We start from the raw sequence: 56498 nt of genomic DNA, 5'->3' as shown, positions 1-56498 counted from the left end.
TTGTTCACGCAACCAGGACCAGGATTGTCCGGCGGTTGCGATCGGCAGACGGGTGTCGTCGGTCATCGCAGCACAGCTTCCGCGTAGTCGTCGGCCCGTTCGATGTGGACCGAGTGGGGTGCGTCCGCGGCGATTCGACCATCGCGCAGCACCACGACCCGATCGGCGACGGACAGTAAAGCAGGACTGCTGGTGACGATGATCGTCGTCTTCGGGGTCTGCGCGTTCGGCCCGTGACGAAGCGACGCGATACCCCGAGCGACGGTGTGTTCGGTGACGGAATCCACTGCAGTGGTGGGCTCGTGCAACACCAGTACCGGAGGCTCGGTGAACAGTGCCCGGGCCAGAGCGATACGTTGCCGTTGCCCCCCGGACAGGTTTGCGCCACGCTCGGTCAGTCGCTGTTCGAGTCCGTCTGCATGACTTGCGACTATCTGCTCTGCACCCGAAGCGCGGAGCGCTCCGTCGAGGTCTCGGTCCGTGTGTCCACGTCCGGCAGTGATGTTGTTCTTGACGGTGTCTGCGAACAAGTCCGAGACGTGTGGCTCGACGACGATCGCCGCTCGAACGTGGGAGAGCTCGATGTCCCGGGTAGGGGTACCTGCGAGCAGAACATCGCCGGCTATATCAGCGGGTGATACTTGGCCGGACAGGACGGCGACGATCGACTCGGCGTCCTCGGACGCGTACGCCAGAATTCCCACGATTTCCCCCGCAGCGATGTCGAGGTCTATTCCCTGCAAGGACCGGTGTGCGACACCGCGGAAGCCGAGATCGAGCCGCTGTCCGGTGATGCGCTCTGTGCCGTGGTTCAGAATTCGCCCCGCTCCGAGTACCTGGGCGACGCGATCGGCCGACGCCCGCGCGCGGGCGATGATCGATGGGGTCGAGGACAGCACACCCAGTGGTTCGATGAGGAACTGAGCCAGACCCACGACGGCGATCAACTCGCCGACGGTGATCCGCCCGGTGAGGGCGAAGTAGCCGGCAAGCCCGGCGACGATCGCCGCAACTACAGCGCTGACTCCGGTGGTGATGCCCAGCTGCGTCGCCAGCGATCGCGCGGTGAGCAGTGCCGCACGAAGGGCTTTCGCGCTCGCACGCCGGTAGCGGGTCGCTGCTTCGGTTTCCGCGCCGATACCTTCGATCGACCGATGCCCGCTGACCAGATCGGTGGCGAGTGCGGTCGCCTCGGCCACCGTCCGCTGTTGTTCAGCCGCGCGCCGGGTCACTCGCGGTGCCACGAGCTGAAGCACGGTGACAAAGATTGGAGTACCGACGAAGATGGCCAGCCCCAGCGGCACGTCGATGACCAGCAGCGCGACGGCGGTGGCAATGACCGCTGTCAGCGCGGCCGCGATGCGCGGGAACAGGTCCAGGAACCACGCCGACTGTTCGGCATCGGTACTGGAAATGGTGAGTAGTTCACCACTGCGGAGAGTTGTTTCCAGGCCCCGGGGGTCGAGAATTCGACCGGTGACTTCCATCCGGATGCTGTGCGCCTCGTGCTGCAAAGCGACGTTCAGAAACCGCATGCCGAACTGGTAGGCCATGGTCAGAGAAAGAAACAAGGCTGCAAGTGCGGCGATGGAGCCGATGAACCATGAGACATCGCCCGAGGCGATCGACGAGTCGATGATCCAGCCCAGCGTGATCGGAACTGCGGTCTCGGCCAACTGGTGGATGCAGATCAGCAGAGTTCCGATGCTCACGTTGCGCTTGTTGCGCGTCAGTGTTCGACGGACGATGCGCCCGCCGGTTACGTGGTTGTCCATGGCGACTCTCACGCCGTGGGCGTGAGATAGCCGCCGCCGGTCACGAAGTAGTCGAGCGCATCGAGATCGTCCCCACCTTCAGTGCGCACTCGGTCGATGACGAGTCCGTGGTTGGTGCCGCGGTGGGCGTAGGGGCCACAGACGATCACCATCCCCGTACCTTCTTTGATGAATATCCGGCCCGGCGTTCCGCCGTAGATGCCGTCCGAGACGTGTGCGCCGATGATTCGGATCCGCTGGCCTTTGTGGAAGGTGTACGCGTTGGGGTAGGGATCGGACATTGCGCGCACCAGCCTGTCCAGATCCTCGGCCGACCACGTCCAGTCGATGCAGCTGTCCGATTCATGCCGTTTGTGAAAGAAGGTCCGTTTCGACAGATCCTGCGGCGTCCATGTGGCCGTTCCGTTTTCGATGCTGTCCAGGGCATCCGACAGCACCTCGGGGATCAGCTCGATCGTCGCCTCGACGAGCTCGGTAGAGGTGTCCGTCGGCCCGATCGGCACTGCCCGCGAAGTGATGATGTCGCCGGTGTCGAGTTCACCGTCCATCCGGTGTGCAGTCAGCCCGGTCTCAGCGGCACCGCTGATCAACGCCCAGATCACGGGGGAGAATCCGGTGAACGCGGGCAGCAGCGAATCGTGCAGGTTCACTGTCCCGTACCGGGGCATCGCGAAAATTTCCGGAGGCAACCAGGTCCGCCAGTTGTTGGCGACGATGATGTCCGGTGCCCACTGTCGGAGTTGTTCCATCAACGCTTCGTCTGGACGCTTCGCCAAATGTACATCGATACCATGATCCCGTGCGAGATCCTCGACAGAATCGGACCAAATGCTCTCGTACGCTTGTTCACTGACTGGATGTGTCACCACCGCGACTACGTCGTGGCGCGACTTCACAAGGGCCTCCAAGGTCTTGTGACCCCAAGTCTGATACCCGAACAGCACTACCCGCATTGGCTCGTCTCCGTGTCTCTGGTCCGGCGAATTGGCATGCGCCTCATCGTGTATCTGGCTACCGAGGATCCCGTGCGGCGCGAACGATTCCCTCGGGCCGACAGTTAGGCTAGCCTAGCATCACAACATGGTCAGGTCGGTGCGCGCCGTGGCTCGCACGGCAGCGGAATCGACGAAAAAACCACACGCTGCACGCGCTATCGCCCGTGCTCGAACAGGATGACGGAGTTCGATGACAAGCCAGCTCGAAGACGCACCCAAGACGCACGACGGCAGTAGCTGCAACCCAACACTCGACGTTGTGGGGATCGGATACGGGCCCTCCAACCTCGGCCTCGCCATCGCGCTGCACGAACACAACTCGACACATGCAGCAGAAATTACAGCTGCATTCGTCGAGTCCAAACCTCGATTCGGTTGGCACCCAGGGATGCTCATCCCCGGAACCACCATGCAGATCTCTTTCCTCAAAGATCTGGCCCTACAGCGCAACGCGACCAGCGAGTTCACATTTCTGAACTACCTACACGAGATGGGGCGTCTGCATCACTTCGTCAACTATCAGACGTTCTTCCCTACAAGGATCGAATTCCACAAATACTTGGAGTGGGCCGAGAACAAGGTCGACGCCGACGTTCGATACAGCACCGTCGCCACACGTGTCCACGACCAGGGCGATCATTTCAGGATCGACACCGACCACGACGGTCATCTATCGACCCTGAAAGCCAGGAACATCGTGCTGGCCGGCGGGCTGACGGCAAAGCTGCCGCAAGGCGTGCATCCCAGTTCGCGGCAGTTCCACAATCACAACCTGCTGTTCGACCTACAGAAACTACCGTCGACGGACCACAATCGATTCGTTGTGGTCGGTGCAGGACAGAGCGCAGCCGAGGTCGCGTCCTACTTGCACAAAACCTACCCGCGTGCCGAGGTCCACGCCGTTTTCGGAAAATACGGGTACTCCCCGTCTGACGACAGCCCCTACGCCAACCGCATCTTCGACCCCGGTGCGGTCGACGACTACTACAATTCGCCGGTCGCACTGAGGAAGAAACTTCTCGACTATCACCGCGGCACCAACTACTCGGCCGTCGACCTACCGCTGATCGAGGAACTGTACTCGATCGAGTATGCCGAACGAGTCGACAACTCACGACGGCTCTTCGTGCACGGAGCATCAGGAGTCTTGACCGCCGACGACACCAACGACGGCGTTCGGGTTACGATCGAACACAGGCCGACTGGGCAAAAACAGGAATTCGACGTCGATGCAGTTGTCTACGCCACCGGATTCACCCCCATGGACCTACCCTCAATCCTCGGGCCACTGCACAACGACAACAGCAGCGGAGATGGGGATGATGCACGAGTGGGTAGAGACTACCAGTTATACACTGCGACACAGACTGTCGGCAAAGTGTACTTACAAGGGGGAACAGAGGACACCCACGGTTTGACGTCCTCACTGCTATCCAACATCGCGATTCGATCGGGAGAGATAGTCGATTCCATCGCGCGACGCATTACTCCGCCACCTACCACTGAGCCCGGTTTTTCATCTCGCGCACACTTCCAGCTCTCGTAGCATTTGACAGGCCGGATGTCGGAACGACGGCCCGAGTACGTGCCCGTAGCTGAGCGTGACGGCTCGTCCTTGTCGTAGATACAGGGAAGGCCAATTATCTGGTTGCGTAACACTTTCGACAGGACAGAGGCCGACTGCGATCACGGTCACCTACCCCAACGACGAAACGAATGACCCCAACGCAGACATCCCCGCGGTGAGAGGCGCACTTCTCGACCTGAATGGATACGACCCGGCACTTCAGGTCAGTGAACAACTCGCGTACCAGCGTGGAGTATCGGCAGCGGACTACTCCGACACGGTGTCGATCACTCCCACAGGCGACGGCGGGCCGGGGCTGTTCGTCACCGCACAGGCCCGGCACCGCAGGCGAGGCCGCCGAGGTGGCCAATGATGCCACTGCAATCGTGGTCGAGTTGTTCAACGCCGAGTCCACCGTGCCGGCAGACGTCGTCTTCCTTGCCGATATCGCCGAACCTGCACGCTGACCCACCCCAGGAGGAAGTCGAGCGAGGGCCGGGGACCGGGGAGATAGACCTCCCCGAGACGGTCCTCTAGACGGTCGCGCCTTCGAGGGTGCGACTGATCTCGACGGCCTGGCCGACGCCGGCGACGATCGAGGCCGCGCGAATGGCCTCGAAGATGACCTCGCGGTCGACTCCCTCGTCACGCAGAGTCTTCTCGTGCGCCTCGAGGCAGTGGTTGCAGCCGTTGACCGCGGACACCGCGAGCGAGAACAGTTCGAAATCGGCCTTGGCGATTCCGGAGTTCGCGATGATGTTCATGCGCAGACCAGCGCGCAGGTCGTCGTACTTTCCGTCCAGGTAGCCCTTGGTGCGGTAGAAGACGTTGTTCATGCCCATGATCGACGCTGCGCCGAGCGCCGCGTTGTACGCCTCGGCGGACAGGTTGTCCGCTGCCTCCTCGGCGATCTCCTTCAGCGTGGCGGCCGACTTAGTCGCTGCTGCGGTGGCGAGCAAGGTGCCCCACAGCTGCTGCTCGCTGAGAACGGTCGATCGCGAGATGGAACTGAGGTTGAGTTTGAGGTCCTTCGCGTACTCGGGGATCGAGCCCTTGAGTGAATCGATGCTCATATCAGACGCTCGCCGTCAGCAGTTCGCCTGCGTCGATGGTCGGGTCGCCCTTCTTCCAGTTGCATGCGCACAGCTCGTCGGACTGCAGAGCGTCGAGGACACGCAGCACCTCGTCGACGTTGCGGCCCACGGAACCTGCGGTGACGGAGACGAACTGAATCTCGTTGTTGGGGTCGACGATGAAGGTCGCGCGGTCGGCGACACCGTCGGAGTTGAGAACGCCGGCGGCAGACGCGAGTTCACGCTTGAGGTCGGACAGCATCGGGAAAGGGAGGGTCTTGAGCTCTTCGTGCTGTGCACGCCACTGGAAGTGCACGAACTCGTTGTCGACGGACGCGCCGAGGACCTGAGCGTCGCGGTCGGCGAACTCCTCGTTCAGCTTTCCGAATGCGGCGATCTCCGTCGGGCAGACGAAGGTGAAGTCCTTCGGCCAGAAGAAGACGATGCGCCACTTGCCGGCATGGTCGTCGCTGGTGACGGAGGTGAAGTAGTCGTCGGGCTGCTGTGCGTTCACCTTCGACAGGTCACCGCCGATGACGGCGGTGAGGTTGTATGCGGGGAACTGATCTCCGATTGTCAACAGGGCCATGGGTCCTCCTCTGTAGTGCTGCACACGTGCGCGCCGTACGGCGCCGGAATTTCGTAGGTGTGGTGGCGGCAAGACGCAACCGAGCGTCCGCGCCGACCTGGACGAGTGTGCCAAAAGTTGCTTCAAAGGGAAAGGTGATGGTTGGCACTACACTGATAGGCATGGCTGATCGAAGTTATCAACCCACACTGTCACAGCTGCGTGCGTTCGTCGCCGTGGCCGAGGATCGACACTTCGGTAGAGCGGCATCGAGGTTGAACGTGAGCCAACCGACACTGTCGCAGGCGCTGGCGTCGCTCGAACAGGGTCTAGGCGTCCAGCTCGTCGAACGCAGTACACGCACGGTGCTGATGACGACAGCCGGAGCCCGTCTCCTCGAACGGGCCACCGCCGCTGTCGTCGCCGCCGACGGATTCCTCGTGCAGGCGAGCGATCTCGGCGGCCAATGGTCCGGACCGCTACGGCTCGGACTCATCCCCACAGTGGCTCCCTATCTGCTTCCTGCCCTGCTTCCTGCCCTGCGCTCCGATCACCCCGATATCGATGCAGTCGTCGTCGAGGATCAGACGCGCCGACTCTTGTCCTCCCTGCGGTCGGGTGCGATCGAGGCCGCGGTGGTTGCGCTGCCGACCGATGAGGCCGGTCTGAACGAGATACCGCTCTACGACGAGGATTTCGTGCTGGCGGTGCCGGCAGGTCACCGGCTCGACGGGCGGACCGGGCTACCGTTGTCGGTGCTGAAGAACCAGCCTCTGCTGCTGCTGGACGACGGTCACTGCCTCCGCGATCAAACCCTCGATCTATGCCGTTCCGTCGATGCCGCGCCGAGGTCCAGCGACACCCGGGCGGCGTCGTTGGCGACCATCGTGCAGTGCGTCGCAGGCGATCTCGGTCTCACGCTGATACCCAGATCGGCCATCGCCGTGGAAACGGCGAGGGGGACGGTCGGCACGGCTGAGTTCGCGGAACCGAAGCCGGGACGCACGATAGGCCTCGTGCACCGCGCCTCTACCGGACGGGCCGAGGACTACATGGCCCTCGCGGCCCTCGTCACCCGGATCGGCCTCGACGTGGCACGAGCGAAGAGAATGCCCCCAGCACCGCTCAGCCGGCAGTGATCGCGATGTCGTCGAAGACGATCTCGCCGAGTGCGTCCGACTCGTCGATGTCGATGACGGCTCGCAGCGACCAGCCCTGATCGCCGTCGGGGTCTTCGATGGTTTGACGCGCCGACGCGGTGCCTCGGCCGAGTGTCAGCTCGAAGAGCGCGGGCCCGCGTGCTGACGCGCCGGTGCCGATCTCGCCGTATTCTGCGAAGTACGGCTCCAATTCGACCTCCCAGTCGGGGCCGTCGTCGAGTTCGTCGAGAGCGGCCCACCTGCGTGTCGCCGCGAGTTCGATGCGCTTGAAAAGGGCGTTGCGTACCAGTACGCGGAAGGCACGCGGATTCGCTGAGATCGGCCTGGGTGCATCGCCGCCGTACGGTTCGGGCCGCTGGTCCGGCTCGGCCGACGGATCGGTGAGGTTCTCCCATTCGTCGAGCAGGCTCGAATCCACCTGCCGCACCAGCTCGCCCAACCATTCGGTGATGTCCTGCACCTCCTCGGTGCGCGACTCGGGCGGAACGGTCTGACGCAGCGCGCGGTAAGCGTCGGCCAGGTACCGCAGCACCAATCCCTCCGAACGAGTGAGCCCATAATGGCTGATCAGCTCGGCGAACGTCATTGCCCGCTCGATCATGTCGCGGACCACGGACTTCGGTGACAGTGCGACCTCGGTGAGCCACGGGTGCCCGCCGAGATAGATCTCGAAGGCGGGGAAGAGCAGATCGGCGAGAGGCTTGGGCCAGGTCACCTCCTCGAGCAGTTCCATGCGTTCGTCGTACTCGATGCCGTCTGCCTTCATCTGGGCGACGGCCTCACCTCGGGCGGCGTGCTGTTGCGCCATCAGGATTTGCCGGGGATCGTCGAGTGTCGACTCGATGATGGACACCACGTCCAGTGCATGGGTGGGAGATTGGGCATCGAGTAGTTCGAACGAGGCCAGAGCGAAGGGGGACAGGGGCTGATTGAGCGCGAAATCGGGCTGCAGATCGACGGTGAGACGGGCATGGCGACCGTCGGCGTCGGGTTCGTTCAACTGCTCGACGATGCCGGCCGCGACCAGTCCGCGGTAGAGCGAGATGGCTCGCAGGATATGTGCGCGTTGCGCCGGTCGGGTCTCGTGATTGTCTTCGAGTAGGTGCCGCATCGCGGTGAAACAGTTGCCGGGCCGGGCAATCACGTTGAGCAGCATGGCATTGCTGACGGAAAAGCGCGAGACGAGCGATTCGGGGCTGGCACCGACGATGCGCTCGAAGGTCGGTTCGCCCCAGGAGACGAAACCGTCGGGAGCTTTCTTGCGCTGAACTCGCTTGAGCTTCTTGGGGTCGTCGCCCGCCTTGGCGACCAGACGCGCATTCTCGATATCGTGTTCTGGAGCCTCGACCACGACTGTGCCGAGCGTGTCGAAGCCGGCACGTCCCGCGCGTCCGGCGATTTGATGAAATTCACGTGCTCGAAGCTTGCGGGTACGGACGCCGTCGTACTTGGTGAGTCCGGTGAAGAGCACCGTTCGGATCGGGACATTGATTCCGACGCCGAGGGTGTCGGTGCCGCAGATGACCTTGAGATGGCCGTCCTGCGCAAGCTTCTCCACCAGGCGCCGGTACTTCGGCAACATGCCCGCGTGATGCACGCCGATGCCGTGGCGGACCAGTCGCGAAAGTGTGTTCCCGAACCCAGTGGTGAATCGGAACGCTCCGATTGCCTCGGCGATCTGCTGTTTCTCCGCCTTGGAGGCAACGTTCACGCTCGTCAGCGCCTGAGCTCGTTCCAGCGCAGAGGCCTGCGTGAAATGTACGACGTAAACCGGGGCGAGATGAGTTTCGACGAGCTCCTCGATGGTCTCGCTGATGGGCGTGGTGACGTAGGAGAACATCAACGGCACCGGACGTTCGGAACCGGAGACGACGGTGGTCGCTCGGCCGGTGCGGCGCTGGAGATCGTCACGGAAGAACGAGACGTCGCCGAGGGTGGCGGACATCAACAGAAACTGTGCGTGCGGTAGCTCGATCAGTGGAACCTGCCATGCCCAGCCGCGGTCCGGTTCGGAGTAGTAGTGGAACTCGTCCATCACGACCTGGCCGATGTCGGAATTCGCGCCCTGACGCAGCGCCAAGTTGGCGACGATCTCCGCCGTCGCGCAGATGATCGGGGCACCGGAATTGACCGAGGCATCGCCGGTCATCATTCCCACGTTGTTCGCGCCGAAAATATCGCAGAGAGCGAAGAACTTCTCGCTGACGAGAGCCTTGATCGGGGCGGTATAGAACGACCGCTTCCCGGCGGCCATGGCTGCGAAGTGCGCGCCGACGGCCACCATCGACTTTCCCGACCCCGTGGGCGTGGCGAGAATGACGTTCGAACCCGACACGAGCTCGATCAGCGCCTCTTCCTGGGCCGGGTAGAGGGTCAACCCGCGTTCAGTCGTCCACGTTGTGAAGATGTCGAAGAGCGTGTCCGGATCGTGCGCCTCGTCGGTGGTGGGAGCGGGGATCAGTTCGGAGAGGAGCACGCCGTCAAGGCTATGGTGTTGGCCCACTGCGTACGTCATCGGCCCTGCTCGCGTCAGGTTGCGCTGCGCTCGTCCGAACCCATGGCGCCGAGGACGGCGAGACGCGTACTCGCGTTGCCGGAGATCTTGTCCTCGCCGATACCGGCGACCAACAGGTTGCGCCAGCGTGATTCGTCGAAGTCCAGTGTCGTGGTCGAATCGAAGAAGTCTTCGAGCACGCCCAGGAACCGGATCGGGTCGTCGCGAAACGGAAAGTGCCCGGATCGTTCGAAGACGGACAGGCGCGAACCGGGCATCGCTGAATGAGCGAGATGTGCGTGTGCGACGGGAATGACCGAATCCTGGTCTCCCCAGACGAGCAGCACCGGCAGATTCTCCGTGAGATAGCAGCGATCGAGCATCGTCACCACCTGCCCCCGCCAGTCGACGACGGCCCGAAGGGTACGCAGATAGGCCTCGTGCGCCGTCGGATCGGGGAGCCCGCTGAGAACCCGGATCAGATCGGGGGTGTCGTGCAGAATTGCACCGGGGCGCAGGGGAGTGTGGTTGAGTCTGCCGATCACGTCGCCGGCCAGGCGGATCATCGGTAGTGCGCCGGGCAGTCGTAGCAGCTTGACGACCTCGCTCGCCAACGGAAGCGAGGCAATTCGAAGAAGTGGATGCACGTCCTTGGTGACGCCCCCGGAAGAGACCAGAACGAGCCGATCGACCATCTGGGGGAACTGGTACGCAAACTGCATCGCGACCCCGCCGCCGAGCGAGTGGCCGACGACGGTGACGTGCTCGATGGCCAGTAGCGAGAGCAGATCACGCATACCGTTGGCGTATGCCGCGACGGAGTAGTCGGCGCGGGGCTTGTCCGAGCTACCATGACCGAGCAGGTCCGGAGCGATCACCGTGTAATTGCGGGCAAGGTGTGGGATCACCTCTCTCCACGTCTCGGAGTTGTCACCGATTCCGTGGATCAACAGCAGTGCAGGGCCTTCGCCCACCATTCGAAAGGCACGTCGATACCCGTGCACCGTGCGGTACTCGAGCCGCGGTTCGGCGTCGGGCACCGGACGGAGCTTGCGCATGCGCGGGTTGCTCATCTCGCCTCCTGGTTCGCTACGCGAAGGGTTTTTTCCTCGCTACGCGACTGGTGTCTAGCTCACGACTCTTGCACGAGAAGGTGCGATGCGCGAATTGTGCCGACATCCAACCAGTGCCTTGGAAGGGTCGATCAGCTGTCCGTCTCGGGATCCGGCCCTGGATCCTCGGTGGGCTTCTGATCGGGCTCGGCCTCGAATCCACCCTGTTCCGCCAGGAACTTCTCGAACTCGGCACCCAGTTCGTCGCCGCTGGGAATACCCCCGTCCCCGGCAAGGAGCGTGGACTGCTGTTCCTGGGCCGCGACATAGGTGTCGTATTGACGCTCGAGGGCCGTCACGACCGACTGCACCTCTTCGTTGCCCGTGATGTGCTCGTCGACCTGCTCACGGACGCGGGCCGCGGCCTGCCCGAGTGCCACGAGGGGAAGATCGAGCCCACCTGCTTCGCTGACGTTCTCGAGCAGGGTTTCCGCGGCAGCGGGGTAGTCGGTTTGTGATAGGTAGTGCGGAACGTGCACCGAGTAGCCCATCGACTCGTGACCGTGCTGGGCCAACCGGAGCTCCAGCAAGGACGATGCGCTTCCCGGTACCTGTAGTTCACCGGACCAGCTCTGGTCTTCCGATACCAACTCCCTGTTGGAGGAGTGTGCCGTCACGCCGAGGGGGCGCGTGTGCGGAATTGCCATCGGGATCGAACCGAGTCCGATGGTTCGTCGAACCCCGAGTTGCTCGGCGAGCAACCGGACCGCGGTGGTGAACTTTTCCCACCGCAGGTCTGGCTCCATGCCCGCAAGCAGAAGAAACGGAGTGCCGGCGTTGTCCTTGACCGCGTAGAGATTCAACTCGGGGGCGTCGTAATCGGAGAAGTGATCGGACTTGAAGGTCATCGTGGGACGGCGTGAGCGGTAATCGATCAGCTCATCGACGGCGAACGAGGCAACCAACTCCGATTCCAAGGTGTCGCGGAGATGCTTCGTCGCGAGCTTGACGGCATGACCGGCGTCCGAGAAGCCTTCCAGCCCGTGCACGAGGACCGGGCCGACACCGTCGTTGGACGAAATCTGCGGTGCAGGAAACTCCAGCTCGTACATACTCGACTGCTCGTCCATGCCGTACCCCCTTTCGTTGGTTCGCGCCAGGCGTTCGTTGCGCCGGGCCGAAACCGACTCGAACAAGAATACCCGGCTTGGGCGCACGGTTGGTGCATGCCAGACCCGTCGACCCGTTATCGATGAACAACGTCGTCGAGCATCTCGTTCATTCCCTCGAGGTCAGGCCTTGAAGCTCTCCAGCGCGCGAATCTTGTTCGTGACGTCGAGGGCGGCGACCTTGTACGCCTCCGACAACGTCGGATAGTTGAAGACGGCATCGACCAGATACTCGACGGTGCCACCGCACCCCATGACTGCCTGCCCGATGTGGATGAGATCGGTGGCGCCCGAGCCGAAGATGTGCACCCCGAGCAGTTTCAGATCCTCGGTGGAGACAAGAAGTTTCAACATCCCGTACGAGTCGCCGGCGATCTGGCCCCGTGCGAGCTCGCGATACCGGGAGACACCGACCTCGTAGGGCACCGAGTTCTTGGTCAGCTCCACCTCCGTCGCGCCCACGTACGACACCTCGGGGATGGAGTAGATGCCGATTGGCTGCAGGTCCATCAACCCCTTGCTCGGCTGGTCGAACGCGTGGTAGCTGGCCAGGCGTCCCTGGTCCATCGATGTGGCCGCGAGAGCGGGGAATCCGATGACGTCACCGACCGCATAGATGTGGTCGACCTTGGTCTGGAAGTTGTCGTCGACGAAGATGCGGCCCCTGGCGTCCGCTTCGAGGCCCGCGTTCTCCAGTTCGAGCGACTCCGTCATGCCCTGACGCCCGGCCGAGTACATCACCGCTTCCGCGGGAATGCGCTTGCCGCTGGCCAGCGTTGTCACCGTGCCGGACGCACCGACGTCCACTGCGGTGACTGCCTCGCCGAAGCGGAACGTGACCGCGAGATCGCGGAGGTGAAATTGAAGCGACTCGACAATTTCACGGTCGCAGAAATCGAGCATCGAATCGCGTTTCTCCACCACCGTCACCTTGGAGCCCAGGGCCGCGAACATCGACGCGTACTCGATCCCGATGACCCCGGCACCCACCACGACCATGGAACTGGGAATGAACTCGAGATTGAGAATTCCGTCGGAGTCCAACACTCGGTAATCGTCGAATTCCACATCGACGGGTCGGGCGGGCGCGGTACCGGTCGCGATGACGACGTTCTTCGCGGTGACAGTGACACGTTCCCCGCGTTGCTCGTCGTCGACGACGATGGTGTGCGGATCGGCGAATCGTCCGGTGCCGGTGATGAGTTCGATGCGGTTGCGCAGCAACTGCGATCGGACTACCTCGATCTCCTTTCCGATCACGTGGGTGGTTCGGGCAAGGAGGTCGGCCGGGGTGATGTTGGCTTTGACACGGTATCCGGCGCCGTACAACTCCCGCTGGTTCATGCCGGTCAGGTACAGCACGGCCTCGCGCAGCGTCTTGGACGGAATTGTCCCGGTGTTGACGCACACGCCACCGAGCATCGTTCCCTTCTCGACAATGGCCACGCGTTTGCCCAGCTTGGCCGCGGCGATCGCAGCTTTCTGGCCACCCGGGCCTGATCCGATCACGACAAGGTCGTATTCCATCGCTACTGACATGGCTCATAAGTACTCCGCGTGTGCAAAGCCCATATGCCGCACGGGTCACGAACTCGTGAACACCCGACACCGGCACGAGTGCGAATGTGGCCACTGTTGCATGGATTGTGGAAGTGTTGATGGCGATAGAAACGAATCGATAGTGGAGGAAAACATGCCGCAGCAGGTCCGGGCCGTCGTTGCCAAAGCCAAGGGTGAGCCGGTGTCGATCGAGTCGATCACGATCCCGGATCCGGGACCTTTCGATGTGGTGGTCAAGATCGCCGCATGCGGTGTGTGCCACACCGATCTGCACTACCGCGAGGGCGGTATCAACGACGAGTTCCCGTTCCTGCTCGGTCACGAGGCTGCCGGCACCGTGGAAACCGTGGGTGATGCCGTAACGCACGTCGAGGTCGGCGATTTCGTGGTTCTGAACTGGCGCGCGGTCTGTGGGGAATGTCGGGCATGTAAGAAAGGAAAGCCCTGGTATTGCTTCGACACCCACAACGCCTCGAAGATGATGACGCTCGACGATGGCACCGAACTCTCACCCGCCTTGGGTATCGGTGCCTTCGCAGACAAGACCCTCGTGCACGAGGGCCAGTGCACCAAGGTCGATCCCCGATCCGATCCGGCTGTGGTGGGCCTGCTGGGATGCGGCGTCATGGCAGGCCTGGGCGCCGCGATGAACACCGGCAACGTCTCGCGCGGTGACTCGGTGGCCGTGATCGGCTGCGGCGGCGTCGGAGACGCCGCCATCGCCGGTGCCCGACTGGCCGGCGCGACCACGATCATCGCTGTCGATCGGGACCCGGGCAAGCTCGAGTGGGCAAAGGACCTCGGCGCCACCCACACCGTCGACGCCTCGAAGGTCGATGCCGTGGAAGCGGTGCAGGAGTTGACCGACGGATTCGGCGCCGACGTGGTGATCGACGCGGTGGGCCGCCCCGAGACATGGAAGCAGGCCTTCTACGCGCGAGATCTGGCCGGAACGGTCGTCCTGGTGGGCGTTCCGACCCCAGAGATGACCGTCGAGATGCCGCTGATCGATTTCTTCTCGCGTGGTGGGTCGCTGAAGTCGTCGTGGTACGGCGACTGCCTGCCCGAGCGCGACTTCCCGATGCTGGTCGACCTGTACGAGCAGGGGCGGTTGCCGCTCGAGAAGTTCGTGACCGAGCGAATCGGGATAGAGGACGTCGAGGCGGCCTTCGAGGCGATGCACCAGGGCACCGTCCTACGTTCGGTGGTGGAGCTGTGAGCATCCGGGTCGAGAAGGTAGTCACCTCGGGCACGTTCGCCCTCGACGGTGGCGAATGGGATGTCGAGAACAACATCTGGCTGATCGGGGACGACTCGGAGGTCGTCATCGTCGATGCCGCACATTCCGCTGCACCGATCATCGATGCCGTCGGTGGGCGGGTGGTCAAGGCAATCGTGTGCACGCACGGGCACAACGATCACGTCACTGTGGCTCCGGAGCTCTCACGAGAATTGGATGCACCGGTTCTGCTCCATCCGGCGGACGACATGCTCTGGGAACAGACGCACCCGGGGGGCGCACACGGCTCGCTCGAGGACGGACAGCGTATTTCGGTTGCCGGGACGGACATCCTGGCAATGCACACACCCGGGCATTCTCCGGGGTCGACGTGCCTCTACGTCCCGGAGATAGGCCGTTTGTTCTCCGGGGACACCCTCTTCTCGGGTGGGCCGGGCGCAACGGGGCGTTCCTATTCCGACTTCCCGACGATCATCGGTTCGATCAGGGATCGGCTGTTCTCCTTGCCCGCGGAGACGAAGGTGTGCACCGGGCACGGAGAAGGCACCAGCATCGGCGAGGAGTCTCCGCACCTCGAAGAATGGATCAAGCGAGGCAGCTGATGCCGCGGCTCTGCTCGACCGATCGGGGCGACACTCCGCTGCCACCGGCGCGCACCCGAGCAGAGCCGAGCGCGTGAGAAGCTGAACCGGTCACCGTCGGCATTCGTTCGTCGCGACGGCGTCGGGCAACACACACCGTCTTGGACCGGAGGATCACTCGTGCAGCGCCGATTCGTACTGCGTCACCACCCGCTCATGGCCGCCCTGGCAGGTGCGACCGTGATCGCGCTGGCCGGATGCAGCACCGACGTTTCCGGCTCGCCACAACCGGCCCAGCAGGGCGGTGTCTCGGGGCAGGGTGGTACGTCGGAGCCAGGCGGTGAGGATTCGGGTGGGACATCGCAGGGACAGGCTCCCGCGGACGAGGTCGATCTCGGAGCCCTGCTCGTCGATCCTTCGGTGTTTCCGCCGCCCTACGACGCCATAGTTCTTCCGCCGCAAGCTATCACGCAGGCCTCTCCGGACCTGACGGGTATTCCGGCCGGCGCCGAGGTCTCGCCCGCCGGGTGCAAACCGGTCGATGTGCAACCGGAGCGGGCGGCAATGATTGTCGGGACCGACAACACCGACCGGGCGACGATCTCGGTGGAATTGATCGCAGTCGACGAGCCACTCTCGGTCCGGGAGGAGCAACTCGACGCATGTGCAGAGGTGACGGCCACGAAGTCGGGGGCGACCTCGACGATTCGGTCCACCGTGACTCCCGCGCCACCGATAGATGCCGACGACACCCTGGCGGTGCGTCAGACCGTGTCCTCGGGCACCGGGTCCGATTCCGTCACGCAGTCGATGTTGACACTGATGGCTCAGGTGGGCGACGTCCGTATCTCTGCCACGTACATGTCCTTCGATGACACCGCGCCGGATGCGGCCACCCTCGACGAGATTTTCACGACCGCAGTTCTGAAGGTCAAAGCAGGCTGAACTGCGGTTCCGCGCTAGCACGGAGGTCCGACAGACATCACGTGTGAGGACCGCGCCGACCGGCACTTGTCCACAGGCGGTGCGGCCATCCACAGGCGATCTGTAGCCCCAGGTCGGCGCCGCCCTGATGCATGGTGCCGTGTGCAGGCTGTGCGTCATGACGACTCATCCGGATACACCCCGCTCATCGATGTCCCGGCCGCAGATCGCCGGAGCCCACGAGCTCATCGCCGCAGTGCCGGCGTTCCTGGGATTCGTCCCGCACCGGTCACTGATACTGATCGGTACACGCGAATCGAATGTCGGAAGTGTCACGGTCGACACCGTGATGCGCCACGACATGAGCCTGCCGAGCGAGAGCAATGTCCGAGTGCTCGGCGGCGACGCCCGTCAGCCCGTCACCTCCGAGATGGCCGAGGCGATCGACCATTTCGCGGACGTGTGCGCACGCAACGGTGCGAGCGCTGCCGTGGCGGTGATCGTCGACGATCGCGCGGTGACGGCGATGGGTTCGAACGTCGATCGGCGGCTGCGTGCCGTGGCCGCGCGACTGGGTGAGACTCTGCGCCTGCGTGGTACGACGTTGACTGCGGCCTATCTCACCCGCGAACTCGTGTGCGGTGCCCGGTGGATGACGGTGACGGGACCGGTCGACGGCGGTGTGCTGACCGATCCCGCACTCTCTCCTGTCGCTCTTGCGTACCTACTCGAGGGCCGCAGGACACACGACTCGCGGGAGACCTTGAAGCACGCGTTGATGCCTGTCGACACAGCGGAGAGTCGGGAGGTCGCCGAGTGCATGACCCACGCGCGGCGACTCGACCGCGCGTGCGACCGAACTTCACTCGAGTCACTCCTCGGGCAGCTCGCCTCGTGGGCAGCCGAGCCGCCCGATCGCCCAGCCGTCGTTGCACTGGCACCGGCGAAGACGGCCGAGTTCGGTATCGCATTGACCAGCGTCATGGTTCGAGACAGTCTCCTCGCGATGACTCTGACCCGATTTTCCGATATCGCCGAGCAACTGTGGCTGTTCCTGATGAAGATGCTACCGGCGCCGGAGCGCGCTTGTCCCGCAGCACTTGTCGGCTTCAGCGCCTATGCCCGCGGCGAAGGAACGCTCGCGGCGCTCGCGATCGAGATCGCACTCGACGCCGACCCCGACTACTCCTTGGCGCGGCTGCTGGAGCGGTCGCTGCTGGCGGGGGCGCGACCGGGCATGATTCGTGAAGTAGCGCTCAGCGGATATGCCGTGGCAGAACTGTGCGGCGTACGTCTACCGCCGCCGCTCGACTAGATCGACGGCGTCCGTGCCGCGTGTGATCGATCGCCGAGGTTTTTCAGGAAGGTCCAGGCATCGGAGACGATCACATCGAGTTCGGTGAACTGCGGAGTCCAGCCGAGCTCCGCCATCGCACGCTCGCTCGACGCGATGAGGACGGCGGGGTCACCGGCGCGGCGAGGAGCATTCTCGACCGCGATCGGTAGATCCGTCACTCGAGAACACGCGTCGATGACCTCGCTGACCGAAAAGCCGGTCCCGCTGCCGAGGTTGTAGATGCGGTGGGTGCCGGGCTCGGAGGACTCGAGGGCGAGAATGTGGGCCTCGGCCAAGTCGGACACGTGGATGTAGTCACGCACGGCCGTACCGTCCGGGGTCGGCCAATCGGTACCGAAGACGGATATCTTCTCGCGCTGTCCGAGGGCCGTCCGCAGCACGAGGGGTATCAGATGTGTCTCTACCACTCTGTTTTCGCCGAACTCACCGTATGCCCCGGCAACGTTGAAGTATCGGAGGCTGGTGGCTGCGAGACCGTAGGCGTCGGCGTAAGAGGTGATCGCATGGTCGATGGCCAATTTGGTCGCGCCGTAGGGATTGGTGGGCGCAGTGGGCATCGATTCGGTGATGGGCGTGTGCTCGGGTTCGCCGTACGTCGCCGCTGTCGAGGAGAACACCAGTCGCGTGGTGTTCGTTTCGCGCATCGCGTCGAGCAGAGCCAGCGTGGTGACGACGTTCCCGGACCAGTATTCCGCGGGAGAAACGACCGACTCGCCGACGAGCGATCGAGCCGCGAAGTGAAGAACGCCGTCCACGTCGCCACCACCTAGGACCGATGACGCCACGTCCTTGATGTCGGCCTCGACGAACGTGGCCTTCGGCGGAACAGCGTCGCGATTGCCCGTCGACAGATTGTCCACCACGATCACCTCGTGCCCACGATCGATCAAAACCGCAGCACAAACACTTCCGACGTAACCCGCGCCGCCGGTCACCACTAGCTTCACTCTTCGTCTCCTGAACTAGACCCGCTTGACCTGAACGGCGTGGGCCATTTCTTCCGCGATGTCGATTCCGCCGTGGCCGGGGACCGTGATGGTCACGGTGCCGGGCTTGGCCTCGACGGTGACGCGTGCGTCGGGAACGACGCCTGCATCGCGCAACTGCGAGATGACATCCGGATCGGACTGCACGTGCTCGGCGAGTCTGCGCACGACCACTGCGGTCGACTCCCCGTGCGGCAGATCGGTCAAACGCACCAGAACCTCGGCTGTCGCCGCGGGGCGAACGAGGCCCAGTTCTTCCAGGCCGGGTATGGGGTTGCCGTAGGGCGAAGTCGTCGGATTGTTCAGCACCGCGACCAGACGCCGTTCGACCTCCTCGCTCATCACGTGCTCCCAACGACACGCCTCGGCGTGCACGTCTTCCCATCTGAGCCCGATGATGTCGACGAGCAGCCGCTCGGCGAGGCGATGCTTGCGCATCACGGACACGGCGAGACTGCGACCCTTTTCGGTCAACTCCAGATGCCGGTCACCTGCAACAGACAGCAAGCCGTCGCGTTCCATTCTTGCAACGGTTTGGCTGACGGTGGGACCACTCTGCTCGAGGCGCTCGGCGATCCGTGCTCGCAGTGGTACGACGCCCTCTTCTTCCAAATCGTAGATCGTCCGGAGATACATCTCCGTGGTGTCGACCAGATCCTTCACACTCAACCCCTTCGTCGTCGCCGATTCTACCGCTGATCGGCGCATATTGGCGCCGCAGCCCGCCAGGCTGGCGTGCCGTCGCCTTTTACTCGACGGTAACCCGATGCAACACCGACGGGTGCTCGCACAGTCCCGGCGCGGCAAGTAGCGTTGGTTCTCATGGCAGACCAGGCGATGCAATCCCCACTCGGAGCGGGGGGAGCAATCGACGACATCGTCGTGTGGAGTGCCGATTATCTCACCTATCGGTGGAGTGACGACCATCCGATGAATCCGACCCGCCTCGACCTGACGATGTCGCTGGCACGCCAGCTCGGTGTCCTCGAGGGCATCGAGCTCGTTGCGCCGACGTCGGCGTCGGACCAGGAGTTGCTGCGCATTCACACCCCCGCCTACATCGAGGCGGTGAAGCGGGCTCCGGACAAAGGACTGTCGATACTGCATCCCGATCAGGTCGAGCACGGCCTGGGATCCGAGGACAACCCGGTCTTCCGTCACATGCACGAGGCCAGCGCAATGTTGACCGGCGGGTCACTGACCGCGGCGCGAGAGATAGCCTCGGGCCGAGCCCGCCGCGCGGTGAGCATCGGCGGCGGTATGCATCACGCCATGCCGGACTGGGCGTCGGGATTCTGTGTCTACAACGATGCTGCGGTGGCTATCTCGTGGCTGCTCGACAACGGCTTCGATCGCATCGCATACATCGATGTCGACGCCCATCACGGAGATGGAGTGCAACACGCCTTCCTACACGATCCGCGGGTGCTGACTGTCTCCCTGCACCAGCACCCAGCCACGTTGTGGCCCAATACCGGTTGGTCCAGCGAGATCGGCAGGGGTGCCGCGGAAGGGACGTCCATCAATGTGCCGCTTCTGCCAGGGACGGGAGATCGGTTGTGGTTGCGCGCATTCCACGCCATTGTTCCTGGCGCAATCGCAGCTTTCCGGCCCCAGATCATCGTCAGTCAATGCGGAGTGGACAGTCATCGAGAGGATCCACTGGCGGACCTTTCGCTGACGGTGGACGGGCAGAACGCGGCGTTCCTGGCCATGCGCGATCTGGCCGACGCGCACTCCGAGGGTCGGTGGTTGGCGGTCGGGGGTGGTGGATACGGACTCATACGCGTCGTTCCGCGTGCCTGGACTCATCTGATCGGCGCCGCACTCGGACGCGGGGTCGATGCACTCGCCCCGATACCGGACGAGTGGCGGGATCGAGTACGGGCGATGGCGCCGAGCGTCGACCTGCCACAGGTCATGGGTGACGGGGGAGACGTCGACTTCCCCGTCTGGGACGGGCCCGGCGGCGCGGTGGATGGTTCCGGTGAGCCCGCGGACCGTGCACTGGAACGGGTCGATTCCGCCATCATCGCGACAAGACGCGCAGTCTTTCCCCTGCTCGGCCTCGATCCGGAGGATCCACGTGACTGAACCCACCCCCAAGGAACGCGAACGGATCGCGGCCGAGACGTCGTTTCCGAAGCACTGGGTCGCCGACGTACTCGCTTCCGACGGAGGTGCGGTTCATCTCCGACCGATCGTGCCGTCCGACGCGGAGGCGCTGATCACCTTTCACAGCAAACTGTCCGAACGCACTCGTTATATGCGCTACTTCGGCCCATACCCGAGGATGCCCGAGCGCGACGTGCTCAACTTCACCACCGTGGATCACCATTCGCGGGTCGCGTTGGTGGCCATCCTGGGCGACGACATCATCGCCGTCGGGCGCTACGAGCGACTTCCCGAGGGCGACGGCAACTCCGCCGAGGTCGCCTTCGTCGTCGCCGACAACCACCAGGGTCGCGGCCTGGGGCCGATTCTGCTCGAGCACCTCGCTGGTGCCGCAGCGGAAAACGGAGTGTCGATGTTCGTCGCAGAGGTGCTCGCTGAGAACCGCAACATGGTCTCGGTCTTCCGTGAGGCCGGGTACCAGGTCTCGCGGACCTTCGAAGGTGGAGTTCTACGACTGGATTTCGCCATCGACCCCAGCGAAGCCCTGCTGTCGGTGCGCAATTCGCGGGAACGTGCGGCCGAAGCGCGCAGCGTGCGCAATGTGCTCAGCCCGTCGTCCGTCGCGGTCATCGGCGCGTCCACCGACAGCTCCAAGGTCGGCAACGCAGTCCTGGCGAACCTGCTCGCGGCAGGTTTCACCGGACCGGTGTATCCGGTCAACGCCGACAACCGGTCAGTTCGCGGGGTTCGCGCCTATCGCACCGTCAGTGACATACCGGACCCGGTCGATCTGGCGATCGCCGCGGTACCGGCCGACTCGATCGATGGTGTGCTCGACGACTGCTTGGACAAGGGTGTCAAGGCGCTGGTGGTGGTGTCGGGCGGCTTCGCGGAGACCGGCGCCGAGGGCCAGGAGAAGGAGCGAAGGCTCGTCCACGCCGCCCGTGCGCACGGCATGCGGCTCGTCGGCCCCAACGCGCTGGGAGTGGCCAACACCGACCCCGCATTCGCGCTGAACGCCACTCTTGCACCGCACCTGCCGATGCCAGGGCACGTCGGGTTCTTCTGTCAGTCCGGCGCTCTGGGCATCGCCATCCTCGATCAAGCGGCCAAGCGCAGCCTCGGGCTCTCGACCTTCGTTTCGGCCGGAAACCGCGCGGACGTCTCCGGCAACGATCTACTGCAGTACTGGGACTCGGACCCGGCCACCGAGGTGGTTCTCCTGTACCTCGAAAGCTTCGGCAACCCGCGCAAGTTCACCCGTATCGCCCGGCGAGTGGCGCGCACCAAACCGATCGTGGCGGTCAAGAGCGGCCGAGGTGCGGTACCTCCGGCGCTCGCCACCGGACCGGATATCGACGATTCCATCGTGCGTGCGCTGTTCGAGCAGGCAGGGGTGATCCAAGTCGACACGATCGCCCAGCTCTTCGACTGTGCGATTCTCTTCGGCTACCAACCGCTGCCTACGGGGCCGCGGGTTGCGGTGGTCGGCAACTCCACCGCCCTCGGCGTGCTGGCAGTGGACGCTGCGCGGGCGGAAGGTCTGCACGCTGGGGCACCGATCGATGTCGGCCCCCAAGCCGGCCCCACCGAGTTCGCGGCGGCGGTATCGGGCGCGCTCGAGGCCGACGACGTCGATTCTGTGATCGTCGTGTTCGTCCCGCCGGTGGCGGTGACCGTCGAACCGTTCGCCGCTGCACTCGGTGAGGCAGTGCACGGCGCAGACAAGCCAGTTCTCACCACGTTTCTCGCCACCGAAGGCATCCCTGACGCCTTGGCTGTGCGCGGAGAACAGGGACAACCGGTACGGGGGTCGGTGCCGTCGTATTCCAGTCCCGAACGAGCAGTATCCGCACTCGCCAAGGCCTGGCGTTACTCGGCCTGGCGGAGCCGACCGGTATCGCAACCGGTACGCCCCAACGGCATAGATTCCGAGCGCGCCACAGCGTTGGTACGTCAGTGGGCGTCGAACGACACCGACCGATGGCTCTCCGATTTCGAGGCCGCCGAGTTGCTGTCCTGCTACGGGATCGACGTCGTGGAGTTCAAGACTGTCACCGACGAGGACGAGGCAGTCGCCGCTGCGGAAGAGCTGCGCTATCCGGTCGCTCTCAAAGCGACGGGCGAGCAGTGGCGACATCGCCCGGACCTCGGGGGTGTTCGGCTCGATCTCGCCGGTGCCGATGCGGTGCGCTTCGCCTATCGAGCCCTGGCAGCGGAGTCGGGCGAACCTCTGCTGCACGTACAGAAGATGGCACACAAGGGAATTGGATGTGTCGTGCGCGTGCAGGACGATCCCTCGTTCGGCTCGCTCGTGTCGTTCGGGTTGGCCGGCGTCATCTCGGACCTGCTCGGCGACCGCGCATACCGCGTGCTCCCGCTGACCGAGGACGAATCGGTCGAGCTCATCGACGCGCCGAAGGCTGCGCCGCTGCTGTCCGGTTACCAAAACGCGGTGCCTGTCAACAAGAAAGCACTGGTGGATCTGGTTCAGCGCGTGTCTGCCATGGCAGACGACATTCCGGAGATCAGAGAGTTGGCGTGCGAACCGGTGCTGGCGTCGGCAAGCGCCGCAGAGATCACCGACGCCCGGGTAAGACTGGGACCCGAGCCGACTCGCAACGATCTTGGGCCGCGCCGGCTGCGCTAGGGCGGCGCGCCTGAAGTTGTTGGGCGGTACCGTTTTGGTTCAACAACCGTTCGTCTGGACCAAGACCGCAGAGCAAATATCCAAGAAAGCGAATCGCCCACCAACTTCGAACGCGGACCACCAGTAGTACGAATCGGCTCGGTGATTCTCGGCAAGCATGCTCAGCCATTCGACTCGATCAACAATCGTAGGTAGGGAAGGGTGCTTGTGACTGAGGGGAAAGTCGACCGGTGGAATGCCGAAGAAGGATGGGGTGTAATCGTTTCGGCAGAAACTCCATCGGGATGCTGGTTCCACTTCAAACGAACGCGACGGCTACCAATTTTTCGCCACCAACGTTCGGCCCAGACGACCAGGCCCCTCGGTCGAGGTGGTTTCCGAATAGCTGACGTCTCAGACGCGCCGATAGCCGCCGCGTTCTAGGGGGTGCCGCGCCTATTCGCTCAGAACCCCAAGAATATTTGGCGTCGTCACGACCCGGGAACCCCCAGGACGGGCAGCGACGGTGAGCACGTCGGCGTCGCCGTGTAATTCGCGTCGAGAGCACCGAGCACGATGTGTGCCGTCGTCGGCGAGTAGGTGAGCTGATAGTGGTCCGAGTAGTCCTGGCTGCACAGGTCCTGGACGACGACGTTGCTCACGTTTCGTCCTTCGAGCATTCCGGTCGTGTACGGGGTGGCGTTCTGGTCGTAGCGCGTCATGATGTTGGTGAACTGCACGCCGGGCGCCGCATCGCCGTGCGGGTCGAGCTCGGCGAGGAATGCCGAGCCGGACACCATGTCGCGGCACGCACCGCACACGTCCGTCAGCACCTGCCCGGCCGGCGAGGAATACAGCTCGCCGATCAGACCGGCGAGCCCCCACTGGGACGTCCCCCGGTACAGGGGCGCGATGCCGATGTATCGGTCGACCTTGTCGGCACCGCCGAGCCGGGTCAGGAAGTGGAACGGCATCGTCCCTCCCTCGGAGTGCCCGATCAGGTCGATCGCGTCGGCGCCGCTGTCGGCGAGGACCTCGTCGACGAACCGGGCGAACTCGGTGGCGCTCGGCTCGACGGGCGTGATGCCACCGAGTGTGCTGGAGAAATCCGCCCTGCCGTAGTCGAAGGTGAACACGCAGTAACCGCGATCGCGGAGCAGTGGGGCCAGTGCCTGCCAGGTCAGTGTGGAATTCGAGACGAACCCATGCAGAAGGACGACGGGGTTTCGCTCCGACCGGCAGGTGGGGTCATTGGTGCCCGGCGGAGCGCTGCCCGGGTCAGCGGCCTGTGCCCGGATCCCGGCCAGGTAGCTGAAGGGGTAGTCCGCCGGTTCCGGTGCCTGCTGTGCGATGGCCGGCGCGGCCGTTGCTGCCATGACGGCTGCGACGGTGGCAGCCGCGACGGCGGTGGCGAGTGCGTGCACGAATCGGATTCCCATGACCCCTCCTCGATTGACTGACCGGTCGGTCATTAACGGGAACGGTACACTCACGACCCGGACGAGGGAAGGTGGTCTCTGTGGCGCGTCCCGCTGGACCCGGACGTCGAGCGCTGCTCGATGCGGGAATGTCGCTTGCGGAGGGGAAGGGTGTCGGTGCACTGTCGATCAGCGCCGTGACCACCACCGCCGGGATGGCCAAAGGTAGCTTTTACCAGCATTTTCCGGATCGGCATAGCTACATCGTCGAGCTTCATCGCAGATACCACGACCAGCTGGAATCCCTGATGACGTCGGCGATCGACGGGCTGACCCCGGGGATCGAACGGCTACGCACCGGGTTCGTTGCCTTCCTCGATGCCTGCCTGGCTACGCCTGGAACGAAAGCGTTTCTCGCGCAGGCACGATCGGAAACCGATTTGGGCGAGCAGGTTGCCGAGCGCAATGCGATGTTCGCCGCTCTCGTGCGCGCGGATCTCGAGGTGATCGGCTGGTCGCCGGCCGCACCCATCGCGACCCTCGCGGTCGCGATGGCTGCCGACGTGAGCCTTCAGGAGCTCGGCGCGCGGGGGCCCCGTGACGACCTGCGGGCTGCGGTGCTCGCCATCGTGGCACATCCGGTGGACATCGCCGTGCCGCCGACGTGAGGACCGCGCCCACGGATCGCCGTGGCGCGTAGTGCAGCTCGGCGAACTCGTCGTACAGCGACTGCGCTGCGTTGAGCGGGAGGACGTCTATAGCTCCTGCTTTAAAACGAGTAGAGGAGCCATCAGATCGCTACGGCGCGTGGAAGGTTCCAATGCCCGGGATCGACGGCTGTCCGGCAGCCGGCGCGAACGGCGATCCGATTACCTGCGTTGTCAACACGATTCGGCCCGATCCGGTGGGCGCAACCACGCTGGTCGGCGTCGGGTCGATGAAGTGCTCACATGGCTTGACAGTGACAGATCCAGTGGCACCCGTGTTGAAGTTGAGGTAGGAGATCTTGACGAGAGCACGTCCGGCCGTCGTCGAACACACCTCGGGCCTGGCTGGAGCGGCGAATTCTGTCGTCGCCGGAGCCAGTGACCGCGCGGTTACTGTCGCAAAGACAGGGCTGGGAACGACGAGCCCGCTGACGGCGAAGGCCGTCGCCGGGATCTGATAGACAGGTACGGGGGCAGGGGCGGCCTGTGCGAGTCCACCTCCCACGAACACAGCTGCGAACATTGCCGCGATGGTTGCAATTCGAAGTCCGAGGTTGCGCAAAGCCTTTTCCCTTCTCGTCGTGAGCCGAGTCGGGACGGTGGACTATTTCGTGTCATCGCCTGGGTTGGCGCGGCCTCCACGGTCGTCGACTACTGCTATCGCTCTGTCTCGGATTTATCGACGTGCACCGCGGCCGTATTACCAAACCGGAAATCACGGTTCGATGACGTTCCGGCGCGCCGACATGTCGACCCACATCCCAAAGGGTCGGACCGATAAACGCGACTTCTACAAATGCACGCAGCGCCCGAACCCGGATTCCCAGAGGGGGGAGGAAAACCGGGTCGGCCGCCGCGTGGGGGTGAGACCGCAGGAATTGTTCACTACTGTCTCACCTGTTCTGGGGATCAGCTGGCGTAAGAACGCAGCTTCTCGGCCCGATCGCCCTGGCGAAGCTTGACCATCACCTCGCGTTCGATCTGACGCACGCGCTCGCGTGAGAGACCGAACAGCTTTCCGATCTGGTCGAGAGTTCGGGGCTGGCCGTCGTCCAAGCCGTACCGGAGCCGGATGACCTGCTGTTCGCGCTCGTCCAATGTTCCGAGGACAGTGCGCACGTCACTGTGCAGCAGTCCGGCGATGACCGCGTTCTCGGCGGAAGTCGCCTCGGCATCCTCGATGAAGTCTCCGAGAGGGGCTTCCTCGTCGCTGCCGACCGGCATGTCCAAGCTCACCGGGTCGCGACTGTGGTCGAGGAGATCCGCGATCTTCTCCGCGGGGATACCGGACTCGTTTGACAATTCCTCGTCGGTGGCCTCGCGTCCGAGCTGCTGATGCAACTCGCGCTTGATGCGTGCGAGTTTGTTCACCTGCTCTACCAGGTGGACGGGAAGCCGAATGGTTCGGCTCTGATCGGCCATGCCGCGGGTGATGGCCTGTCGGATCCACCAGGTTGCGTACGTCGAGAACTTGAAGCCCTTCGCGTAGTCGAACTTCTCCATGGCGCGAATCAGACCCAGATTGCCCTCCTGGATGAGGTCCAGCAGCGGCATTCCGCGACCGGTGTACCGCTTGGCGAGAGAGACGACCAGACGCAGGTTGGCCTCCAACAGGTGGCTACGGGCTGCACTTCCGTCGCGCACGATGATGGCCAGGTTGCGCTTCTTCGCCGCCGTGAGGCGCTTGCCGTTCTCCAGCACGTTCTTCGCATACAACCCAGCTTCGATTCGCTTGGCGAGGTCGACCTCTTCGTCAGCGGTCAGCAGGGCGGTGCGACCGATACCGTTGAGGTAGACGCGAACGAGGTCTGCGGCCGGGCTCTGGGCGTCGAGATCAGCATCGCTGGGGCGCGGGCGGGTAGTGGTGCTGGGGCTGGTCATGACTTGCCTCCTGATCGGTGGTGTCTCATAGGGATCAACGTCCGGGCGAGTTAGAAAAGTTCCCACGCTCCACCGTGTACTACCCCGTCTGACCTGGGTCTATCCCTCAGCGGTCCTGAGAAGTTGCTGAGAACGTCTCAGCGGCGGGAACCGGGCCGCCGGCCCGTCTCGGACGCACCAATCCATGTCGATGAAGCCCCGCCACCAGAGTGCTCGACGCGTCCAACAATGCGGTTTCGTCGATGCCGTGCGCAGCGGCCAGCAGTTCGACGAGTTCACACAGAGACAGTCCACCCGGATTCATGCCCGCGAGCAGCGCTGCACCCAGATCGTCGATCTCGTGCTGCCAATTCGGTCCGTTGCCGCGGTGCACCCGGGTGACCTCGAGCGACCATCCCTCGTCGCCCGGCAGATACACCCGCTCGAGTGCGGTGGCCGGATCGAGTTCGAACACCGTTACTGCGTAGTCGTGCTCGCGGGAGAAGGTCAATCGGTCGAAGTAGTCGACGGCCTCGTCACCCAGCGGATCGTCGAAGGCATGTCGCAGGTCCTCGGCGAGGACATCGCTCGGTAGATCCGTTTTTCTGAGATAGACGAAACCGAACCCGATCCCGGTGACCTCGGCCGCAGCGAAGTGCTCGAGCCACATCTGAGCGCGCGTCGAGCCTGCTTCGTCCCGGGGATCGACCCCGCCGTCGCGCAACCACGTCCCCACGTACAGCGCCGGGTCGGCCACATCACGCTGAAGAATCCACGCGTCGACGCCGTGGTCGGGGAGCCAGGAGGCGACACGGGAGCGCCAGTCCTCACCCTCCACGTGCACCCACGAAGCGAGGATCACGGCAATACCCCCCGGTTCGAGGTGGGCAGGGGTCTGCTCGACCATCAGCTTGCTGGCACCGTCCAGGTCCAAGCCGGAGTCTCGGTAACTGTGGTCGACAGTGCCGAGACCGACCACGAACGGGGGGTTGGCGACGATGCGGTCGAATCGACGGCCCGCCACGGGTTCGAACCACGAGCCCTGCAGCAGTTCGAGGGTCATTTCGTTCAGCGCTGCAGTCGCGGCGGCGAGCAACATCGATCGTGGGCTGATATCGGTGCCCGTCACCGATCGTGCGTAGCCGGCTGCGTGCACCGCCTGTACACCGCAACCGGTCCCGACATCGAGTACATGTTGCGCAGGTGTCGTGGGGGTACCTCGGAGCAACGACAACGACGCCTGACCTACGCCGAGAACATGGTCGGGTGCGGTGGGGGCGGGCCGCATGCTTCCGTCCAAGTCGGAAACGACCCAACGTGTGCCCGTGCCGGTATCGAGCGGCCGGACGTCCACCAACGTGCGAACGACGTCGGGGCCGCTCCGGGTGACGATCGTGGCATCCACGGCGTCGTCGATCGACAGCGGCGCGAGCGCGGCGGCCGCGTCGCGCTCGTCGACGTCGTCCACGAGCAGGAACAGGCGAACCAGCGTTCCAAGCTCACCGAGATCGCGGGCGGCCATACGGACCGGCGCCGGTTCGCCGCGGCCGAGAGCGGCGTGGGCCGCGTCTCCGAGCGCCTCGAGTAGCGAGTCGGCGTCATAGTGGCACCGGAGGAATGCCGCACGCAGCAGCGGGCAGGCCGAGAGCAGAGTTGCAGTCACTCGGACAGTCTTTCAGCTCCCGAGGGGGCACCATTCGGGAGTGGAGAGCGTCAGTCCTCGCTCGCGTCGATCACTCGATGATCGCGTGACTCGACTGCCTTACGCTGCCCGACACGTCCGTCGAAGCGGCTGACTTCGTCGGCGGAACGTGGTGGGCGATCGTTGGCGATGAGGACAGCCATCCACGGCAAAGGAATCGATGCCCCGACGATCGCCATGGCGATCCAGGGGTTCGCCCACATGCTGTAGGAGATGGCTGCCAGCACGAGCGCCGGAATGCGGAAGGACATGATGAACATGTACTTGCGCACCCTCGCGCGATGCTGTTCCTCGATTGAGCTCTGTGCTTCGGTGATGAGTGCGGGGTGACGAGCAGAACCGATCTCGGTCGAGCCCGAAGTCTCGGATATTCGCGTCATGACAACCACTTTGTCACTACCTGCGTCGGAATGCACTCGAGGGCGTTGTTCGTCTCACCGGCCCAACGTGCGGAATAATCGAAGCATGAGCACACAGACCAAGGACCGTCCCGAGATCGCCCCCGACGAAACCACCGATGACGACAGGCCAAAGTTCTTCCACTACGTCAAGAAGAACAAGATCGCCGAGAGCGCGGTCATGGGGACGCACGTCGTCGCACTGTGCGGAGAGGTCTTTCCAGTGACCAAGTCGGCCAAGCCCGGTTCGCCGGTGTGCCCCGACTGCAAGAAGGTCTACGAGGGCTTGAAGAAGGGCGAATGATCGCCTGATGTCGTCGCCGGTCTTGCGGCGTCGGCATCCTCGGCGGTCTCTTCGACTGGGCGTTCGGGATCGGGGTTGTTCTGCGCACGTTGGGTGCGGATGCCATCCCCGGCCAGCCGGATGGGTCCGGTCGCAAGTCGCCATGCCACGGCGCCGACCGGGCCGACCGGGCCTGAGTCCTGGGATTGCGCCTGTGCGGCGAGCCACTCCTTCATCTGGGCGATGCGTGTTGCGCGCGCCGGGAAGAACTCCTGCACCGTGGCGTTGAACTCGGCACCGAGGACCACGGCGAAGCCGAGGAAGAACGTGAAGAGCAAGAACGCAATCGGCGTCGCCAAGGCTCCGTAGGTGTATCCGGTGCCGGTGATCCAGGTCAGGTAGAACCGCAGCGCGGCGCTCGTGATCATGAAGAACACACCGGCCACCAAAGCTCCGCCGAGCAGTCGATGCCAGGGCAGTGTGGTGTGCAGGGCGACCTTGTAGAGCGTGGTCAGTCCCGCGATGAGTAGCACACCCACCGCCGGGTAGTAGAGCACGTCGATCAGTTCGCTACCGACTTCGAACCAAGATCCGGGCAGCAATCTCTGCATGTACGTCGGGCCCAGGGCGACGAGGGGGAGCACGAACACCGCGACGATCAGGAAGCAGACGTAGAGCAACAACGCAAAGATGCGTTGCCAGACCGGATGGCGCGCGTCCTGCTGCCCGTGTGCATCGACGATCGAATCCACGAAGGTCGAGATGGCCGATGATCCCGCCCACAACGAGAGCACGAACCCGGCCGAGACCACTCCGCCTCTGCCCTGTTGCAGGATGTCCTGGACTGTCGGTTCGATGATTCCGTCGACAACGCTTTCGCTGAACACGGTGCTGCTGAAGGTGACGATTTTGGATTCGATGATCTCGATCGTGTTGGGTCCGAACCATCCCGCGACGAATCCGAGGCTGCCGAGCACGCCCAGCAGCAGCGGTGGCAGCGAAAGGGTTTGCCAAAACGCGGCGGTAGCTGCCTTGCTGAAGATCGAGTCGCTCCACGCCTTGCTCGCTGTGCGCAGACTCACACGCCAGACCAGCCGAAACGGTTGTCTCAGCGACAACGGTTCGGCGCTGCGCGGTGCACCTGCGGTTTCACTCATGATGCTTCCAGCATTCCCGACGGGAGCTCCGCACGCTCGTTGCACCCCTATTGCGGACCTGTCGGCGTGTCGTTGTCCGCGGCGCTCTCGACTCTCGCGGTGATGCGAAGCGCGTCGGTGGAGAGCGATAGGCTCCACGGCGGACACTGCAGGGCTACCGAGAGCGCGAGGAATTTTAATCGATGCCAGGAACCGGCGGCCAGTGAGCGCTGACATGACCGACACCACGAACCCGACACCCGACACCGCCGTCGGTGCGGCGGGGGGTGCGCCGCTACGCGCTTGGCAGCGCCGCGCGCTCACCAAGTACCTCGTGGCCGCACCCAAAGATTTTCTCGCCGTTGCGACGCCGGGAGCCGGAAAGACGACATTCGCCCTGCGCGTGGCTTCGGAGCTGCTTGCGCATCGCACCGTCGATCAGGTGACGGTTGTCGCCCCGACCGAGCACCTCAAACATCAGTGGGCCGAATCCGCAGCGCGCGTCGGCCTCGCACTGGATTCGAAGTTCTCCAACTCCACGGGCCAGACATCGAGCGACTATCACGGGGTCGTGGTCACGTACGCGCAGATCGCATCGCACCCGTTCCGGCATCGAGTCCGCACCGAATCCCGGAAGACTCTGGTGATTCTCGACGAGATCCACCACGGCGGTGACGCGAAGAGCTGGGGCGAGGGGATTCGCGAAGCGTTCGGTGACGCCACCAGGCGGCTCGCGCTGACCGGAACGCCATTCCGCAGTGACGACAGCGCCATCCCGTTCGTGAACTACGAGCCGGACGACGAAGGTCTGATGCGGTCACGGGCAGACCACTCCTACGGCTATTCCGACGCACTCGCCGATGGCGTGGTGCGGCCGGTTGTGTTCCTCGCGTACTCCGGCGAGGCGCGCTGGCGGGACAATGCGGGGGAGGAGTTCACCGCGCGCCTCGGCGAGCCGCTCAGCGCAGAGCAGACGGCCCGAGCCTGGCGCACCGCACTGGACCCGCAGGGCGATTGGATGCCTGCGGTGCTGCTGGCGGCCAACACACGTCTCGAACAGCTCCGCAGCGGAGGAATGCCTGACGCGGGTGCGCTGGTCATCGCAACCGATCAAACGGTGGCACGTGCGTACGCGAAGCTGATCGAGGTGATTACTGGCGAAACCCCCTGCATCGTGCTGTCCGACGATCCGACCTCCTCGGCGCGCATCGCCGAATTCGGCCGAAGCAACCAGAAGTGGATGGTCGCTGTCCGCATGGTGTCCGAGGGAGTGGACGTCCCGCGTCTGGCAGTCGGCGTCTACGCGACCAGCGCCTCGACACCACTGTATTTCGCACAGGCAATAGGCCGCTTCGTGCGATCGCGCCGTCCCGGCGAGACCGCAAGCGTCTTTCTGCCCTCGGTTCCGGTGCTGCTCGATCTCGCAAGTCAGCTCGAGGCGCAGCGAGATCACATTCTCGGAAAGCCACATCGCGAGAAGGACGGACTCGACGACGAACTGCTGGCCGATGCGAACAAGCAGAAGGACGAAGCCGGCGAGGAAGAGAAGGCGTACACCTCCCTCGGCGCCGACGCCGAACTCGATCAGGTCATCTACGACGGTTCGTCTTTCGGGACCGCGACGTTCTCCGGGAGTGACGACGAAGCGGACTACCTGGGACTGCCGGGTTTGCTCGATGCTCAGCAGATGCGCGCCCTGCTGCGTCAGCGACAGCAGGAACAGATCGACAAGCCGACGACACCGCCGCCCGCCGCCGCTGTGCCGGCCCCGGCCGCCTCGGTGCGGGCGTCCTCCGCAGGCCAGCTTGCCTCGCTACGGCGCGAACTCAACAGTTTGGTCGCGGTGTACCACCACCGCACCGGAAAGCCGCACGGAGTGATTCACGGCGATCTACGACGGGTGTGCGGTGGCCCGCCGACTGCGATGGCGACGGCAGATCAACTGTCGGAGCGGATCGCCCAGCTGCGCAAGATGTAGCCCCCGCGCAAGCTGTCACCTGCGCACGACGTTGGGGTATGAACGCCAGAACGGGTGGCCACATGACTGGCCACCCGTTCTGGTGTCGATGATGGTGTTGCTAGCCGACCTAAACTGCGGAGTCCGATTCGGTCGTCACCGTTGCGTTTACTTCACGCAGCCGGTCCTCGTGCGCTTTCGCGTGGTGGCCGCAGAACAGGAGTTCTCCACCGGTCGAGAGCACAACACGTGCGCGAGCCCCTGCACCGCACCGGTCGCACCGGTCGGCAGCTGTCAATTGTGGGCTGGTCAATGTTCCGGGCATGACTCCTCCGTACTGGCGTTCGGTGTGACCCGATTGCCTGGGGCCGGTCCGCCGCGTCGGTATGGCGCGGTCCGTTCACTCTTTCAGACGTATGGCGGTCACGTGTTGTTCCCGAGCGCGTTTCTCTGTGTTGTCACTAACACGAAACACAAGGAAAGCTGCTGGCAGCGCCTGCGGGGCCGTCTATGTGTTCGCTCACAGCTGATCCGTCGGCTTCATGTCGTCCCACTACGATCGAGGGGACAGGCAGACTCGGGAGTACGGGAGGTTGCCGATGGGTGCGATGGATGATTCGCGAGTGTTGCTGCACATCATCAGCCGCGAGCACTGGCTCGGGGCCCGCTCCGCGGGTGAGATAAGGCCCGACTCGCTCGCCGACGTCGGGTTCGTCCACCTCTCGACCGCGAGGCAGGTTCACCTGCCCGCGAACCGCCTGTTCTTCGGTCGCAAAGACATGGTTCTGCTGCTGCTCGACCCGGAACGATTGGATGCCCCTGTGGTTTGGGAACCGGGCGTGCCACAGGATCCGGACTCGATGCGGTTTCCGCACCTCTACGGCCCAGTGCCCACGGCGGCTGTCACCGATGTCGTCGACTATCTACCCGACGCCAGCGGCATGTTCACAGCGCCACCCGACTTGAAAGAGGTGCGCTGACGCTCGAAAGCCGCCGTCGGGGAGGCGACGGCGGCTTTCGAGTGTCAGTATTCGGTTGGAACGACTCAGTCGAGGTAGTCGCGCAGAACCTGCGAGCGTGACGGGTGGCGCAGTTTCGACATCGTTTTCGATTCGATCTGGCGGATGCGCTCACGGGTTACGCCGTAGACCTGACCGATCTCGTCGAGGGTGCGCGGCTGGCCGTCGGTGAGGCCGAATCGCAGACGAACCACGCCCGCTTCGCGCTCGGACAGCGTCTCGAGAACCGACTGCAGCTGATCCTGCAGAAGGGTGAACGACACGGCGTCGACGGCGACGACTGCCTCGGAGTCCTCGATGAAGTCACCGAGTTGGCTGTCGCCCTCGTCACCGATGGTCTGGTCGAGCGAGATCGGCTCACGCGCGTACTGCTGGATCTCCAACACCTTTTCGGGCGTGATGTCCATTTCCTTGGCAAGTTCTTCGGGAGTGGGCTCGCGACCCAGATCCTGGAGGAGTTCGCGCTGGATGCGGCCGAGCTTGTTGATGACCTCGACCATGTGCACCGGGATGCGGATGGTGCGGGCCTGGTCGGCCATGGCCCGGGTGATCGCCTGTCGAATCCACCACGTTGCGTACGTGGAGAACTTGTAGCCCTTGGTGTAGTCGAACTTCTCGACCGCGCGGATGAGTCCGAGGTTGCCTTCCTGGATCAGGTCCAGGAAAGCCATGCCGCGACCGGTGTACCGCTTGGCGAGGGAGACGACCAGACGCAGGTTCGCTTCGAGGAGGTGGTTCTTGGCCCGGTTACCGTCGCGGCAGATCCACGTGTAATCGCGGCGCGCAGCAACCGGAAGCTTCTCGCCCTTCTCGGCGAACTCGCGCATTTTCTCGGTGGCGAAGAGACCGGCTTCGATCCGCTTGGCCAGCTCGACTTCTTCCTCCGCGTTGAGCAGCGCGACCTTGCCGATCTGCTTCAGGTACGCGCGCACCGAGTCGGCGGAGGCGGTGAGCTCGGCGTCCTTGCGGGCTTGGCGCAGGGCCTCGGACTCTTCCTCGTCCCACACGAAGTCTCCGGACGCCTTGTCCTGGGCGGTCGGCTCCGGAGTGGCATCGTCTTCGGTGTCGTCTCCGGCAGCGACGACCTCTACGACGTCGTTGGCTGCGGCTGCGAGATCGCCCTCGGGAACGTCGATGTCCTCGATGCCCGGTGCGTCCTCTTCGCCGTCACCTGTGGGGGAGGCGTCGGTGGCCTTCTTGGCTGCGGCTTTCTTCGAGGGGGCCTTCTTGGCCGCCGCGCGCTTGGCGGGGGCCCTCTTCGCCGGCGCCTTCTTGGCGGGGGCAGCTGCCTTGGCCGCCGGTGCCGCAGCGTCGGTCGCCGCGGGGGCGGCGTCGACTTCTCGGATCGTGCCGTTCGGTGCCTCCGCAGCAGGTGCAGGGTTCGCAGACTCTGTTGCTGAATCTACGGTCTGACGGATATCGGTGGCTGCCACGTACGCCCTTTCGTGACGGTGTCGTGCGGCGTCACGCCAGAGTTGTTTCCGGCGGAGAGGTCTTGTCGATTGTGCCGGCGTGCAGACCGGCACCAACCATTGTAACGACCCTCCGGAACTTTGTTACCGTGCCTGCTCGCTAGCGGCGGCCGTGTCGGCAAACAGTGCTGCTCCGACGATGCCTGCGGCGTTCTGCAAAGTGGCCGCCACCACGGGCGTTCGGTTGGTGAGCAGCGGAATCCACTTCTCGCTTTTGCGGCTGATTCCGCCGCCCGCGATGAAGAGATCGGGCCACAGAAGCGCCTCGAAGGTTTCGAGGACCCTCGAGACCTCCTTGGCCCACTCCTTGTAGGAAAGCTCCTTGGTCTCTTTCACCGAGGACGCCGCCCTGTGCTCGGCTTCCTTGCCGCCCACTTCCATGTGGCCGAGTTCGGTGTTGGGGAGCAGTACGCCGTCGTGCAGGATCGCCGACCCGATACCGGTGCCGAACGTCAGCAGCACCACCACTCCGCTTCGGCCCTTTCCTGCGCCGTAGCGGTCCTCGGCCACACCGGCGGCGTCGGCGTCGTTGAGAACAACGACGTTCTCGTGCCCGAGTGCCCGTGCGAACAACGCCCTCGCATCGGTGTCGATCCAGGACTTGTCGATGTTCGCCGCCGACCGAGCGATCCCGCCGGTGACCACGGCCGGCAGAGTGACTCCCACCGGTCCGGTCCACTCGAAGCGCTGCGCGATCGAGGCCACGACGGCCGCGACGGCCTCGGGGGTGGAGGGCTGAGGTGTCTCGATCTTGTAGCGGTCGCCGACCAGTTCGCCGGTCACGAGGTCGACGATGCCGCCTTTGATCCCGCTCCCACCCACGTCGACTCCGAACCCGTGCCGTGCGCTCGTCGTGGTCGATTCCGAACCTGGTTGTGTCATGTGGCGCCCGCTCCTGCCGTCGTGGACCTGAACCGTGTAGTGCATGTCTGTTCTCGAGCCCGGCTGTTCGTGAGCCCGCCTGTTCGTACGTATTGTGCCCGACGATCGGCTCACCGTGCCCGGCGAACACGCTCGGCGCCGCTTGCACGAGAACTTCGCTCGACTGGTGTCCCTCCCGCCGTCTGTGATGCGATGGGGTTCGTGTCGAACCCATCGCAGGACTCCGCGCAGAACTTCACCGAAATCGCCCGAGACGACCTGTCGGAGTTGGCCGACATCGCGCGGGAGGTCGCGACAGCCGCTGCCGCACACGTGCGTGCCCGGCGCCCCGAGGTGTTCGGACCCGGCGCGCAGGGCGAAAATGCAGCTGCGCGCGGGCCCGTTGAGACGAAGAGCACGCCCACCGACCCGGTGACTGTCGTCGACACCGAAGCAGAACAGGTTCTGCGCACGCTGCTCGCGGAACGACGCCCCGCCGATCCCATACTCGGGGAGGAGGGCGGCGGGAGCACCGAGTCGGTGGAGGGCGTTCGGTGGGTGCTCGATCCCATCGACGGAACAGTGAACTTCCTGTACGGCATCCCCGCGTACGCGATATCGGTCGCCGTCCAGGTGGACGGCGTCAGTGTCGTCGGTGTGGTCGTCGATGTCGCACGCGAGATCCTCTACAGCGCGGTACGCGGTCGCGGCGCAACGGCAACCTCGTCCAGTGGCGATGTGGCGACGTTGACCTGCAATCCGATTTCCGATGTCGCGCTCGCTCTCGTTGCCACGGGCTTCGGATACGGATCGGCGCGGCGAGCCACACAAGGCAAGATCATTGCGGAACTGCTCCCGCAGGTACGTGACATCAGGCGAATCGGGTCGGCGGCCCTCGATCTGTGCATGGTCGCGTCGGGAGCAGTGGACGCCCATTTCGAACACGGACTCAGCCCGTGGGACTGGGCAGCCGGTTCGTTGATCGCCGAGGAGGCGGGTGCTGCGGTGATCGTGCCGAAGCCGATGTCCACGAGCGGCGAAGGTGCGGCGACCGTGGCGCTCGCGCCCGGGATCGAAGAGGACTTCCTCCGCCTCCTGGATGCGCTGGGCGCGCTCGATCCCATCCCTGCCGACTGAACGCGGCCCAGGCGCGCCCGACGCTCAGCAGCGTGCCGAGCGAGCCGCTTCGAGCAAGGTGATGTCAAGTGGCGGCGCAGCGGTGCCCGGTGCGATCCCGGCAAGAGACTGGAGCACCGACTCCGCGTCGGGGTTCGGCTGCAAGGACGTGAAATAGGTGCCCAGCGCGAGATCGACGGTGTCGTCGGCGCGACCGTCCTGGATGAGTTCGGCGCAGGGCGCGGCCAGCCACACGGTACTGGCCGCCGCGGTGCCGTTGGGTCCGAAACGGATCTGACCCTGGCACTGCATGTTCTGATCGAGGTACACCGGATCGTTGCCGACCTGCACGTCCGGAGCGCTGGCGAATCCATACTCGCTGAGATCGGCTGCGACGGTGGCAGCCTGTCCGCGTTCACCGTTGGCGTTGTAGACCCGAACCTGTGTCGCCGACAGCGGAGCGGGTTCGACGTCGAGCAGTGTGGAGCGGTCGACGCGCTCACCCAGCGGTGCAGGCAAAGTGCCGTCGCTCCCGGGTTCCGAGGGGGGTTCGTTGCACTCGACCGTCGCCGTGACCGCTTCGTCTGCAGTGAACACGCGCATCCAGGTGAACACACCGAGGAGTGCGAGGACGAGTAGAACGGCGGTGATGGGGAGCGCACGCCTGCGGCGGAACGGTCGGCCGTTGTCGTCGAACGAGCTGCCCTCGGTGATCAGAGAAACCACGGTGTGGACGCGCCTTTCCGTCGGCTGATTCGAGTGAGTGCGCCGAATCGGCCTGCCCAGAGGAACAGCCGCGTGCCGGTGCAGCGATCACTGTAGTTGTCCTCGCCGTCGTAGGTTCGCGCACCGGTACATCGGAGGCTCGCAACCCGGTGGACGCATCACACCGGCGGCGCTGCGGACACGGCAGGCGGGCGCTGTGGACGCGCGGAATGCGCGAGCGGATGCCGTTGTTGATAGCCCTTTGCAAGACAGTAGAGGGTCACTCGGCGGTTCGGTTTCGCCAAAGTCGAGTGCTTCGGCTATTGTCTGGCGGCCCCGGTGGTTTCAGAAGAGAGACGAAACCGTGGCGGTCGACAGCGCACGGGAGAGGTCTCGATCAGGTTTCAACCTCGATTGTCCGGGCATTACCCCGGTAACTTCTCGGGCACCTTTCCATGCTGTTGTCCGTTGAACAGCCCGAACAAGTACAGAAACACGGTGTAAGCGCAGCGCGAGCTGCCATCCCCACCGCCGGCACGCTCCGCTTTTACGCCGGCCGGACGCTTCCACCGGAAAACGCAAGAGGACGAGGGGTACAGGAATTATGGCAACCGACTACGACGCACCGAGAAGAACAGAATCCGACGATGTGTCGGAGGACTCGCTCGAGGAGCTCAAAGCACGTCGCAACGAGGCGCAGTCCGCAGTGGTCGACGTGGACGAGTCGGACACGGCGGAATCGTTCGAACTTCCGGGCGCAGATCTGTCCGGGGAGGAACTGTCGGTTCGGGTCGTGCCGAAGCAGGCAGACGAATTCACCTGCTCGAGCTGCTTTCTGGTACATCACAGAAGCCGCTTGGCGAGTGACGCGAACGGCGTTCTCGTCTGTCGCGATTGCGCGGCTTGATCGAGACGACCGAACTCAGGTGAGGCCGGACCGCTACGCGCGGTCCTCGGGGGTGGGCCGAGCCAGCGCAGCCACGAGTTCCTCTGGCCGCGTGGAACTGACCAGCCAGTAGGGGGTGGGGTCGTCGGGATCGTCGAGAACAATCAGCACCATCTGTTTGACCCAGGTGCGGTGTTGTACGAAGGCAAGGGGATCGAGCTGCCTTCCCAGCGCCGCACTTTTTGCTGTCCGGGGCACCACGGCGGCTCTGGCAATGACATCGAGCGGTAGATGGGCCTGCCCCGCACGCAGCTCGCCTTCACCCGATGCGTTGCGAACCACCTCGACTCGCATCCGGCTCAGCCAATAGAGAGCCCAGATGGGCAGCGGGAGTAGCAGCAGATAAGGTAGCCACGCGCGAATGCCGGGAGCGCCCATGTGGACTTCCGCAGCCAACAGCGCACCGATGGCGAGGCCTGCGGGCCACCACCAGAGCGGGACCCACAGTTTCTCCGAGTGAACTGTCGCGTCTTCGGTCGGCACGTGAACTCCGTTTCCTCGGGCAGGGGAACCGACTGGGTCTGCGGCGTCCGAAGACGATGTGGAGTCGAGGTCGCGCGGTGAGTCCTTTGGCACGCTATACAGCCTAACCGTCGACAAAACGGCCGAGCGTCGGTGCATCGTCGGGCATCGCCTCCGGCAGCGTAGTCTCGGAGCACGTGAGCGACGATTTCACCGATGAAGCGGTCCACGTGGTCGAGGTTGCCCCGGGACTGTCCGCCGTACCGTTGATCCCGGTGATGAGGTTGGATCCCGATCTTCCATTGCCGCGGCGTGCCCATCAGGGAGATGCGGGCGTCGACCTGCACATCACCGCAGATGCAACGATCGCGCCCGGTGAGCGGCTCGTGGTCGGCACCGGCATCGCGATCGCGCTTCCACTGGGAACTGTCGGCCTGGTCCACCCTCGATCGGGTTTGGCCGCCCGGTCGGGTCTGTCCATCGTCAACGCACCTGGAACCATCGACGCCGGGTACCGAGGCGAGATCAAGGTATGCCTGATCAACCTCGACCGGCGAGAGACGATCGAACTCGTCCGTGGTGATCGCATTGCACAGCTGCTGGTGCAGAGGATAGAACTCGTCGACTTCGTCGAAGTGCGTTCGCTCGACGACACATCGCGTGGCAGCGGGGGTTACGGATCGAGCGGGGGGCACGCGAGCCTGACGTCGCCGGCCGAGACGCAGACACGCTGACCCGAGAGGAAAGTGAATTGAACATGTTCGGACGACGTAAGAAGACCGCGCCCCAGCACGACGAGTCCGTGGCCGACATCGAGGTCGATGCCTCGCGGACCCGCGAGGATTCCGCCGCTGTTGTGGACGGGGACGCAGGCGGGGACGCCGAACTGGCGGCCGACCTAGGACCATTCGATCTGAGCGAACTGGACGACGACCGCGAGTCGCTCGCCGCAAGCCGGCTCGATCTCGGATCGGTGCTCGTGCCGCTTCCGAGCGGAGGGCAGCTGCAGGTCGAGATGACGCCGGCCGGTGCGCCGCAAGCAGTTCATGTGGTCACCCAACACGGCAGGATCACCATCGCTGCCTATGCTGCGCCGAAGTCGCCGGGACAGTGGCGCGAGGTTGCGAGCGACCTCTCGACTTCGCTGCGCAAGGACAACTCCGAGGTTTCGGTCGAAACAGGGCCATGGGGCCGTGAACTGCACGGCGTCACCGCCAATGCCGACCTACGTTTCATCGGGGTCGACGGATATCGATGGATGGTGCGGTGTGTGCTCGCAGGGCCGGCAGGCGCGGTGTCCCAGGACACGCCACTGGTGAAAATTGCTCGCGACATGCTCTCGCAGACCGTGGTCGACCGCGGCTCCGACCCCCACCCGGTACGTACACCGCTGCCCGTGGTCCTTCCCGAAGTGCTCATCTCTCAACTCGCGTCGGCGCAGCAACAGCTGGCGGAGCAGGCCGCCGCCCAGAAAGCCGCGGGCCAGCAGGCACCGCAGCAGGGTGTCGCACCGCAGGGCGGGGCGGCCGGGTCCGGTGAGCCGGTCGATCCGACGCAAACACCACCGTCCGGACCTGAGGAAGGGCCGCGGCGCGGCTCGTCGGGTTCGGCAATGCAGCAGCTGGGCGGCTAGTCGGCAGCAAGGCCGAGCAGACCCTCGACCGCACGGCGACCGAGAACACCAGGATCGGTCGCTATGTCATCGAGGTGGATCGCCGTGAGTACCGAGTGGGGAATCTCGCGGTTCCAGATGCGGGCGATCTCGAACGGGTGAACGGCGTCGTCAACGGCGCCGATCACAGACGTGGGGGCATTCAACCGGCGAAGCAACTGCACATCGGGTGCGACATATTCGGCGGCCTCGAGCAGCGCCGACGGAAGGTCGGGCCACTGGGCCGCCCACGACCGTGTCAGCGTCGTGGCCAGCCAGTCCGGAGATGTCGCGGCCATCGCCGCAGTGACCGCCTCGAGTCCCTCCGTGGTCAATAGGTGCGAGGTGAGGCGGGCGCTGAGCGCAGCCGGTGCATCACCCGGCTTGCCGAGCCAGGGCGGCAGTACTGCCAGTATCCCGGCCACATGCTCCCGATTGCGTGCGGACCATGCAGCTGCAACGGCTGCGCCGATCGATATCCCGCCGACGATGATTCGGCCGTGTGCATCCGCTGCAGCGTCCAATGCCGCCTCGTAGCTCGCAACAACATCCACGGGATCGGGGTCGACGGCTTCGACGCTCGTGCCCACCGCCGTCAACGCCGAAGTGAATGCGTCCGACGCGAAGCGCGCATCCGATCCGGTCCCAGGTAGGACGACGGCGTGGGCAGCCCAGTTGCTCATTGCGACCATTGTGCGCACACCCGAGTTTCGATGCGTTTCGGGGCCGGTTGGCCGCAGTCCATTCTCGGGTCTACAGTTGCGAAGTACACGCCCTATGCGTGCTGAAAACCGTCGTAGATGCTCCAGGAGCGCACCATGGCACCCGCTGCCGCAGGATATTTTCGCAAGCTCACGCGGAAGTTGACCGAGGACGTCGATCAACTCGACGCCGAAGAGATGGCGGAATCGTCGGAGGCCTCCGGCGCCAGTCGCGCCTGCGATTGCTCGCGAGGTGACGAGGTCACCATGCTCGGTCGATTGCGCAGTGTGGAAGCGTGCTCGAAAGCCGCCAACGCGAACATCGAAGCCGAATTCTTCGACGGCACCGATCCGGTGACCCTCGTGTGGATCGGTCGTCGGAAGATCCCGGGGATCGAGCCGGGCAGGACCGTTCTCATTCGAGGCCGAGTCGGCGAACGTGACGGCCGAAAGATCGTGTACAACCCCTACTACGAACTTCGCGACGACTCCTGAGTCGACAGTGCGTGAACCGGCCGCAGTGTAAGTGCGGCCCGCCTCGTCGACCGGGCACATCGCCGAATGTGGCACCCTCGACTATGTGACCGACAGTGATGACCGCACAGCGGACGTACGCGAGAAGACCGTCCTCGAACAGATGGGTGGCCTCACTGGCCTAGTGTCGTCGACTCTGCCGGTCATCGTGTTCGTGCCGGTCAACAACTACTTCGGGTTGGCAGCCGCGATCTGGTCGGCATTGGCTGTAGCACTCGGGGTGATGGTGTGGCGCCTCGTGCAGCGCGTCCCGATCCAGCCAGCGATCTCCGGCTTCTTCGGCGTCGGGATCTGTGCATTCATCGCCTACCGAACCGGCGACGCCAAGGGCTACTTCCTGTTCGGTATCTACACCTCCCTCGCCTATGCAGGCGTGTTCATCGTCTCGATGCTCGCCCGATGGCCGCTCGTCGGAGTCGCCTGGGGCTATCTGAACAACAAGGGAACCGCATGGCGTTCGAGTCGTAGAGCAGTACGTTCCTACGATGTCGCGACGTTCGCCTGGGCCCTGGTGTTCGCCGCCCGATACCTGGTGCAGTCGAATTTGTACGACTCGGATCACACCGGTTGGCTGGCCGTGGCCCGTATCGGTATGGGCTGGCCCCTGACAGGTGTGGCGCTCCTGGTGACATTGTGGGCCGTTCGCCGCGCAGACCGTGCGCTCGAGGAGGCCCGGCCTGCTGATACCTCTGCGAATTCCTCTGCGGCCGCCGAGAACAGGTCAGGCGAGACCGACAGCCACCCGTAGTTCGTCCTCGACCTCCACCGAGGCAACGAACAGCAACTCGTCGCCGCCTTCGAGTGGATCGTCCTGTTGCGGCACGATGACACGGCCGCCGCGGAGGATTGTCACAAGAGCCGCATCGCGGGGCAATTTCAATTTCCTGACCGGCTTGCCCGCGAGCGGAGTGTTCTCCGGCAATGTCACCTCGACCAGATTCGCCTGGCCCTTACGGAACGTCATCAGGTGAACGAGGTCGCCCACGGACACCGCTTCCTCGACGAGCGAGGCGAGCATGCGCGGAGTCGACACGGCCACATCCACACCCCACGCCGAGTCGAACAGCCATTCGTTGCGAGGGTCGTTGACTCGAGCGACAACTCGATCGACACCGAACTCGGTCTTCGCGAGCAGACTGAGGACGAGGTTGGCTTTGTCATCGCCGGTAGCCGCGATGACCACGTCGTATGTTTCGAGCTGGGAGGCCTCGAGGAGAGTGAGCTCGCAGGCGTCGGCGAGCACCCACTCGGCTTCTGGGATTGCTTCGCGGTCGACGTGGTCCAGCTTGCGCTCGATCAGCATCACCGAATGCTTGTTGCGAATGAGTTCTCGGGCAATGGACCTACCAACGGCACCCGCGCCGGCGATTGCGACTCTCATGAAATCCCGTTCGTGTCGGTACGGATGTGGTCAGGCATCGGACGGTGGTGGATTGGAGGACAGTGCGACCGCCTCGGCGACCGTGCCGGACACAGCCGCAACGTAGATCTCGTCGTCGGACTGGATCACGGTCTTCTTGTCCGGGAGGATGCCCGTACCGAAGCGGATGATGAACGCCACGCGTGAGTGCGTCGCGTCCTCGAGCAACGAGACCTTCCGTCCGATCCAGCCCTCGTGAAAGTCCAGAAGAACCACAGCCACGCTGCCCGACGGGTCACGCCACTTGGTGGTGGGATCGTCGCGCAGAAGGTTGTGCAGGAAGCGATCGGTCGCCCAGGGCACCGTCGCGACCGTCGGGATGCCGAGCCGCTCGTACACCGCGGCGCGCTTGGCATCGTAAATTCTGGCCACCACCTTGTCGACGCCGAAGGTTTCCCTCGCGACGCGTGCGGCGATGATGTTGGAGTTGTCACCGGAGGAAACGGCGGCGAATGCCTCTGCCTTTTCGATCCCGGCTTTGACGAGAACGTCGCGGTCGAAGCCCATACCCACGACCCGATGGCCCTCGAACGACGGGTCCAAGCGAAGGAACGCCGTCTCGTCGCGATCGATGACGGCAACCTCGTGACCGATGCGTTGCAGAGCGCCGGCCAGCGATGCGCCCACTCGGCCACACCCCATCACCACTACGTACACAGGTCCAGCTCCATTCGGATGTCATCTGCAGGTCGTTTCGAGCGCATGCACCAACGTAATGGTCCACGTTGCAGTAATCGAGCGCAGGCTCTCGTGAGTCGCGTGGGGCGGGTCGGTTGGGTGGCCGCCGATGCGGCATTTCGTACACGGCGACGTTCGGTGAGCCCCATTTCGACGCTCCGGTGTTTCGTTGCGACGCGGACGGCCTACGCTTTCACCCGTGTCCAAGGTTTCGACCGCCGCGAAGCGGCTCGTGCTCGGTAGGCCCTTCCGTAGCGACAAGCTCGGTCACACCCTGCTCCCGAAGCGAATCGCGCTACCCGTCTTCGCTTCCGATGCGATGTCCTCGGTTGCCTACGCGCCGGAGGAGATCTTCCTCGTCCTGTCCGTCGCGGGGATCTCTGCCTACGCGTTCACACCATGGGTCGGACTCGCCGTCTGCATCGTCATGGCGGTCGTGGTGGCCAGCTACCGGCAGAACGTCCATGCCTATCCGTCCGGCGGTGGCGACTACGAGGTCGCGACGGTGAACCTGGGCCCGACAGCCGGACTGACCGTCGGTAGCGCGCTACTCGTCGACTACGTGCTGACGGTCGCGGTCTCCATCTCGGCGGCTGCGTCCAACATCGGTTCCGCGATCCCGTTCGTTGCGGACCACAAGGTGTTGTTCGCCGTGGTGGCGATCGTGCTGATCACCGCGATCAATCTGCGGGGCATCCGAGAATCCGGGGCAGCGTTCGCGATTCCGACCTACGCGTTCATGTTCGGAATGGTGCTGATGCTCGTGTGGGGGCTGACGCGCGTGTACGTGCTGGGGGAGGACGTACGGGCCGAGTCCGCGAGTTTCGAGTTGCAGGCCGAGGATTCGCACCTGTACGGGATCGCCTTCGCGTTCTTGGTCGCTCGTGCCTTCTCGTCCGGGTGTGCCGCGCTGACAGGCGTCGAGGCGATCAGCAACGGTGTGCCGGCTTTCCGCAAGCCGAAGTCACGGAACGCGGCGACCACGTTGCTGTTGCTCGGCACGATCGGGATCACGCTGCTGATGGGTATCATCATCCTGGCCCAGAAGGTGGGCATCCAATATGCCGCAGATCCAGCGGAGCAGTTGCTGGGTGCGCCGGAGGGATATAAACAGAAGACGTTGATCGCGCAGCTTGCGGAGACGGTGTTCTCGGGCTTCCCGATCGGATTCTTCTTCATCACCACGGTCACTGCGCTCATCCTGGTGTTGGCCGCCAACACGGCGTTCAACGGCTTCCCTGTTCTCGGCTCGGTGCTGGCACAGGACCGCTACCTGCCACGCCAACTGCACACGCGCGGCGATCGCCTGGCATTCAGCAACGGCATCCTGTTTCTCTCCGGTGCCGCAATCGCGTTCGTCGTCGTGTTCGGTGCAGAGGTCACTCAGCTCATTCAGCTGTACATCGTCGGAGTGTTCGTCTCGTTCACGCTGAGCCAGACCGGGATGATCCGGCACTGGAATCGGCATCTGAGGTCGGAGCAGGAACCGGCGGCGCGGCGAAAAATGATGCGCTCGCGCATGATCAACGGTGTCGGCTTGGCGATGACCGGAACGGTCCTCGTCATCGTGCTGGTCACCAAGTTCGCGGCCGGAGCGTGGATTGCCATCGTCGCCATGTTCGCGATCTTCGTTCTGATGCGCATGATTCGGCGGCACTACGACACTGTCGCGCGGGAACTCGAGAACGAGGAATGGGACGGCGTCCTTCCGAGTCGGACCCATTCGATCGTGCTCGTTTCCAAGCTGCACATGCCGACCAAGCGTGCGCTCGCCTACGCTCGCGCGACTCGACCCGACACGTTGGAGGCGATCACCGTCAACGTCGACGAGGCAGACACACGTGGCCTGGTCCGTGAATGGGAACGCAGCGATATCGCGGTGCCGTTGAAGGTCGTCGAGTCGCCGTATCGCGAGATCACCAAGCCGGTGCTCGATTACGTCAAACGCGTCCGACGGGATTCTCCCCGCGACGTGGTGACGGTGTTCATTCCGGAGTACGTGGTGGGACACTGGTGGGAGCAGATATTGCACAACCAGAGTGCGCTGCGGCTCAAGTCCCGACTGTTGTTCCAGCCCGGCGTGATGGTCACGAGCGTCCCGTGGCAGCTACGTTCTTCCGAGAAGGCCAAGAAGGAGTCGCCCCAGAACGCCCCGGGGGCATCGCGTCGCGGCTATGAGCAGCCGACGCAGCGCGGCGAAGACAACGGCGCAGGTAGGAAACCATGACCGAGAGTTGGTTCGGTCGGACTTTCGAGTCGACGCTCGGCGCGCCCGGCCACGGCGGCTTCTGCGTGGCTCGACACGAGGGCCGAGTGGTGTTCGTTCGGCACGGTTTGCCAGGCGAAGTGGTGCGCGCGCAGGTGACCGAGGACCGTGGCGGATCGTTCTGCCGTGCCGATGCGGTGGAGATCGTCGAGGGTTCCGCGGACAGGGTGTCTCCGCTGTGCCCGATCTCCGGTCCGGGAGGGTCAGGATGTTGTGACTATTCGCACGCGTCCTTGGCCGCCGGTCGAGCCATGAAGGCCTCGGTACTTCAGGAGCAGCTTCGAAGGGTCGCGGGTCTCGAACGCGATGTCGTCGTGGAGGAACTTCCGTTCACTGGCGACGGGACCGGGTGGCGTAGCCGGGTCCGCCTCGCCGTCGACGCCGCCGGCCGCGCCGGATTTCACCGGTATCGCAGTGCCACGATCGTCACCGAACTCGGTTGCCCCCAGGTTGTTCCGGGCGCGTTCGACGGTTTGGACACGACTCGGTGGCGTCCCGGATCGGAAATCGTGGTGGCGGTCGACGGTGCTGGAGAGCGTCACGTCGTCGAGATCGCGCCCGCAGCCGTATCGCTGGCGGGGCGTCGATCGCCGGGTAGGCGCGGGGCGTCCGCTCGTCGCGCTGCGTCGGCCCGGCCGCGCGCGGAGAAGATTGTCGTCGGTAGCGGTCGCGCCCACGAAACGGTCTCCGGCCGCGAATGGGAGCTCGATGCAACGGGGTTCTGGCAGGCGCATCGCGGAGCCGCGCAGGCCTACAGCGATGTGGTCGCCGAGTGGGCTGCTCCGAGCTCGGGTTCGGTCGCATGGGATCTGTACGGCGGTGTCGGAGTGTTCGCTGCGAGCATCGCCGACGCCGTCGGTCCGGACGGCACAGTTGTGAGCGTCGAGGTGTCCCCGCGTGCGGCAGCCGACGGTGCAAAGGCCCTTGGCGATCTCGCGCAGGTGCGATTCGCGCCAGGTCGGGTCGAACGCGCTTCCCAGCAGCTTCCGTCGCCAGAGGTGGTGGTGCTGGACCCGCCGCGTTCGGGTGCGGGCAAGGATGTCGTTTCTGCCATGGTCGCGCGCACTCCCGCGCGAATCGTCCATATCGGTTGCGACCCGGCGTCGTTCGCGCGTGATGCCGGGCTCTACATCGACGCCGGGTATCACTTCGAGGCCCTGCGCGCGTTCGACGCCTTTCCCGGCAGTCATCACGTGGAATCGATCGGACTGTTCGTCCGATAGCCGGCCGCCAGGGTCTACCGGTGGTCGATCGTGGCGAGGAGTTCCGATGCTCGGTCCATGGCCACGACTCGGTGAGATCCGCAGGAGCAGTGCTGATAGCCGATGGTTCCGTCGCTGGTGAAGTGTCGACTGGTGGTGCGCCACCGGTGGGTGTGTGCGTGCTGGCTGCTGTTTGCGATCGTTGCGGTATCCATGCTGACCACTGTGCTGTAATGGTCTTATGCACATCAACCCTTACGGTGAATATGCGGTTCAGCTCGGCGTCGAACTGTGCAATGTGCCGCCGGCATCGCCGGAGGAGCTGGGCAGCCGATGTTCCGCCGCTGGACTGGTCGTCGACACCGTGCCCACCGAGGAAGATCTGCGGGACACGACAGCATTCCTCGACGAATGGGTGGGAGTCGTCGATGCACGCACTGATGTCGAACGAGCCGATATCCTCAACGATCTGCTGGCCCGGGCATCGACGTACCCTCGGCTCACTGATCACGCAGGCGACGGCTGGCACATGCACTACCGAGACCCCAACATCGCGCTCGGCTCGGTGGTCAGGGCGTTGGTGAGCGTTGGGACGGCCCTGCACCTGACCGGACGCGGCATGGACCGCCTGGGCCGATGCGCCGCAGCCGACTGCGACGCGGTGTTCGCGGACGTCTCCCGAACCGGCCGCCAACGCTACTGCGGCACGGTGTGCTCCAACCGTGATGCAGTACGTCGCCACCGCGCGCGAGCGGCAGTCGGCCGGTCGAGATGACCGATCAGGTCTTTCGGTTGTAAAGACGCATCGTGATCGGTCCGAACACCGCCAGGAACCCGGCACAGATCGCCATCGTCACCGCAAGGGCAGCCGCATCGGGTTCCCCCGCCATCAGTGATCGGATCGATGTCACGAGAAAGCTGACCGGATTGACTTCCACGAACGCCTGGAGCCAACCAGGCATCGTCTGGGGATCGACGAAGATGTTGCTGGCGAAGGCGAGCGGAAACAGAATGAACATCGACACACCCATGACGGCGGACTCGGTCCGCACGATCATCGCGATCATGGTCCACACCCAGGACAGGCAGAACGAGAAGAGCAGAAGCAGCGCAATCGACGCCACGACGCCGACGACGCCGCCTGCGGGCCTGAATCCGATCGCGAGACCAAGTGCCAGCACGATCACAGATGCGAGCGAGTAGCGAACGACGTCGCCGAGGAGCGCCCCGACGAGCGGTGACGGCCGCCAGATCGGTAGCGACCTGAACCGGTCGAACACCCCCTTCTCGATGTCCTTGTTCAAGGTCACGCCCGTGTACATGGTGATCATCACCACCGTCTGGACGAGAATCCCGGGTAGCAGAAACTGGATGTATGCATCGGTGGACCCGGCGAGGGCGCCTCCGAACAGGTAGGTGAACAGCAGCGTGAACATGATGGGGAACATGGTCACGTCGAAGAGCTGCTCCGGGACGTGCTTGATTTTCAGCAGGGCCCTCCACCCGAAGGTGATGGACGTGGAGACAGCGTTCGGACGCGGCGGCCGTGGACCCGCGCTGCGCAGGACGTGCGCCACCGCGTCGGGTGCGGCCAGGTCGGTGGTGGACGTGGTCATGATGCTGCCTCGGTCTCGGTGTGCGTGTCGGTTTCTGTGGGATGGCCGGTCAGTGCGAGGAAGACCTCGTCGAGGCTGGGTTGCCCGATGGCGAACGATGCCACCGCGATTCCGGCACGCTCGAACTCGGGGAGCGCCGCGGCCACCGAGGCGGTCGAGTCGAGGCGTGCCGACAAGGCCATCGGGTCGGCCTCGTAGACAACAGGTTCGGTCAACATCGAGCTGAGAATGTCGGCTGCCGCTGCGCGCATGGACGCCTCGACGACTCGCACGTGCAGCGAACCGGAACCGACCGAGGCCTTGAGTTCGCCGGTGGTGCCCTCGGCGATGACCTTCCCGCGGTCGATCACCGCGATCCGACCGGCCAATTGATCGGCCTCGTCCAGGTATTGGGTCGTCAACAGAACTGTGGTGCCTCCATCGACCAAAGCGCGCACGATGTCCCAGACCTGGTTTCGGCTGCGTGGATCGAGCCCGGTCGTCGGCTCGTCGAGGAATATCAGTTCCGGAGTCACGATGATGCTGGCGGCAATGTCGATGCGACGACGCATCCCACCCGAGTACGTCTTGACCTGTCGGTTACCTGCCTCGGCGATGCCGAACGCGGTGAGCAGCTCATCGGCTCGGGACCGCGCGGCGGGACGCGAGTATCCGTAGAGCCGCGCGAGCAGAATCAGATTCTCGGTTCCGGTCAGATCCTCGTCGAGCGAGGCGAACTGTCCGGTGAGGGAGACTTTGCCGCGGATGACGTCCGCTTCGGTCGAGAGGTCGTGACCGAGCACACGGGCAGAGCCGCCGTCGATAGGCAGCAGTGTCGCCAACATTCGAATCGTCGTGGTCTTGCCGGCCCCGTTGGGGCCGAGGACGCCGTACACACCGCCGGTAGGTACCGACAGGTCTATTCCGTCGACCGCGACATTGTCGCCGAAACGCTTGATCAGGCCATTCGTCTCGATAGCCGTCCTGAAATCCATGGGTTCAGTATTGGTGGATGCGATCCGAACTCGCAATCGAATTTCCTCACCCGACCATCCGTGATGGGTGCCGCGTCGAATACATCTTGCGGCGGGAAAACGCGGAGGTTTCGGTGTGAGAGTCACATGAGCACTACTCTCTTGATCAATGAACGCGATCACTTTCGAAGACGTTGGGACCTGGCTCCGGTGAGCACTGCGAGTTCGGATTCGCCGCAAGAGAACCCGTCGGGGCACGGAGGCGACGGACCGGCATGTGTGGTCCCCAGCGCGCAACTGCGCAATCTGCGCGCGGACGAGGCCGAACGTCTCCGGCGCGTGATGGCAGCGGTCGCTTCCGGGGATCAGCGGGCGTTCGCCGAGCTGTACGACGCCACCTCGGCGCGTGTCTACGGCATGGTGCTACGCGTACTGCGCGACCCGGGCTATTCGGAGGAAACCACGCAGGAGGTATTCCTGCAGATCTGGCGTTCGGCACCGAACTACGACCCGAACCAGGGAAGTCCGCTTGCCTGGATGATGACGCTTGCACATCGCCGTGCGGTGGATCGGGTGCGGTCCGAGCAGTCCGGTACCGACCGTGAAGCCGCGTACGGGGCGATCAGTCACTCCCCGGAGCACGACGAAGTGCTCGAGGCGGTGACGCAGCGCCTCGAATCCGATGCCGTCGTGGCGTGTCTGGACACGCTGACCGATACGCAGCGCGAGTCGGTGCGCATGGCCTACTACGGCGGATGGACTTACCGGGAGGTCGCTGAGCGGCTCGGGGTCGCTGTGCCCACCATCAAATCGCGCATACGGGACGGATTGATCAAGTTGAAGAGTTGTCTGGGGGTGGCACCCTCATGAGTGAAGCATCGCGGCAGCGGTTGCTCGATTCTGCAGAGGTCTACGCCCTGCATGCCGTCAGCGCGGCCGAGCAAGCAGAGATAGAGCACAACCTCGATTCGGTCGACGGCACATCGCGGGTGCAGTTCGGCGTCCTCGTCAGCGAGATTCGGGAAACCCTGGCGTTGGTGTCGGTGCTCGACGCCACCGACCCACCGGCAGAGCTGAAAGCGCGTGTTCTCGACGAGATACCGCACATCACACAGGTCGAGTCGACGCTCGGCGCGGCAACGAACGTCACGAGCATTCGGCGGCATCGAGCTCGCGGAACGGGACGCTGGCGGACGACGTTGATGGCGGCTGCGGCAGTGGTGGTCGTGGCGGTCGGTGGAGTCGTCGTCGTCACTCAGGTCATCGGTGACGATCCCGGACTCACACAGGCCGAGCAGATCGTCGCCGCGCCGGACACCCGCCGCGAGATCGCGGAATTCCCCGGTGGCGGAACGGCGACGGTGTCGTACTCGCCGGAGTCCGACGCTGTTGTGATGACCATGGACGGTGTCTCTCCGCCTGCGGCGGGACAGGACTACCAGATGTGGTTCGTCGACGGCACGCCACGCTCGGTCGGTCTCGTGACCCCGGAGCAGCTGGCAGGCGGGGACGAGACGGTGATCGAGGGTGTGGGTTCCGCCACGAACTTCGCGTTCTCGCTCGAACCGGCAGGCGGTTCGCCGCAGCCGACCGAGGTGTTGACGTTGGTGGACCTGAATACCTGAGCAGTTGCCTCGGATTCGGTATCGGGCGCTTCAGCGCCCGATATCGAACGGGCCGAGCGATTTTATCGCGGTGTTCATCTGGTGGTAGGCGCCTGTCGCAAGGTTCGTCAGCAACGCCAGTTTCACCTCGGCGGCGTCGCGGGTCAGCTCGGCGAAATTCTCGTCGGAGATGACTGCGACGGACAGGTCGGTCTCGGCTCGGAAGTCGAGGATGAACTTCGTCCGCGCCAGCAACGGCATCTCACCGAAGCTCATTCCGGGGGACAAGGTGGAAATCCGGTGGTGCGAACCGTCGGGCGCCGTGAACGTCGAGCTCGCCTGGCCGGCGAGAATCAAGAACAGTCCCGCGGTCGATTGTCCGGTGCTCACGATGAGTTCCTCACGCGAGTAGCTCCGGTATTCGAGGACCGCTGCCACGCGGTCGTACTGTTCTGCTGTCAGGCCCGACAGCACCGGGTGATCGCGGGGGAGAACCTTCTCCGGTTGGCGTGGTCCGACACAGAAGCGGTCGAGCAGCAGCTCCTCGGCCCATTGGATCGCCGACCCCAGGTCACCGAATACTCGCCCATCCGGCGCAGTCGGGTCGACACTCGACGCAGTCTGACCCAGTACCGCTCGCGGGTCGACGAGAGATGCGCGACACCCGCGGGCGGAGAGTTGCTTTCGCAGCGCTGAGAGCATGCCGCGTGCAACCTCGCTCACGTCGTCGACTCCTCGTACGTCGAGGACCAGGGCATCCAAGTCCTCGTCGAGGTTGCCGATTTCTCTGACCGCAGTCTCGGCGCCGGAGAAGAGCAGGTCACCGTGAAGTTCGTAGATGCGCGCGCGGGTACCGAACTGAGCGAGTGCTTCCTGCTCGACTTCGCTACGCCGTCTACGTGACGGAGTCTCCGCGACCGTGTAGCGGTTGCGGATGGCAGAGCGCGAGGCGCGTGTGACATGCAGAAAGTGAAGCTCGAGCTTCTTCGACATCGTCCTGCACGCCTCGACGCCGCGAACGCTGTTGCCGTGCTCATCCAACCTCGGCGAGTAGACCGCGATTCCCATCTGACCGGGCAGCACGGCGACGATGCCTCCGCCGACACCACTCTTGGCGGGCATGCCGACGCTGGCCACCCAGTCGCCCGCACCGTCGTACATACCGCAGGTGGTCATCACGCTCAGCACCCGTTCGACGAGGGCAGGAGCGAGCACTCGCTGCTGCGTCCGAGGATTGATGCCGTTGTTCGCCAGCGTCGCCGCCATCATCGCGAGGTCGGCTGCGGTCACATCGATGGAGCACTGTCGGAAATACAGATCCACTGCGGCGTCCGGATTGTCCTCGATGATCCCGAACGATCGGAGCATGTAGCCGATGGCCCGGTTGCGGTTGCCGGTTCTGGCCTCCGATTCGTAGACAGCGGAGTTGAATGTCAACCGGCGCCCCGCGTAGTTCGAGTAGGCGGTGAGGATGCGTTCGAAACGATCCTCGGCTGAGTCGCCCTCGATCAGCGATGCCGAGGTGATGGCGCCGGCGTTGATCATGGGGTTGCGTGGACGTTCGGTGACAGGATCGAGGCTGATCTCGTTGAAGGGTTCGCCGGACGGTTCGACGTCGATCTTGCGCGCTACCGCCGCCTCACCGTGATCGGCGAGGGCGAGTCCGTAGGTGAAGGGCTTGGAGATCGACTGAATGGTGAACGGCATGGCCGTGTCGCCGACTTCGTAGACGTATCCGTCACTGGTGGCCAGAGCTATCCCGAAGCCGTCCGGAGCGACGGCTGCCAACTCGGGGATGTAGTCGGCGACGGACCCCGAGGTGTTGCCTCGGCAGGCCTCGTAGACGTTCGTCAGGATCTGGTCGACCACGGTAGGCATGAGGCCCACCCTATTCCCCGGGTTGCGCGGTTTCGCTGTGATGACCGACGCGTCGTGTGTGGTTGGGGCGGCGGTACGGCCGCAGTACTGTCGGGTGCTAAGTAGACTCAGATGTGACTGTTCGCGGTGACGATCACTGCGAACTCGAGACCGATATTGTCGGCCGGAGGGAGCGATCTCGTTGGGTGTCCTAGCTCGAGTTCAGACGCCCGAGGACTTGCGCCGCCTGGCCCCGTCCGAGGTGAAAGATCTGGCCGGAGAAATCCGTGAGTTCTTGGTGGAAACGGTGTCGGCGACCGGCGGCCACCTCGGCCCGAACCTGGGCGTCGTGGAGCTGACGTTGGCGTTGCACCGGACGTTCACCTCACCGCATGACCCGATCATTTTCGATACCGGTCATCAGGCGTACGTACACAAGATGATCACCGGCCGGACCGGGGCATTCGCCTCGCTCCGCAAGCAGGGTGGTCTGTCGGGTTATCCCTCGCGCGGGGAAAGCGAGCACGACTGGGTGGAGTCCTCGCATGCGTCGGCATCACTGTCGTATGCCGACGGTCTGGCGAAGGCGTTCGAGCTACGGGGCCAGCACGATCGACATGTGGTCGCGGTGGTCGGTGACGGCGCCCTCACCGGAGGAATGTGCTGGGAAGCGCTCAACAACATCGCGGCGGGCAAGGATCGTTCGGTGGTCATCGTCGTCAACGACAACGGCCGTTCCTACTCTCCGACGATAGGCGGGCTCGCGGAGCATCTGACTGCTTTGCGGCTGCAACCGGGCTACGAGCGAATCCTGGACAACGGCCGGCGCATCGTCCGGAAGATTCCACTCGTCGGCAAGACTGCGTACGCGATGTTGCACGGGATGAAGGCCGGGGTGAAGGACGCCGTCAGCCCGCAGGTGCTGTTCACCGATCTGGGCATCAAATATCTCGGGCCCGTGGATGGTCACGATGAGCAGGCGCTGGAGTCTGCCTTCCGTCGCGCGAAGGCGTATGGGGGTCCGGTGATCGTGCACGCGGTCACGCGCAAAGGTATGGGTTACGCGCACGCCGAGAACAATGTCGCCGATCAAATGCATGCGACGGGTGTCATCGATCCACTGACCGGGCTGGCGCGCTCGCAGTCTGCTCCCGACTGGACGTCGGTGTTCTCTCGAGAATTGATCGATCGGGCCGCCGAGCGAGACGATATTGTCGCCATCACTGCCGCGATGGCGGGACCGACCGGCCTTGCCGCGTTCGGTGAGAGGTTCCCCGACCGACTGTTCGACGTGGGCATCGCCGAGCAGCACGCGGTGACTTCTGCAGCGGGACTCGCTCTCGGCGGCATGCATCCTGTGGTGGCGGTGTATTCGACCTTCTTGAACCGGGCGTTCGATCAGCTGCTCATGGATGTGGCGCTGCTGAATCTGCCTGTCACCCTGGTGCTGGATCGCGCAGGGGTCACGGGCGCGGACGGCGCGAGCCACAACGGCATGTGGGACATGTCTCTGCTCGGTATCGTGCCCGGAATGAGGGTCGCTGCGCCCCGCGATTGCAGCACTCTGCGTGAAGAACTCGGTGAAGCTCTCGCCGTCGATGACGGACCGACAGCGTTGCGATTCCCGAAGGGCGCCGTCACCGAGGACATCCCGGCGTTGCGACGCCTGGATGGCGTGGTGGATGTACTTGCGGAACCGCCGACGGCGAGCGGTGACGTGTTGATCGTCTCTGTGGGTGTCTTTGCCGGGCTCGCAATGGAGACCGCGGCGAAGCTGACCGAGCTGGGTTTGTCGGTGGCTGTGGTCGATCCGCGGTGGGTCCTTCCCGTGCCCGAGTCGCTGCTCAAGCTCGCCGAGGACTACAAACTCGTGGTGACGATCGAGGATTCGGGTGTCCACGGAGGCGTCGGCTCGAGCGTGTCGGCGTCGATACGTGCCGTTGGAGTGGACACTGTGTGCCGCGACGTGGGTGTGCCGCAGCGGTTCCTCGATCACGCCTCGCGTGAGCAGATCCACCGCGAGCTGGGTCTCACCGCGACCGACTTGACGCAACGAATCGCGGGTTGGGCCGGGGCACTGTAGCCGTAGACGGGGCCTGTATGTGGACGGGGTGTCAGCCGCTGAACTCGCCTGCGGCCGGCGCCCACTCAGTGATCTTGACGTCCTCGACGAGTCCGGCGAGCACGAACGGATCGTGCGTGAACTGGCGTGCCACGGCGTCGCGGTCGGGCGACTGGACGATGAACATGGCCCCGCTGTGGTCGGCGAGTGGACCTGACGAACGGATGATCTTTCGTCGAATCATCTCTCGGACCCAAGCACGGTGGTCGGTGCGATGATCGTCCCGACCGCCGGAGGTCTCGGGCGTGTACGAGTATTCGACGACAAACATGGGCATGATGGGAACCCTCCTCGTACCTATGGTGTGAGATCATCGTGGACCTCCTCAGCGCCCGACGTGGCCGGTTTGAACGATTTCACCTGGGTTCACAGGCTTCGTAGCGGGGACGAATCCTCCTCATGTGCGTGGAAATACGTGTCCTGCTATGTATTTCCGCTCAGTGATACTGGAGTTGTTCGTTGAGGCGGGAGTTTGGCTCGTTTTCGCTCTGACGCCGTTGGCTGTCCTTCATGTGATGTGTCGGCTCTCGCTTCGACGGACAACGTTCACACGCGACCGGTAGGGCGGAGTGACTTGATAGGAGCCTGACCAAAGAGTCCCGTCACT

At 64.2% G+C, this 56498-nt stretch carries 55 protein-coding genes (1 of these 55 running past the window's edge); 25 read left to right on the top strand and 30 right to left on the bottom strand.

Going from position 1 to position 56498, the window contains the following annotated elements; translation table 11 throughout:
- The 3 genes in view from KVY23_RS00275 to KVY23_RS00265 are tightly spaced (at most 8 nt apart) and all read right to left on the bottom strand, a layout consistent with a single transcriptional unit that may run on beyond the window.
- Positions 1-66, bottom strand: the start of a protein-coding gene (locus tag KVY23_RS00275) for an ABC transporter ATP-binding protein (protein WP_230554796.1). The gene continues 1695 nt to the left of window position 1, outside the view; only the first 66 of its 1761 coding nucleotides appear in the window; the start codon lies at positions 64-66; its stop codon lies beyond the left edge, outside the window.
- A complete protein-coding gene (locus tag KVY23_RS00270) occupies positions 63-1775 on the bottom strand; it encodes an ABC transporter ATP-binding protein (RefSeq protein ID WP_230554794.1) in 1713 nt (570 codons plus the stop codon). The genes KVY23_RS00275 and KVY23_RS00270 overlap by 4 nt, the downstream gene beginning before the upstream one ends.
- An 8-nt stretch (positions 1776-1783) precedes the next feature.
- On the bottom strand, positions 1784-2728 hold the full coding sequence (locus tag KVY23_RS00265; RefSeq protein WP_230554793.1) for a methionyl-tRNA formyltransferase: 945 nt from the start codon (positions 2726-2728) through the stop codon (positions 1784-1786).
- Positions 2729-2960: 232 nt separating this feature from the next.
- Here KVY23_RS00265 and KVY23_RS00260 point away from each other — a divergent pair, with 232 nt between their 5' ends.
- Both KVY23_RS00260 and KVY23_RS00255 read left to right on the top strand, forming a co-directional pair.
- Positions 2961-4316 carry a lysine N(6)-hydroxylase/L-ornithine N(5)-oxygenase family protein gene (locus KVY23_RS00260; RefSeq protein WP_230554792.1) on the top strand — a complete coding sequence of 452 codons (1356 nt, stop codon included), beginning with the start codon at positions 2961-2963 and terminating at the stop codon, positions 4314-4316.
- A 196-nt stretch (positions 4317-4512) separates the two neighbouring features.
- Positions 4513-4710, top strand: coding sequence for a hypothetical protein (locus KVY23_RS00255; protein WP_230554791.1), 198 nt, complete (start codon positions 4513-4515; stop codon positions 4708-4710).
- 160 nt (positions 4711-4870) lie between these two features.
- Here the strand turns inward: KVY23_RS00255 and KVY23_RS00250 are convergent, their stop codons facing one another.
- Positions 4871-5410 carry a carboxymuconolactone decarboxylase family protein gene (locus KVY23_RS00250; protein ID WP_230554790.1) on the bottom strand — a complete coding sequence of 180 codons (540 nt, stop codon included), beginning with the start codon at positions 5408-5410 and terminating at the stop codon, positions 4871-4873.
- Position 5411: 1 nt separating this feature from the next.
- Positions 5412-5999, bottom strand: a complete 588-nt coding sequence (locus tag KVY23_RS00245) for a peroxiredoxin (protein WP_206510751.1) — start codon at positions 5997-5999, stop codon at positions 5412-5414.
- Between the two features lie 161 nt (positions 6000-6160).
- On the opposite strand from KVY23_RS00245, the gene KVY23_RS00240 reads away from it, so the two are divergent.
- Positions 6161-7117, top strand: coding sequence for a hydrogen peroxide-inducible genes activator (locus KVY23_RS00240; RefSeq protein ID WP_230554788.1), 957 nt, complete (start codon positions 6161-6163; stop codon positions 7115-7117).
- Here KVY23_RS00240 and KVY23_RS00235 read toward each other — a convergent pair.
- The 4 genes from KVY23_RS00235 to sthA form a co-directional block, all read right to left on the bottom strand.
- Complete coding sequence (locus KVY23_RS00235) at positions 7104-9614, bottom strand: RNA helicase (RefSeq protein ID WP_230554786.1); 2511 nt, start codon at positions 9612-9614, stop codon at positions 7104-7106. The genes KVY23_RS00240 and KVY23_RS00235 overlap by 14 nt on opposite strands.
- A 53-nt stretch (positions 9615-9667) precedes the next feature.
- A complete protein-coding gene (locus KVY23_RS00230) occupies positions 9668-10705 on the bottom strand; it encodes an alpha/beta fold hydrolase (protein WP_230554784.1) in 1038 nt (345 codons plus the stop codon).
- 131 nt (positions 10706-10836) lie between these two features.
- Positions 10837-11814, bottom strand: coding sequence for a proteasome assembly chaperone family protein (locus KVY23_RS00225; protein WP_230554783.1), 978 nt, complete (start codon positions 11812-11814; stop codon positions 10837-10839).
- 162 nt (positions 11815-11976) lie between these two features.
- Complete coding sequence (gene sthA / locus KVY23_RS00220) at positions 11977-13392, bottom strand: Si-specific NAD(P)(+) transhydrogenase (protein ID WP_230554781.1); 1416 nt, start codon at positions 13390-13392, stop codon at positions 11977-11979.
- 154 nt (positions 13393-13546) lie between these two features.
- Here sthA and KVY23_RS00215 point away from each other — a divergent pair, with 154 nt between their 5' ends.
- The 4 genes from KVY23_RS00215 to KVY23_RS00200 all read left to right on the top strand — a co-directional run bounded on the left by KVY23_RS00215 (position 13547) and on the right by KVY23_RS00200 (position 17473).
- Positions 13547-14632: an S-(hydroxymethyl)mycothiol dehydrogenase gene (locus tag KVY23_RS00215; protein WP_230554780.1), complete on the top strand. Its 1086-nt coding sequence runs from the start codon at positions 13547-13549 to the stop codon at positions 14630-14632.
- The gene (locus KVY23_RS00210) at positions 14629-15255 is read left to right on the top strand and encodes an MBL fold metallo-hydrolase (protein ID WP_230554778.1); all 627 of its coding nucleotides are present in this window, start codon (positions 14629-14631) and stop codon (positions 15253-15255) included. The genes KVY23_RS00215 and KVY23_RS00210 overlap by 4 nt, the downstream gene beginning before the upstream one ends.
- 195 nt (positions 15256-15450) lie before the next feature.
- Positions 15451-16179: a DUF5642 family protein gene (locus KVY23_RS00205; RefSeq protein WP_230555030.1), complete on the top strand. Its 729-nt coding sequence runs from the start codon at positions 15451-15453 to the stop codon at positions 16177-16179.
- Positions 16180-16336: 157 nt separating this feature from the next.
- Positions 16337-17473: a DUF4192 domain-containing protein gene (locus KVY23_RS00200; protein WP_230554776.1), complete on the top strand. Its 1137-nt coding sequence runs from the start codon at positions 16337-16339 to the stop codon at positions 17471-17473.
- Here the strand turns inward: KVY23_RS00200 and galE are convergent.
- Positions 17470-18462, bottom strand: a complete 993-nt coding sequence (gene galE / locus KVY23_RS00195; protein WP_230554774.1) for a UDP-glucose 4-epimerase GalE — start codon at positions 18460-18462, stop codon at positions 17470-17472. The genes KVY23_RS00200 and galE overlap by 4 nt on opposite strands.
- 15 nt (positions 18463-18477) lie before the next feature.
- Positions 18478-19164, bottom strand: a complete 687-nt coding sequence (locus tag KVY23_RS00190; protein WP_075840043.1) for a metal-dependent transcriptional regulator — start codon at positions 19162-19164, stop codon at positions 18478-18480.
- A 159-nt stretch (positions 19165-19323) separates the two neighbouring features.
- On the opposite strand from KVY23_RS00190, the gene KVY23_RS00185 reads away from it, so the two are divergent.
- Positions 19324-20595, top strand: a complete 1272-nt coding sequence (locus tag KVY23_RS00185) for an acetoin utilization protein AcuC (RefSeq protein WP_230554772.1) — start codon at positions 19324-19326, stop codon at positions 20593-20595.
- A complete protein-coding gene (locus KVY23_RS00180; RefSeq protein ID WP_230554771.1) occupies positions 20588-23266 on the top strand; it encodes a bifunctional GNAT family N-acetyltransferase/acetate--CoA ligase family protein in 2679 nt (892 codons plus the stop codon). The genes KVY23_RS00185 and KVY23_RS00180 overlap by 8 nt, the downstream gene beginning before the upstream one ends.
- A 470-nt stretch (positions 23267-23736) precedes the next feature.
- Here the strand turns inward: KVY23_RS00180 and KVY23_RS00175 are convergent, their stop codons facing one another.
- A complete protein-coding gene (locus KVY23_RS00175; RefSeq protein ID WP_230554769.1) occupies positions 23737-24684 on the bottom strand; it encodes a triacylglycerol lipase in 948 nt (315 codons plus the stop codon).
- Positions 24685-24764: 80 nt separating this feature from the next.
- Between KVY23_RS00175 and KVY23_RS00170 the strand changes: the two genes are divergently transcribed.
- Positions 24765-25331 (top strand): TetR/AcrR family transcriptional regulator, encoded by a 567-nt coding sequence (locus KVY23_RS00170; RefSeq protein ID WP_230554768.1) that lies wholly within the window; start codon positions 24765-24767, stop codon positions 25329-25331.
- A 130-nt stretch (positions 25332-25461) separates the two neighbouring features.
- Here the strand turns inward: KVY23_RS00170 and KVY23_RS00165 are convergent, their stop codons facing one another.
- From KVY23_RS00165 to KVY23_RS00150, 4 genes are all read right to left on the bottom strand, one after another.
- Positions 25462-25893: a hypothetical protein gene (locus KVY23_RS00165; protein ID WP_075840202.1), complete on the bottom strand. Its 432-nt coding sequence runs from the start codon at positions 25891-25893 to the stop codon at positions 25462-25464.
- Positions 25894-26279: 386 nt separating this feature from the next.
- Complete coding sequence (locus tag KVY23_RS00160; RefSeq protein ID WP_075840039.1) at positions 26280-27251, bottom strand: sigma-70 family RNA polymerase sigma factor; 972 nt, start codon at positions 27249-27251, stop codon at positions 26280-26282.
- Positions 27252-27357: 106 nt separating this feature from the next.
- Positions 27358-28893 (bottom strand): methyltransferase, encoded by a 1536-nt coding sequence (locus KVY23_RS00155; RefSeq protein WP_230554766.1) that lies wholly within the window; start codon positions 28891-28893, stop codon positions 27358-27360.
- Positions 28894-28943: 50 nt separating this feature from the next.
- Positions 28944-29312: a DUF3099 domain-containing protein gene (locus KVY23_RS00150; protein ID WP_075840201.1), complete on the bottom strand. Its 369-nt coding sequence runs from the start codon at positions 29310-29312 to the stop codon at positions 28944-28946.
- 85 nt (positions 29313-29397) lie between these two features.
- On the opposite strand from KVY23_RS00150, the gene KVY23_RS00145 reads away from it, so the two are divergent.
- Complete coding sequence (locus tag KVY23_RS00145) at positions 29398-29634, top strand: DUF3039 domain-containing protein (RefSeq protein ID WP_075840037.1); 237 nt, start codon at positions 29398-29400, stop codon at positions 29632-29634.
- On the opposite strand, the gene KVY23_RS00140 is transcribed toward KVY23_RS00145, so the two are convergent.
- Entirely contained in the window at positions 29607-30770 is a 1164-nt protein-coding gene (locus tag KVY23_RS00140; protein WP_206510742.1) for a YihY/virulence factor BrkB family protein, read from the bottom strand. The two genes, KVY23_RS00145 and KVY23_RS00140, sit on opposite strands and share 28 nt — an antisense overlap.
- A gap of 214 nt (positions 30771-30984) precedes the next feature.
- Between KVY23_RS00140 and KVY23_RS00135 the strand changes: the two genes are divergently transcribed.
- Positions 30985-32727 carry a DEAD/DEAH box helicase gene (locus KVY23_RS00135; RefSeq protein WP_075840036.1) on the top strand — a complete coding sequence of 581 codons (1743 nt, stop codon included), beginning with the start codon at positions 30985-30987 and terminating at the stop codon, positions 32725-32727.
- Between the two features lie 109 nt (positions 32728-32836).
- On the opposite strand, the gene KVY23_RS00130 is transcribed toward KVY23_RS00135, so the two are convergent.
- On the bottom strand, positions 32837-33031 hold the full coding sequence (locus KVY23_RS00130; protein ID WP_075840035.1) for a hypothetical protein: 195 nt from the start codon (positions 33029-33031) through the stop codon (positions 32837-32839).
- 274 nt (positions 33032-33305) lie between these two features.
- Here KVY23_RS00130 and KVY23_RS00125 point away from each other — a divergent pair, with 274 nt between their 5' ends.
- Positions 33306-33686 carry a DUF952 domain-containing protein gene (locus KVY23_RS00125; RefSeq protein ID WP_374108679.1) on the top strand — a complete coding sequence of 127 codons (381 nt, stop codon included), beginning with the start codon at positions 33306-33308 and terminating at the stop codon, positions 33684-33686.
- A 65-nt stretch (positions 33687-33751) separates the two neighbouring features.
- Here the strand turns inward: KVY23_RS00125 and KVY23_RS00120 are convergent, their stop codons facing one another.
- Together KVY23_RS00120 and ppgK are read right to left on the bottom strand one after the other, a co-directional pair.
- Complete coding sequence (locus KVY23_RS00120; RefSeq protein ID WP_230554764.1) at positions 33752-35158, bottom strand: RNA polymerase sigma factor; 1407 nt, start codon at positions 35156-35158, stop codon at positions 33752-33754.
- 123 nt (positions 35159-35281) lie between these two features.
- Entirely contained in the window at positions 35282-36079 is a 798-nt protein-coding gene (gene ppgK, locus KVY23_RS00115; protein WP_206510740.1) for a polyphosphate--glucose phosphotransferase, read from the bottom strand.
- Between the two features lie 192 nt (positions 36080-36271).
- Here ppgK and KVY23_RS00110 point away from each other — a divergent pair, with 192 nt between their 5' ends.
- Positions 36272-37195, top strand: coding sequence for an inositol monophosphatase family protein (locus tag KVY23_RS00110; protein ID WP_374108678.1), 924 nt, complete (start codon positions 36272-36274; stop codon positions 37193-37195).
- Between the two features lie 24 nt (positions 37196-37219).
- On the opposite strand, the gene cei is transcribed toward KVY23_RS00110, so the two are convergent.
- The gene (cei, locus tag KVY23_RS00105; RefSeq protein ID WP_206510738.1) at positions 37220-37900 is read right to left on the bottom strand and encodes an envelope integrity protein Cei; all 681 of its coding nucleotides are present in this window, start codon (positions 37898-37900) and stop codon (positions 37220-37222) included.
- 583 nt (positions 37901-38483) lie between these two features.
- On the opposite strand from cei, the gene KVY23_RS00100 reads away from it, so the two are divergent.
- The gene (locus tag KVY23_RS00100; protein ID WP_019664051.1) at positions 38484-38786 is read left to right on the top strand and encodes a DUF4193 domain-containing protein; all 303 of its coding nucleotides are present in this window, start codon (positions 38484-38486) and stop codon (positions 38784-38786) included.
- Between the two features lie 33 nt (positions 38787-38819).
- Here KVY23_RS00100 and KVY23_RS00095 read toward each other — a convergent pair whose 3' ends face one another.
- Entirely contained in the window at positions 38820-39308 is a 489-nt protein-coding gene (locus tag KVY23_RS00095; RefSeq protein ID WP_230554762.1) for a DUF3093 domain-containing protein, read from the bottom strand.
- Positions 39309-39565: 257 nt separating this feature from the next.
- On the opposite strand from KVY23_RS00095, the gene dut reads away from it, so the two are divergent.
- Both dut and KVY23_RS00085 read left to right on the top strand, forming a co-directional pair.
- Positions 39566-40021: a dUTP diphosphatase gene (gene dut / locus KVY23_RS00090; protein ID WP_206511090.1), complete on the top strand. Its 456-nt coding sequence runs from the start codon at positions 39566-39568 to the stop codon at positions 40019-40021.
- 23 nt (positions 40022-40044) lie between these two features.
- Positions 40045-40920, top strand: a complete 876-nt coding sequence (locus KVY23_RS00085) for a DUF3710 domain-containing protein (protein WP_230554761.1) — start codon at positions 40045-40047, stop codon at positions 40918-40920.
- On the opposite strand, the gene KVY23_RS00080 is transcribed toward KVY23_RS00085, so the two are convergent.
- Positions 40917-41621, bottom strand: a complete 705-nt coding sequence (locus KVY23_RS00080; RefSeq protein WP_230554760.1) for an alpha/beta fold hydrolase — start codon at positions 41619-41621, stop codon at positions 40917-40919. The two genes, KVY23_RS00085 and KVY23_RS00080, sit on opposite strands and share 4 nt — an antisense overlap.
- Before the next feature lie 135 nt (positions 41622-41756).
- Between KVY23_RS00080 and KVY23_RS00075 the strand changes: the two genes are divergently transcribed.
- Positions 41757-42134: an OB-fold nucleic acid binding domain-containing protein gene (locus KVY23_RS00075; RefSeq protein WP_206510734.1), complete on the top strand. Its 378-nt coding sequence runs from the start codon at positions 41757-41759 to the stop codon at positions 42132-42134.
- A 142-nt stretch (positions 42135-42276) separates the two neighbouring features.
- Positions 42277-42921, top strand: coding sequence for a DUF3159 domain-containing protein (locus KVY23_RS00070; RefSeq protein WP_206511089.1), 645 nt, complete (start codon positions 42277-42279; stop codon positions 42919-42921).
- On the opposite strand, the gene KVY23_RS00065 is transcribed toward KVY23_RS00070, so the two are convergent.
- Both KVY23_RS00065 and KVY23_RS00060 read right to left on the bottom strand, forming a co-directional pair.
- On the bottom strand, positions 42895-43554 hold the full coding sequence (locus tag KVY23_RS00065) for a TrkA family potassium uptake protein (RefSeq protein WP_075840031.1): 660 nt from the start codon (positions 43552-43554) through the stop codon (positions 42895-42897). The two genes, KVY23_RS00070 and KVY23_RS00065, sit on opposite strands and share 27 nt — an antisense overlap.
- Positions 43555-43584: 30 nt before the next feature.
- A complete protein-coding gene (locus tag KVY23_RS00060; RefSeq protein ID WP_075840030.1) occupies positions 43585-44250 on the bottom strand; it encodes a TrkA family potassium uptake protein in 666 nt (221 codons plus the stop codon).
- Positions 44251-44470: 220 nt separating this feature from the next.
- On the opposite strand from KVY23_RS00060, the gene KVY23_RS00055 reads away from it, so the two are divergent.
- A complete protein-coding gene (locus KVY23_RS00055; protein WP_075840029.1) occupies positions 44471-46498 on the top strand; it encodes an APC family permease in 2028 nt (675 codons plus the stop codon).
- Complete coding sequence (locus KVY23_RS00050) at positions 46495-47760, top strand: class I SAM-dependent RNA methyltransferase (protein ID WP_230554759.1); 1266 nt, start codon at positions 46495-46497, stop codon at positions 47758-47760. The genes KVY23_RS00055 and KVY23_RS00050 overlap by 4 nt, the downstream gene beginning before the upstream one ends.
- Positions 47761-47774: 14 nt before the next feature.
- Here KVY23_RS00050 and KVY23_RS00045 read toward each other — a convergent pair whose 3' ends face one another.
- The gene (locus KVY23_RS00045; protein WP_230554757.1) at positions 47775-47954 is read right to left on the bottom strand and encodes a hypothetical protein; all 180 of its coding nucleotides are present in this window, start codon (positions 47952-47954) and stop codon (positions 47775-47777) included.
- Positions 47955-47980: 26 nt separating this feature from the next.
- Between KVY23_RS00045 and KVY23_RS00040 the strand changes: the two genes are divergently transcribed.
- Entirely contained in the window at positions 47981-48514 is a 534-nt protein-coding gene (locus tag KVY23_RS00040; protein WP_230554756.1) for a CGNR zinc finger domain-containing protein, read from the top strand.
- A gap of 4 nt (positions 48515-48518) precedes the next feature.
- Here KVY23_RS00040 and KVY23_RS00035 read toward each other — a convergent pair whose 3' ends face one another.
- A complete protein-coding gene (locus KVY23_RS00035; protein ID WP_230554754.1) occupies positions 48519-49355 on the bottom strand; it encodes an ABC transporter permease in 837 nt (278 codons plus the stop codon).
- Positions 49352-50329 carry an ATP-binding cassette domain-containing protein gene (locus KVY23_RS00030; RefSeq protein ID WP_075840026.1) on the bottom strand — a complete coding sequence of 326 codons (978 nt, stop codon included), beginning with the start codon at positions 50327-50329 and terminating at the stop codon, positions 49352-49354. Before KVY23_RS00030 ends, KVY23_RS00035 begins: the two co-directional genes overlap by 4 nt.
- A 126-nt stretch (positions 50330-50455) precedes the next feature.
- Between KVY23_RS00030 and KVY23_RS00025 the strand changes: the two genes are divergently transcribed.
- Both KVY23_RS00025 and KVY23_RS00020 read left to right on the top strand, forming a co-directional pair.
- Positions 50456-51178, top strand: a complete 723-nt coding sequence (locus KVY23_RS00025) for a sigma-70 family RNA polymerase sigma factor (RefSeq protein WP_230554753.1) — start codon at positions 50456-50458, stop codon at positions 51176-51178.
- The gene (locus tag KVY23_RS00020; RefSeq protein WP_230554752.1) at positions 51175-51933 is read left to right on the top strand and encodes an anti-sigma factor; all 759 of its coding nucleotides are present in this window, start codon (positions 51175-51177) and stop codon (positions 51931-51933) included. Before KVY23_RS00025 ends, KVY23_RS00020 begins: the two co-directional genes overlap by 4 nt.
- 30 nt (positions 51934-51963) lie before the next feature.
- Here KVY23_RS00020 and glsA read toward each other — a convergent pair whose 3' ends face one another.
- The gene (glsA, locus tag KVY23_RS00015; RefSeq protein WP_230554751.1) at positions 51964-53790 is read right to left on the bottom strand and encodes a glutaminase A; all 1827 of its coding nucleotides are present in this window, start codon (positions 53788-53790) and stop codon (positions 51964-51966) included.
- 181 nt (positions 53791-53971) lie between these two features.
- On the opposite strand from glsA, the gene dxs reads away from it, so the two are divergent.
- Positions 53972-55852 carry a 1-deoxy-D-xylulose-5-phosphate synthase gene (gene dxs, locus KVY23_RS00010; RefSeq protein ID WP_075840023.1) on the top strand — a complete coding sequence of 627 codons (1881 nt, stop codon included), beginning with the start codon at positions 53972-53974 and terminating at the stop codon, positions 55850-55852.
- Between the two features lie 31 nt (positions 55853-55883).
- Here dxs and KVY23_RS00005 read toward each other — a convergent pair whose 3' ends face one another.
- Positions 55884-56168 (bottom strand): YciI family protein, encoded by a 285-nt coding sequence (locus tag KVY23_RS00005; protein ID WP_206510728.1) that lies wholly within the window; start codon positions 56166-56168, stop codon positions 55884-55886.
- Positions 56169-56498: the final 330 nt, after the last annotated feature.

The sequence above is a fragment of the Rhodococcus sp. I2R genome, from assembly GCF_020889545.1.
Lineage (GTDB): Bacteria > Actinomycetota > Actinomycetes > Mycobacteriales > Mycobacteriaceae > Rhodococcoides.
Note: the sequence above shows the minus strand (reverse complement) of the source record. Positions and strands in the feature narration are given on the sequence as shown.

Coding starts and splice junctions, on each gene's coding strand:
- KVY23_RS00270 (WP_230554794.1), bottom strand. CDS start 1,775: ATGGACAACCACGTAACCGGCGGGCGCATCGTCCGTCGAACACTGACG.
- KVY23_RS00265 (WP_230554793.1), bottom strand. CDS start 2,728: ATGCGGGTAGTGCTGTTCGGGTATCAGACTTGGGGTCACAAGACCTTG.
- KVY23_RS00260 (WP_230554792.1), top strand. CDS start 2,961: ATGACAAGCCAGCTCGAAGACGCACCCAAGACGCACGACGGCAGTAGC.
- KVY23_RS00250 (WP_230554790.1), bottom strand. CDS start 5,410: ATGAGCATCGATTCACTCAAGGGCTCGATCCCCGAGTACGCGAAGGAC.
- KVY23_RS00245 (WP_206510751.1), bottom strand. CDS start 5,999: ATGGCCCTGTTGACAATCGGAGATCAGTTCCCCGCATACAACCTCACC.
- KVY23_RS00240 (WP_230554788.1), top strand. CDS start 6,161: ATGGCTGATCGAAGTTATCAACCCACACTGTCACAGCTGCGTGCGTTC.
- KVY23_RS00230 (WP_230554784.1), bottom strand. CDS start 10,705: ATGAGCAACCCGCGCATGCGCAAGCTCCGTCCGGTGCCCGACGCCGAA.
- KVY23_RS00225 (WP_230554783.1), bottom strand. CDS start 11,814: ATGGACGAGCAGTCGAGTATGTACGAGCTGGAGTTTCCTGCACCGCAG.
- sthA (WP_230554781.1), bottom strand. CDS start 13,392: ATGTCAGTAGCGATGGAATACGACCTTGTCGTGATCGGATCAGGCCCG.
- KVY23_RS00215 (WP_230554780.1), top strand. CDS start 13,547: ATGCCGCAGCAGGTCCGGGCCGTCGTTGCCAAAGCCAAGGGTGAGCCG.
- KVY23_RS00205 (WP_230555030.1), top strand. CDS start 15,451: ATGGCCGCCCTGGCAGGTGCGACCGTGATCGCGCTGGCCGGATGCAGC.
- KVY23_RS00200 (WP_230554776.1), top strand. CDS start 16,337: ATGACGACTCATCCGGATACACCCCGCTCATCGATGTCCCGGCCGCAG.
- KVY23_RS00185 (WP_230554772.1), top strand. CDS start 19,324: ATGGCAGACCAGGCGATGCAATCCCCACTCGGAGCGGGGGGAGCAATC.
- KVY23_RS00175 (WP_230554769.1), bottom strand. CDS start 24,684: ATGGGAATCCGATTCGTGCACGCACTCGCCACCGCCGTCGCGGCTGCC.
- KVY23_RS00165 (WP_075840202.1), bottom strand. CDS start 25,893: ATGTTCGCAGCTGTGTTCGTGGGAGGTGGACTCGCACAGGCCGCCCCT.
- KVY23_RS00160 (WP_075840039.1), bottom strand. CDS start 27,251: ATGACCAGCCCCAGCACCACTACCCGCCCGCGCCCCAGCGATGCTGAT.
- KVY23_RS00150 (WP_075840201.1), bottom strand. CDS start 29,312: ATGACGCGAATATCCGAGACTTCGGGCTCGACCGAGATCGGTTCTGCT.
- KVY23_RS00145 (WP_075840037.1), top strand. CDS start 29,398: ATGAGCACACAGACCAAGGACCGTCCCGAGATCGCCCCCGACGAAACC.
- KVY23_RS00140 (WP_206510742.1), bottom strand. CDS start 30,770: ATGAGTGAAACCGCAGGTGCACCGCGCAGCGCCGAACCGTTGTCGCTG.
- KVY23_RS00135 (WP_075840036.1), top strand. CDS start 30,985: ATGACCGACACCACGAACCCGACACCCGACACCGCCGTCGGTGCGGCG.
- KVY23_RS00130 (WP_075840035.1), bottom strand. CDS start 33,031: ATGCCCGGAACATTGACCAGCCCACAATTGACAGCTGCCGACCGGTGC.
- KVY23_RS00125 (WP_374108679.1), top strand. CDS start 33,306: ATGGGTGCGATGGATGATTCGCGAGTGTTGCTGCACATCATCAGCCGC.
- ppgK (WP_206510740.1), bottom strand. CDS start 36,079: ATGACACAACCAGGTTCGGAATCGACCACGACGAGCGCACGGCACGGG.
- KVY23_RS00110 (WP_374108678.1), top strand. CDS start 36,272: ATGGGGTTCGTGTCGAACCCATCGCAGGACTCCGCGCAGAACTTCACC.
- KVY23_RS00100 (WP_019664051.1), top strand. CDS start 38,484: ATGGCAACCGACTACGACGCACCGAGAAGAACAGAATCCGACGATGTG.
- dut (WP_206511090.1), top strand. CDS start 39,566: ATGAGGTTGGATCCCGATCTTCCATTGCCGCGGCGTGCCCATCAGGGA.
- KVY23_RS00085 (WP_230554761.1), top strand. CDS start 40,045: ATGTTCGGACGACGTAAGAAGACCGCGCCCCAGCACGACGAGTCCGTG.
- KVY23_RS00080 (WP_230554760.1), bottom strand. CDS start 41,621: ATGAGCAACTGGGCTGCCCACGCCGTCGTCCTACCTGGGACCGGATCG.
- KVY23_RS00075 (WP_206510734.1), top strand. CDS start 41,757: ATGGCACCCGCTGCCGCAGGATATTTTCGCAAGCTCACGCGGAAGTTG.
- KVY23_RS00070 (WP_206511089.1), top strand. CDS start 42,277: ATGGGTGGCCTCACTGGCCTAGTGTCGTCGACTCTGCCGGTCATCGTG.
- KVY23_RS00065 (WP_075840031.1), bottom strand. CDS start 43,554: ATGAGAGTCGCAATCGCCGGCGCGGGTGCCGTTGGTAGGTCCATTGCC.
- KVY23_RS00050 (WP_230554759.1), top strand. CDS start 46,495: ATGACCGAGAGTTGGTTCGGTCGGACTTTCGAGTCGACGCTCGGCGCG.
- KVY23_RS00045 (WP_230554757.1), bottom strand. CDS start 47,954: ATGGATACCGCAACGATCGCAAACAGCAGCCAGCACGCACACACCCAC.
- KVY23_RS00040 (WP_230554756.1), top strand. CDS start 47,981: ATGCACATCAACCCTTACGGTGAATATGCGGTTCAGCTCGGCGTCGAA.
- KVY23_RS00035 (WP_230554754.1), bottom strand. CDS start 49,355: ATGACCACGTCCACCACCGACCTGGCCGCACCCGACGCGGTGGCGCAC.
- KVY23_RS00030 (WP_075840026.1), bottom strand. CDS start 50,329: ATGGATTTCAGGACGGCTATCGAGACGAATGGCCTGATCAAGCGTTTC.
- KVY23_RS00025 (WP_230554753.1), top strand. CDS start 50,456: ATGAGCACTACTCTCTTGATCAATGAACGCGATCACTTTCGAAGACGT.
- KVY23_RS00020 (WP_230554752.1), top strand. CDS start 51,175: ATGAGTGAAGCATCGCGGCAGCGGTTGCTCGATTCTGCAGAGGTCTAC.
- glsA (WP_230554751.1), bottom strand. CDS start 53,790: ATGCCTACCGTGGTCGACCAGATCCTGACGAACGTCTACGAGGCCTGC.
- KVY23_RS00005 (WP_206510728.1), bottom strand. CDS start 56,168: ATGCCCATGTTTGTCGTCGAATACTCGTACACGCCCGAGACCTCCGGC.